This window comes from Pseudomonas sp. NPDC047961 (assembly GCF_050272435.1).
In the GTDB taxonomy this organism is placed as follows: domain Bacteria; phylum Pseudomonadota; class Gammaproteobacteria; order Pseudomonadales; family Pseudomonadaceae; genus Stutzerimonas.
Window position 1 is genome coordinate 114,502 of the sequence record NZ_JBNNMD010000007.1, and the last position, 56,605, is coordinate 171,106.

The 56,605-nt window shown below is 61.5% G+C and carries 52 protein-coding genes and 3 pseudogenes (2 of these 55 running past the window's edge); 24 read left to right on the forward strand and 31 right to left on the reverse strand.

Translation table 11 applies throughout. From position 1 onward, the window contains the following. Positions 1–592, forward strand: the final stretch of a protein-coding gene (gene ppx, locus ACQKIK_RS20580) for an exopolyphosphatase (protein WP_499137295.1). The gene continues 911 nt to the left of window position 1, outside the view; only the last 592 of its 1,503 coding nucleotides appear in the window; the start codon falls outside the window, past its left edge; it ends in the stop codon at positions 590–592. A gap of 48 nt (positions 593–640) precedes the next feature. Here ppx and ppk1 read toward each other — a convergent pair whose 3' ends face one another. Continuing rightward, a complete protein-coding gene (gene ppk1 / locus ACQKIK_RS20585) occupies positions 641–2,845 on the reverse strand; it encodes a polyphosphate kinase 1 (protein WP_499137296.1) in 2,205 nt (734 codons plus the stop codon). A 19-nt stretch (positions 2,846–2,864) separates the two neighbouring features. Next, positions 2,865–3,878, reverse strand: a complete 1,014-nt coding sequence (gene hemB, locus ACQKIK_RS20590; RefSeq protein ID WP_499137297.1) for a porphobilinogen synthase — start codon at positions 3,876–3,878, stop codon at positions 2,865–2,867. Between the two features lie 315 nt (positions 3,879–4,193). On the opposite strand from hemB, the gene elbB reads away from it, so the two are divergent. After that, positions 4,194–4,856: an isoprenoid biosynthesis glyoxalase ElbB gene (elbB, locus tag ACQKIK_RS20595; RefSeq protein WP_499137298.1), complete on the forward strand. Its 663-nt coding sequence runs from the start codon at positions 4,194–4,196 to the stop codon at positions 4,854–4,856. A gap of 156 nt (positions 4,857–5,012) precedes the next feature. Further along, positions 5,013–5,480: a thioesterase family protein gene (locus ACQKIK_RS20600; protein ID WP_045430839.1), complete on the forward strand. Its 468-nt coding sequence runs from the start codon at positions 5,013–5,015 to the stop codon at positions 5,478–5,480. 49 nt (positions 5,481–5,529) lie between these two features. Here ACQKIK_RS20600 and ACQKIK_RS20605 read toward each other — a convergent pair whose 3' ends face one another. From ACQKIK_RS20605 to ACQKIK_RS20625, 5 genes are read right to left on the reverse strand one after another with little or no spacing between them, the layout of a single operon-like run. After that, positions 5,530–6,009, reverse strand: a complete 480-nt coding sequence (locus ACQKIK_RS20605) for a YaiI/YqxD family protein (protein WP_045430843.1) — start codon at positions 6,007–6,009, stop codon at positions 5,530–5,532. Further along, the gene (locus ACQKIK_RS20610) at positions 6,006–6,638 is read right to left on the reverse strand and encodes a LysE family transporter (protein WP_046162919.1); all 633 of its coding nucleotides are present in this window, start codon (positions 6,636–6,638) and stop codon (positions 6,006–6,008) included. The genes ACQKIK_RS20605 and ACQKIK_RS20610 overlap by 4 nt, the downstream gene beginning before the upstream one ends. 52 nt (positions 6,639–6,690) lie before the next feature. Beyond that, entirely contained in the window at positions 6,691–7,452 is a 762-nt protein-coding gene (locus ACQKIK_RS20615; protein WP_241530010.1) for a TerC family protein, read from the reverse strand. 5 nt (positions 7,453–7,457) lie between these two features. Beyond that, on the reverse strand, positions 7,458–8,039 hold the full coding sequence (locus ACQKIK_RS20620; RefSeq protein ID WP_128120265.1) for a mechanosensitive ion channel family protein: 582 nt from the start codon (positions 8,037–8,039) through the stop codon (positions 7,458–7,460). Then, positions 8,036–9,946: an ATP-binding cassette domain-containing protein gene (locus ACQKIK_RS20625; protein WP_499137299.1), complete on the reverse strand. Its 1,911-nt coding sequence runs from the start codon at positions 9,944–9,946 to the stop codon at positions 8,036–8,038. Before ACQKIK_RS20625 ends, ACQKIK_RS20620 begins: the two co-directional genes overlap by 4 nt. A 68-nt stretch (positions 9,947–10,014) precedes the next feature. On the opposite strand from ACQKIK_RS20625, the gene ACQKIK_RS20630 reads away from it, so the two are divergent. Further along, positions 10,015–10,494, forward strand: a complete 480-nt coding sequence (locus ACQKIK_RS20630; protein ID WP_499137300.1) for a TIGR02444 family protein — start codon at positions 10,015–10,017, stop codon at positions 10,492–10,494. Here ACQKIK_RS20630 and ACQKIK_RS20635 read toward each other — a convergent pair. From ACQKIK_RS20635 to ACQKIK_RS20675, 9 genes are all read right to left on the reverse strand, one after another. Beyond that, positions 10,467–11,252 (reverse strand): AlgP family protein, encoded by a 786-nt coding sequence (locus ACQKIK_RS20635; RefSeq protein WP_499137301.1) that lies wholly within the window; start codon positions 11,250–11,252, stop codon positions 10,467–10,469. The two genes, ACQKIK_RS20630 and ACQKIK_RS20635, sit on opposite strands and share 28 nt — an antisense overlap. A gap of 115 nt (positions 11,253–11,367) precedes the next feature. Continuing rightward, positions 11,368–11,832 (reverse strand): Rsd/AlgQ family anti-sigma factor, encoded by a 465-nt coding sequence (locus tag ACQKIK_RS20640; protein ID WP_046162925.1) that lies wholly within the window; start codon positions 11,830–11,832, stop codon positions 11,368–11,370. 251 nt (positions 11,833–12,083) lie between these two features. Then, positions 12,084–12,575 (reverse strand): disulfide bond formation protein B, encoded by a 492-nt coding sequence (locus tag ACQKIK_RS20645; RefSeq protein WP_045430867.1) that lies wholly within the window; start codon positions 12,573–12,575, stop codon positions 12,084–12,086. A gap of 128 nt (positions 12,576–12,703) precedes the next feature. After that, complete coding sequence (locus ACQKIK_RS20650; RefSeq protein ID WP_499137302.1) at positions 12,704–13,942, reverse strand: heme biosynthesis HemY N-terminal domain-containing protein; 1,239 nt, start codon at positions 13,940–13,942, stop codon at positions 12,704–12,706. Next, positions 13,939–15,216, reverse strand: a complete 1,278-nt coding sequence (locus ACQKIK_RS20655; protein WP_499137303.1) for a uroporphyrinogen-III C-methyltransferase — start codon at positions 15,214–15,216, stop codon at positions 13,939–13,941. Before ACQKIK_RS20655 ends, ACQKIK_RS20650 begins: the two co-directional genes overlap by 4 nt. A 16-nt stretch (positions 15,217–15,232) precedes the next feature. Continuing rightward, on the reverse strand, positions 15,233–16,003 hold the full coding sequence (locus ACQKIK_RS20660) for a uroporphyrinogen-III synthase (RefSeq protein WP_499137304.1): 771 nt from the start codon (positions 16,001–16,003) through the stop codon (positions 15,233–15,235). Continuing rightward, positions 16,000–16,938 (reverse strand): hydroxymethylbilane synthase, encoded by a 939-nt coding sequence (gene hemC / locus ACQKIK_RS20665; protein WP_499137305.1) that lies wholly within the window; start codon positions 16,936–16,938, stop codon positions 16,000–16,002. The genes ACQKIK_RS20660 and hemC overlap by 4 nt, the downstream gene beginning before the upstream one ends. A gap of 135 nt (positions 16,939–17,073) precedes the next feature. Further along, positions 17,074–17,820, reverse strand: a complete 747-nt coding sequence (locus tag ACQKIK_RS20670; protein ID WP_045430882.1) for a LytR/AlgR family response regulator transcription factor — start codon at positions 17,818–17,820, stop codon at positions 17,074–17,076. Continuing rightward, positions 17,817–18,899: a sensor histidine kinase gene (locus ACQKIK_RS20675; RefSeq protein WP_499137306.1), complete on the reverse strand. Its 1,083-nt coding sequence runs from the start codon at positions 18,897–18,899 to the stop codon at positions 17,817–17,819. The genes ACQKIK_RS20670 and ACQKIK_RS20675 overlap by 4 nt, the downstream gene beginning before the upstream one ends. 1,040 nt (positions 18,900–19,939) lie before the next feature. On the opposite strand from ACQKIK_RS20675, the pseudogene ACQKIK_RS20680 reads away from it, so the two are divergent. From ACQKIK_RS20680 to ACQKIK_RS20700, 5 genes and pseudogenes are all read left to right on the forward strand, one after another. Then, a pseudogene (locus ACQKIK_RS20680) lies at positions 19,940–20,242 on the forward strand (HAMP domain-containing protein); the annotation flags it as partial. Further along, positions 20,216–21,100: a methyl-accepting chemotaxis protein gene (locus ACQKIK_RS20685; RefSeq protein ID WP_499137401.1), complete on the forward strand. Its 885-nt coding sequence runs from the start codon at positions 20,216–20,218 to the stop codon at positions 21,098–21,100. The pseudogene ACQKIK_RS20680 and the gene ACQKIK_RS20685, both read left to right, overlap by 27 nt. Positions 21,101–21,198: 98 nt before the next feature. Continuing rightward, positions 21,199–22,593: an argininosuccinate lyase gene (gene argH, locus ACQKIK_RS20690; protein ID WP_499137307.1), complete on the forward strand. Its 1,395-nt coding sequence runs from the start codon at positions 21,199–21,201 to the stop codon at positions 22,591–22,593. Positions 22,594–22,650: 57 nt separating this feature from the next. Then, positions 22,651–23,133 (forward strand): GNAT family N-acetyltransferase, encoded by a 483-nt coding sequence (locus ACQKIK_RS20695; RefSeq protein WP_499137308.1) that lies wholly within the window; start codon positions 22,651–22,653, stop codon positions 23,131–23,133. 71 nt (positions 23,134–23,204) lie between these two features. After that, positions 23,205–23,732, forward strand: a complete 528-nt coding sequence (locus tag ACQKIK_RS20700) for a hypothetical protein (RefSeq protein WP_045430898.1) — start codon at positions 23,205–23,207, stop codon at positions 23,730–23,732. On the opposite strand, the gene ACQKIK_RS20705 is transcribed toward ACQKIK_RS20700, so the two are convergent. After that, positions 23,733–24,698 (reverse strand): magnesium transporter CorA family protein, encoded by a 966-nt coding sequence (locus ACQKIK_RS20705; RefSeq protein WP_463307546.1) that lies wholly within the window; start codon positions 24,696–24,698, stop codon positions 23,733–23,735. It abuts the gene before it with no gap. Positions 24,699–24,854: 156 nt separating this feature from the next. Between ACQKIK_RS20705 and ACQKIK_RS20710 the strand changes: the two are divergent. The 3 genes and pseudogenes from ACQKIK_RS20710 to ACQKIK_RS20720 form a co-directional block, all read left to right on the forward strand. After that, positions 24,855–25,112, forward strand: a pseudogene (locus ACQKIK_RS20710) (hypothetical protein); the annotation flags it as partial. A gap of 78 nt (positions 25,113–25,190) precedes the next feature. Next, positions 25,191–25,436 (forward strand): TIGR02647 family protein, encoded by a 246-nt coding sequence (locus tag ACQKIK_RS20715; protein ID WP_045430907.1) that lies wholly within the window; start codon positions 25,191–25,193, stop codon positions 25,434–25,436. A 173-nt stretch (positions 25,437–25,609) separates the two neighbouring features. Further along, positions 25,610–28,441 (forward strand): class I adenylate cyclase, encoded by a 2,832-nt coding sequence (locus ACQKIK_RS20720; RefSeq protein WP_499137309.1) that lies wholly within the window; start codon positions 25,610–25,612, stop codon positions 28,439–28,441. A 38-nt stretch (positions 28,442–28,479) separates the two neighbouring features. Here ACQKIK_RS20720 and rnk read toward each other — a convergent pair whose 3' ends face one another. Together rnk and cyaY are read right to left on the reverse strand one after the other, a co-directional pair. Further along, entirely contained in the window at positions 28,480–28,887 is a 408-nt protein-coding gene (gene rnk, locus ACQKIK_RS20725) for a nucleoside diphosphate kinase regulator (protein WP_045430914.1), read from the reverse strand. Positions 28,888–29,037: 150 nt separating this feature from the next. Continuing rightward, the gene (gene cyaY / locus ACQKIK_RS20730; protein ID WP_045430917.1) at positions 29,038–29,370 is read right to left on the reverse strand and encodes an iron donor protein CyaY; all 333 of its coding nucleotides are present in this window, start codon (positions 29,368–29,370) and stop codon (positions 29,038–29,040) included. A gap of 200 nt (positions 29,371–29,570) precedes the next feature. Here cyaY and lptM point away from each other — a divergent pair, with 200 nt between their 5' ends. The 6 genes from lptM to ACQKIK_RS20760 all read left to right on the forward strand — a co-directional run bounded on the left by lptM (position 29,571) and on the right by ACQKIK_RS20760 (position 34,175). After that, positions 29,571–29,711, forward strand: coding sequence for an LPS translocon maturation chaperone LptM (gene lptM, locus ACQKIK_RS20735; protein ID WP_019341253.1), 141 nt, complete (start codon positions 29,571–29,573; stop codon positions 29,709–29,711). Between the two features lie 10 nt (positions 29,712–29,721). Next, a complete protein-coding gene (gene lysA, locus ACQKIK_RS20740) occupies positions 29,722–30,969 on the forward strand; it encodes a diaminopimelate decarboxylase (RefSeq protein ID WP_064481348.1) in 1,248 nt (415 codons plus the stop codon). A gap of 10 nt (positions 30,970–30,979) precedes the next feature. After that, positions 30,980–31,810 (forward strand): diaminopimelate epimerase, encoded by an 831-nt coding sequence (gene dapF, locus ACQKIK_RS20745; RefSeq protein ID WP_499137310.1) that lies wholly within the window; start codon positions 30,980–30,982, stop codon positions 31,808–31,810. Next, positions 31,807–32,502 carry a DUF484 family protein gene (locus tag ACQKIK_RS20750; RefSeq protein ID WP_046162939.1) on the forward strand — a complete coding sequence of 232 codons (696 nt, stop codon included), beginning with the start codon at positions 31,807–31,809 and terminating at the stop codon, positions 32,500–32,502. The genes dapF and ACQKIK_RS20750 overlap by 4 nt, the downstream gene beginning before the upstream one ends. 81 nt (positions 32,503–32,583) lie before the next feature. Further along, positions 32,584–33,483, forward strand: a complete 900-nt coding sequence (xerC, locus tag ACQKIK_RS20755) for a tyrosine recombinase XerC (protein WP_046162940.1) — start codon at positions 32,584–32,586, stop codon at positions 33,481–33,483. Further along, positions 33,480–34,175: an HAD family hydrolase gene (locus ACQKIK_RS20760; protein WP_046162941.1), complete on the forward strand. Its 696-nt coding sequence runs from the start codon at positions 33,480–33,482 to the stop codon at positions 34,173–34,175. The genes xerC and ACQKIK_RS20760 overlap by 4 nt, the downstream gene beginning before the upstream one ends. A gap of 109 nt (positions 34,176–34,284) precedes the next feature. Here the strand turns inward: ACQKIK_RS20760 and sutA are convergent, their stop codons facing one another. The 5 genes from sutA to glnK form a co-directional block, all read right to left on the reverse strand. Then, on the reverse strand, positions 34,285–34,620 hold the full coding sequence (gene sutA, locus ACQKIK_RS20765; RefSeq protein WP_045430936.1) for a dormancy-specific transcriptional regulator SutA: 336 nt from the start codon (positions 34,618–34,620) through the stop codon (positions 34,285–34,287). Between the two features lie 73 nt (positions 34,621–34,693). Further along, positions 34,694–35,119: a secondary thiamine-phosphate synthase enzyme YjbQ gene (locus ACQKIK_RS20770; protein ID WP_046162942.1), complete on the reverse strand. Its 426-nt coding sequence runs from the start codon at positions 35,117–35,119 to the stop codon at positions 34,694–34,696. A 97-nt stretch (positions 35,120–35,216) separates the two neighbouring features. Continuing rightward, positions 35,217–36,470, reverse strand: coding sequence for an ammonium transporter (locus ACQKIK_RS20775; RefSeq protein ID WP_046162943.1), 1,254 nt, complete (start codon positions 36,468–36,470; stop codon positions 35,217–35,219). 81 nt (positions 36,471–36,551) lie between these two features. Continuing rightward, complete coding sequence (locus ACQKIK_RS20780) at positions 36,552–37,868, reverse strand: ammonium transporter (RefSeq protein WP_045432246.1); 1,317 nt, start codon at positions 37,866–37,868, stop codon at positions 36,552–36,554. A gap of 124 nt (positions 37,869–37,992) precedes the next feature. Then, complete coding sequence (gene glnK / locus ACQKIK_RS20785; RefSeq protein ID WP_003096476.1) at positions 37,993–38,331, reverse strand: P-II family nitrogen regulator; 339 nt, start codon at positions 38,329–38,331, stop codon at positions 37,993–37,995. Between the two features lie 395 nt (positions 38,332–38,726). On the opposite strand from glnK, the gene ACQKIK_RS20790 reads away from it, so the two are divergent. From ACQKIK_RS20790 to ACQKIK_RS20800, 3 genes are all read left to right on the forward strand, one after another. After that, complete coding sequence (locus ACQKIK_RS20790) at positions 38,727–38,990, forward strand: accessory factor UbiK family protein (protein WP_127838288.1); 264 nt, start codon at positions 38,727–38,729, stop codon at positions 38,988–38,990. Between the two features lie 33 nt (positions 38,991–39,023). Then, complete coding sequence (locus ACQKIK_RS20795; RefSeq protein WP_499137311.1) at positions 39,024–40,523, forward strand: YifB family Mg chelatase-like AAA ATPase; 1,500 nt, start codon at positions 39,024–39,026, stop codon at positions 40,521–40,523. A 226-nt stretch (positions 40,524–40,749) separates the two neighbouring features. Continuing rightward, positions 40,750–42,720 (forward strand): BCCT family transporter, encoded by a 1,971-nt coding sequence (locus ACQKIK_RS20800; protein ID WP_127838287.1) that lies wholly within the window; start codon positions 40,750–40,752, stop codon positions 42,718–42,720. A gap of 37 nt (positions 42,721–42,757) precedes the next feature. Here ACQKIK_RS20800 and ACQKIK_RS20805 read toward each other — a convergent pair whose 3' ends face one another. Next, complete coding sequence (locus ACQKIK_RS20805; RefSeq protein ID WP_127840584.1) at positions 42,758–44,398, reverse strand: putative bifunctional diguanylate cyclase/phosphodiesterase; 1,641 nt, start codon at positions 44,396–44,398, stop codon at positions 42,758–42,760. Positions 44,399–44,663: 265 nt separating this feature from the next. On the opposite strand from ACQKIK_RS20805, the gene rep reads away from it, so the two are divergent. Continuing rightward, a complete protein-coding gene (gene rep / locus ACQKIK_RS20810; protein ID WP_499137312.1) occupies positions 44,664–46,673 on the forward strand; it encodes a DNA helicase Rep in 2,010 nt (669 codons plus the stop codon). Positions 46,674–46,717: 44 nt separating this feature from the next. On the opposite strand, the pseudogene ACQKIK_RS20815 reads toward rep, so the two are convergent. The 6 genes and pseudogenes from ACQKIK_RS20815 to gap all read right to left on the reverse strand — a co-directional run bounded on the left by ACQKIK_RS20815 (position 46,718) and on the right by gap (position 53,739). Continuing rightward, positions 46,718–47,685 (reverse strand): annotated as a pseudogene (locus ACQKIK_RS20815) (IS110 family RNA-guided transposase). A gap of 326 nt (positions 47,686–48,011) precedes the next feature. Next, positions 48,012–48,776: an IclR family transcriptional regulator gene (locus tag ACQKIK_RS20820; protein WP_499137313.1), complete on the reverse strand. Its 765-nt coding sequence runs from the start codon at positions 48,774–48,776 to the stop codon at positions 48,012–48,014. 240 nt (positions 48,777–49,016) lie between these two features. Further along, complete coding sequence (locus ACQKIK_RS20825) at positions 49,017–50,519, reverse strand: CoA-acylating methylmalonate-semialdehyde dehydrogenase (protein WP_499137314.1); 1,503 nt, start codon at positions 50,517–50,519, stop codon at positions 49,017–49,019. A gap of 3 nt (positions 50,520–50,522) precedes the next feature. Next, positions 50,523–51,689 (reverse strand): iron-containing alcohol dehydrogenase, encoded by a 1,167-nt coding sequence (locus tag ACQKIK_RS20830; protein ID WP_499137315.1) that lies wholly within the window; start codon positions 51,687–51,689, stop codon positions 50,523–50,525. Positions 51,690–52,107: 418 nt separating this feature from the next. Beyond that, positions 52,108–52,707 (reverse strand): cyclodeaminase/cyclohydrolase family protein, encoded by a 600-nt coding sequence (locus tag ACQKIK_RS20835; RefSeq protein ID WP_499137316.1) that lies wholly within the window; start codon positions 52,705–52,707, stop codon positions 52,108–52,110. Between the two features lie 12 nt (positions 52,708–52,719). Further along, positions 52,720–53,739, reverse strand: a complete 1,020-nt coding sequence (gene gap, locus ACQKIK_RS20840) for a type I glyceraldehyde-3-phosphate dehydrogenase (RefSeq protein ID WP_499137317.1) — start codon at positions 53,737–53,739, stop codon at positions 52,720–52,722. 175 nt (positions 53,740–53,914) lie between these two features. Here gap and ACQKIK_RS20845 point away from each other — a divergent pair, with 175 nt between their 5' ends. Further along, positions 53,915–55,450, forward strand: a complete 1,536-nt coding sequence (locus tag ACQKIK_RS20845; protein ID WP_499137318.1) for an alpha-amylase family glycosyl hydrolase — start codon at positions 53,915–53,917, stop codon at positions 55,448–55,450. A gap of 2 nt (positions 55,451–55,452) precedes the next feature. Continuing rightward, positions 55,453–56,605, forward strand: partial view of an alpha-amylase family protein gene (locus ACQKIK_RS20850; protein ID WP_499137319.1) — the 5' portion only. Its footprint extends 467 nt past the window's final position; only the first 1,153 of its 1,620 coding nucleotides appear in the window; it begins with the start codon at positions 55,453–55,455; its stop codon lies beyond the right edge, outside the window.

The window sequence follows — 56,605 nt, forward strand, 5'->3', positions numbered from 1 at the left end:
TCTGATTGGTCGACACCACCAGGAAGACATCCGCGATCGCACACTGAGCTTTTTGATGGAGCGCTACCACGTCGACACTGACCAGGCCGCTCGGGTCGAAAGCAAGGCGCTGGAAGCCTTCGATCAGGTCGCTTCGGATTGGGCACTAGATGAAGAATGGCTGCGAGAACTGCTCAGCTGGGCGGCGCGGATACATGAGGTCGGACTGGACATCGCGCACTACCACTACCATAAGCACGGCGCCTACTTGATCGAGCACTCCGACCTCCCCGGTTTCTCCCGTCAGGATCAACAGATGCTGGCGCTGCTGGTTCGCGGCCACCGCCGCAATATACCCAAGCAGAAATTCGAGGAAATGAGCGAGTACGGCGTGAAGCTGACCAGACTCTGCGTATTGCTGCGCTTCGCGATTCTTTTCCACCACATCCGTGGCCCACAGCAAGCGCCAGCGTTTCAGCTCAAGGCCGGCGATAACAGTCTGGACGTGGCTTTTCCTGAAGACTGGCTGGCTCAAAACCCGCTGACACAAGCCGATTTTGCCCTGGAGGCGGATTGGCTCAAGCGGATCGACTTCACTCTCAGCGTGCGCTGAGTTTGGCAGCGGTCGACGAACCGCTGCCACCCCAATTACCCCCGGTGTCTATCGCGCAGTCGGGCTTCCCAGACGCTCCAGCAACGTGTTCTGCACGTTGCGTGGATTCTGATTGCCGCTTGGGCTGTTACGCAGATAACTGCCATCAGACTGCAGCACCCAGCTCTGGGTGTTGTCGGTCAGGAAGCCCTCCAGCTCCTTCTTCACCCGTGTCACCAGCTTCTTGCCCTCGACCGGGAAGCAGGTCTCGACCCGCCGATCCAGGTTGCGCTCCATCCAGTCGGCACTGGACAGGTAGAGCTTCTCGTCACCGCCGTTGAGGAAATAGAACACTCGGCTGTGCTCTAGGAAGCGACCAATGATCGAACGCACATGGATATTGTGCGAGACCCCGAGAATGCCAGGGCGCAGGCAGCACATACCGCGAACGATGAGATCGATGCGCACCCCGGTCTGGCTGGCCTTGTACAACGCCCGGATCATTTTCGCGTCGGTCAGCGAATTGACCTTGAGAATGATATGCGCCGGCTTGCCTTCGCTGGCGTGTTGCGTCTCCTGCATGATCATGTCCAGCAACGCCTTCTTCAGGGTGAAGGGCGCGTGCAGCAACTTTTTCATACGCATGGTCTTGCCCATGCCGATCAACTGACTGAACAGCTTCGACACGTCTTCGCAGAGCGCTTCGTCCGAGGTCAGCAGGCTGTAATCGGTATACAGCCGCGCGTTGCCGGCGTGGTAGTTGCCCGTACCGAGATGGGCGTAACGCCGCAACTCGCCATTCTCCCGGCGCAGGATCAACATCATCTTGGCGTGGGTCTTGTAGCCCACCACACCGTAAATCACCACGGCCCCGGCCTGCTGCAACCGGCTGGCCAATTGCAGGTTGGACTCCTCATCGAAGCGCGCCCGCAGCTCGATGACGGCAGTGACCTCCTTGCCGTTCCGCGCGGCTTCAACCAGCGCGTCGACGATCTCCGAGTTGGCACCAGAGCGATAAAGCGTCTGTTTGACGGCCAAAACGCAGGGATCCTTCGCCGCCTCGCGCAGGAGGTCAACGACGGGAGTGAAGGACTCGTAGGGATGTAGCAGCAGGATGTCCTGCTTGCCGACCACACTGAAAATGTTCTCGCTGTTCTGAAGCAATTTCGGGATTGCTGGCGTGAAGGGGGTGTATTGCAGTTCAGGATGACTATCCAGACCGGTGATACTGAACAGCCGGGTCAGGTTGACCGGTCCGTTGACCCGATACAGCTCGCTTTCGCTCAAGTTGAACTGCTTGAGGAGGAAATCAGCGAGATGCTTAGGACAGGTATCCACCACCTCCAGCCGAACTGCGTCGCCATAGCGCCGTGAAATCAACTCGCCACGCAGCGCCCGAGCCAGATCCTCGACGTCTTCGGTGTCGACCGAGAGGTCGGCGTTACGCGTCAGGCGAAACTGGTAGCAGCCCTTGACCTTCATGCCGTGGAACAGATCATCAGCGTGCGCATGAATCATCGAGGAGAGGAACACGTGGTTCGCGCCAGGCCCGCCCACCTCCTCCGGCACCCGAATAACCCGGGGCAACAACCGCGGCGCCGGAATGATCGCCAGCCCGGAGTCGCGACCGAAGGCATCGATACCTTCAAGCTCGACAATGAAGTTCAGGCTCTTGTTAACCAGCAATGGAAACGGATGGGTTGGGTCCAAGCCGATCGGCGTGATGATCGGTGCGATCTCGTCACGAAAGTAACGGCGCACCCAGGCCTTGATCTTGGTTGTCCAGTTGCGCCGACGAATGAAACGCACCTGATGCTTGGCCAGTTCCGGCAGCACGATCTCGTTGAGGATCGAATACTGTCTGCTGACCTGCTCGTGGACCAGTTCGGAAATACGCGCCAGCGCCTGGTGCGGCTGCAGACCGTCTGCACCTGCCTGCTCACGCGCGAACGTGACTTGCTTCTTCAGCCCCGCAACACGAATCTCGAAAAACTCATCGAGGTTGCTGGAAAAGATCAGCAGGAATTTGAGCCGTTCCAGTAGCGGATAGGACTCGTCCAGCGCCTGTTCCAAAACGCGAATGTTGAATTGCAGCTGTGACAGCTCGCGGTGGATGTAGAGGCTGTTGTCGTCCAGATTCGGCGGGGGGGCCGGTGGCGCTGGCGCTTCCTCTGTCTTCTCCACCTCAGGCGCTGGCGGGGCCATTTCCTCTAGGGGATGCACTTCAATGGCTGCAGTCTGCAATTCGCTTTCGCTGAGTCCCTGATTAGTCATCGATCTGCCTCGGGAGGGCTCATTGCCCCTGTTTTAATTGTTGTGCCGCCTGCTTGGCGAAATAGGTGAGGATGCCATCGGCACCTGCGCGCTTGAAGGCGGTCAGCGATTCGAGAATCACGGCATCGCTCAGCCAGCCGTTCTGAATCGCTGCCATGTGCATCGCATACTCGCCGCTGACCTGGTAGACGAAGGTCGGCACTCGAAAGGCATCTTTAACCCGCCAGAGAATATCCAGATAGGGCATGCCCGGTTTGACCATGACCATGTCGGCACCCTCTGAAAGGTCGGCACCGACTTCGTGCAAAGCCTCGTCACCATTGGACGGGTCCATCTGATAAGTGTTCTTGCTGCCCTTACCCAGATTCGCCGCCGACCCTACCGCATCGCGGAACGGCCCGTAGTAGGCACTGGCGTACTTGGCCGAATAGGCCATGATCCGCACATTGTGATGTTCAGCCACCTCCAGCGCCTCGCGTATCGCCTGGATGCGCCCATCCATCATGTCCGATGGTGCAACCACCTGCGCGCCCGCCTCAGCGTGGGACAGGGCCTGACGGACCAGCGCGTCGACCGTGACGTCGTTCTGCACATAGCCATGCTCGTCAAGAATTCCGTCCTGGCCATGAGTGGTGAAGGGGTCCAGCGCAACGTCAGTGATGATGCCGAGCTCCGGGAAGCGCTCGCGCAGGGCCCGGGTGGCGCGCTGGGCGATGCCCTCAGGATTCCAAGCTTCCGCCGCATCGAGGGATTTCTTCTCCAGCGGGGTGACCGGAAACAACGCTAACGCAGGGATGCCCAGCGCGACCAGTTCCGCGGCTTCTTCCAACAACAAATCGATGGAAAGACGCTCCACGCCGGGCATCGACGGCACCTGCTCGCGGCGATTTTCGCCATCGAGAACAAACACGGGCAGGATCAGGTCATCCACGCTCAGTCGATGCTCGCGTACCAGTCGGCGGGAAAAATCATCACGACGATTGCGGCGCAACCGTGTAGCGGGGAACAAGCGATTGGCAGGAACGAAACTCACAACGAACTCCTGGCCCGCAGAACGGGCGAATATGACGGTTATAAGCCGACATCGTGACAGCTTGATGACAAGCAATCCGCGCCGGCCGGAGATTGCCCTTATTGTCGCCACCAAGCGCGGGCACTGCCAGTGCTTTGAGCAGTCTATCGCCGAGCTGAAGTGCCTAGGCCAGACGCGCCCACAGTTGAACACCCGACGCGATAAGGCATCCAACCTTTATCGCGATGGACTTACCTTGAACCCCACCAAGGGCTAGCATCGAAGGCTGTTGCCTGGCGCAGTTGCCAGGCTGCTGAACTGACCAGGAGTATCTCAATGAACAGAAAAGTCGCCGTGATTCTTTCCGGCTGTGGCGTATACGACGGCTCGGAAATCTACGAGAGCGTGATCACGCTGTTGCGCCTGGATCAGCGTGGCGCCAAGGTCCAGTGCTTTGCGCCGAACATCGAGCAGATGCACGTAATCAATCACCTAACCGGTGAAGAGATGCCGGAAAAACGCAACGTGCTGGTCGAGTCCGCGCGCTTGGCACGGGGAGAGATCAAGGATCTTCGCGAAGCCAATGCCGAGGAGTTCGACGCGCTGATCGTGCCAGGCGGCTTTGGCGCAGCGAAAAACTTGTCTGACTTCGCCACCCAGGGCGCCGGCTGCAAAGTGCTTCCCGATGTGTTGGCGCTGGCCCAAGCCTTTGCCGCGGCCGGCAAGCCGGTCGGCATGATGTGCATCGCGCCTACCATGGCGGCCCAGATCTTTGGCCGCGGCGTGGTCTGCACCCTGGGCAATGACGACGATCCGGCTGCAGCGGCGGCACGGGAGATGGGCGTCGAACACCAACCGTGCGAAGTCACTGAGATCGTCGAGGATTCGCGGCACAACCTGGTGACCACCGCTGCCTATATGTTGGCGCAATCCATCAGCGACGCAGCTACGGGCATCTACAAGCTGGTCGATAGGGTGCTGGCGCTGACCGGCAAATAGCGCCTCGGCTGGCCTTGCCCCAGCTTTCGAGCCGAGGCGTGGGAGCTGAGGCATCGGCGTGGCGATACCGCCAATCTTACCGGCGCTCCCGCCGCGCCACTGGTCAATCCCCCCTCCCTCCGGCAGCTTAGTTGGATCTGCCGGAGAGCCGCACGCATGAACCACCCGATCGATACCATCGAAGAACAACAGCACGCGGTGCGCCAGCTGTTCGAGCGCATTCCGTTCAATGAATACCTGGGTATCGAACTGGATGAGGTGTCCCGCCAGCGCGTGGTGATGCACCTGCCAATGAAACAAGAGCTAGTCGGTAATTTCTTTCACGGCATTTTGCATGGCGGCGTGATCGCGTCGCTTCTCGACGTCGTCGGCGGCGCCATGGCAATGATCGGAGCCTTCGAGAAACATCAGCACCTGACCACCGAAGAGCGCGCCCTGCGTCTCTCGCGCCTCGGCACCATCGACCTACGCATCGACTACCTGCGCCCAGGACGCGGCAAACGCTTCAGTGCTGGCGCTACCCTATTGCGCTCCGGCAACAAGGTCGCGGTGGTTCGCTCCGAACTGCACAACGAAGAAGGGGTGTTGATCGCAGTAGGGACCGGCACCTATCTTTGCGGCTGACCCGGAAGCTCGACCTTAAACTGAACAGCCCCGCGCCAGCCGTGTTTGCTTAGCGGACGCCGGCTCGAGCCAGCTGAGTCAGCAGACGGTCCAGCGCGTTGGCAAACGCTTGCCGATCACGGTCGCCGTAAGCACCCTGCCCCCCGCCCACCTGGCCCTGCTCACGCAGGTCGGTGAACAGGTTGCGCACCGCCAGACGATCGCCCATGTTGCGCTCGTCGAATTCACGACCGCGCGGATCGAGAGCCGCCACGCCTTTTTTCACCAGTCGATCAGCCAGCGGCACATCGCTGCAAATTACCAGTTCGCCAGGCTGCGCATGCTCGACCAGATAGTCATCTGCCGCGTCCGGGCCGCTCGGCACGACGATCAGACGAACACAGGCGAAGGCCGGTTTGATCTGGCTCTGCCCCGCCACCAGCAGCACCTCGAACTTGCGCTTGAGGGCAAACTTGATCAGCTGTTCTTTGGCAGCCTTGGGACAGGCATCAGCGTCAACCCATACCCGAAGCGGTGCAGCTCCCGTCATGCAACAGCCCGCCGCACCGTAGCCAGCAAAGCGGCAGCGCCGGCGAACATAGCGGCGAAACTACGGTTGACCAGGCGCTGCTGACGCGGCGTGCGCAGCAAGCGCAAAACCCGGGACGCCAATCCGGTATAGCCCGCCATGACGATCAGATCGACCACCACCATCGTGGCCCCCATATGCAGGTACTGCAGTACCAGGTCGCGCTGTGGATCGAGAAACTGCGGCAGCACAGCGAGAATGAACACGATGGCTTTAGGATTGCTGGCATTGACCAGAAAACCGCGGAACACCAAGGCTAACGGGCGCCCGATCGGTCGCGGTGCAGCGCTGTCGTCAAGCATTGATGGCACCGCCTGCCACTGCTTAAGCGCCAGCCACAATAGATAGGCGACCCCGAACCATTTGATCAGGCTGAAGGCGAGCGACGAGGTCGCCAGCACCGCTCCGACACCCGCGGCCACTACAGCTATCTGCATCGCCAGCGCAATCTGCAAACCGATCGCGTTCCAATAACCGCGCCAGAAGCCGTACTGCAATCCGCACGACATCGAGGCGATCGCACCCGCCCCCGGCGACAGGCTGATGACCCAACAGGCTACAAGAAAGGCAAGCCAGGTTTCGAGCGTCATGATTGATCCCCCCAGAAGCTGCGCCTGACAGGCGCAGCTTTCAGCACAGCCCTTAGTCCGGTATGTCTTTGCCGAGCTTGACCGGCTCCTTCAGCTTGCGATTCATCGCTTTGCGCATACGAATGTTGATCGCCTCGACCCCTAGCGAGAACACCATGGCGAAGTACACGTAGCCCTTGGGCACATGCGCGCCGAAGGCTTCGGCCACCAGCAGGGTGCCGACTACGATCAGGAACGACAGCGCGAGGATTTTCAGCGTCGGATGCTTCTCGATGAAGTCGCTGATGGTGCCAGCGGCGAGCATCATTACCCCGACGGCAATCACGATTGCGGCAACCATCACCTGCACGTTGTCTACCAGGCCCACTGCGGTGATCACCGAGTCCAGCGAGAAGACGATATCGATCACTGCGATCTGCAGGATGATGCCAACGAAGCCTGCTTTGACCGCACCTCCGGTGGTGCCTTCCGACTCTTCTTCGCCTTCAACGCTATGCCAGATTTCCATGGTGCTCTTGAACAGCAGGAACAGGCCGCCGAAGAACAGGATCAGGTCACGCCCGGACACACCGTGCTCGAATACGGTGAACAAGTCATTGGTCAGGCGCATGACCCAGGCGATCGATAGCAACAAGAGAATCCGCGTGCCCATTGCCAAGGCCAGGCCAAAGAAACGCGCCTTGGGTTGCTGCTCCTTCGGCAAGCGCCCGACGAGGATGGAAATGAAGATGATGTTGTCGATACCCAGGACAATTTCCAGGGCGGTCAGGGTCAAAAAGGCGACCCAGATTTCGGGGCTGCTAAGCCATTCCATGCGTGCTACTCGTGTGCGTTGTGATGAGGAGGCTGGATCTCGGTGCCACGCCAGCGGCGCAACACCTTCTGGAAGAACAGACTGTTAGGAACCTGAACGATCGCACCGGTTCCGCTATCGGCTGACTCTTCCAGCGTGGTGTAAAGCAGGTTTATATCGATGACTCGGCCCTTGACGATGGGCTTGTCGAAACTCTCCACCAGTTCCACCATGTCGCCCAACCGAAACGGGCCAACGGTCATGATGAGCACAGCGCAGAGCAGGTTGGAGAGCACGCTCCAGATAGCAAAGAAGGCCACGGCTGCAACTGCCACGAACCCGGAGAAGGCGGTCCAAATGACGGTGGCCGAAACTCCGACGCGTTCCAGCACCATGATCAGCGCACCGCCAATAATGAACCAGCGAATCCCGCCACGCAGCGGCAAAAGCAGTTCAGGCGGAAGCGGATAGCGACTGCCGAGCCGTGAAAGCCCACGTACGACTAGCCGCTGAAGAATATAGGCGACCAGCAGAATCAACAGTATCTGCAATCCGAGCAGTAACTGATCGCTCCATCTTTGCGAAAAAATCAACCACCGCTCGCTCACAGGCTCGCCTCAAGTTGGCTTTGTAGAACTTCGAGCGCTTCGAGCGCCTCCAGCCAAGCCTCTTCCAGTTCGCCTTCGCGCACCTTCAATTCAGCCTGCTTGGCCAGCAGCTCGCGCAGCTCATCCTTGCGGGCCGACTCATATACATCCGAATCAGCGAGACGCGCCTCCAGCGGCGCGAGCTTTTCGTGAATATCAGCCAAAGACTTTTCTAGCTTTTCGGCTTGCCGTTTCAACGGAGCCAATTGCTGACGCAGGGTAGCCGCAGCCTGGCGGGCGGCGCGCTTATCAGTCTTTTCACCCGCGGGCTCCACTGGGCTCAGCGGCTGCTGGCGGGAACGGTAGTCGACCAGCCAGCGAGCGTAATCCTCAAGGTCACCTTCGAACTCCACGACCCGGCCTTCTGCAACCAGCAGGAATTCATCGGTCGTGCTTTTCAGCAAGTGCCGGTCGTGGGACACGACGAGCACGGCCCCCTCGAAGTCCTGCAAGGCCAGCGTCAACGCCAGCCGCATCTCGAGATCGAGGTGGTTGGTCGGCTCGTCGAGCAGCAACAGATTGGGTTTGCCCCAGGCGATCAGCGCTAGCGCGAGCCTGGCCTTTTCACCGCCGGAGAAATTAAGGACCGGCTCATCGCAGCGATTGCCGCGGAAATCGAAACCACCGAGAAAATCACGCAGTACCTGCTCCCGTTCGCCAGGGGCGATACGCTGCAGATGCAACAGCGGGCTGGCCTTGGCGTCCAGAGCGTCTAGCTGATGCTGGGCGAAATAGCCGATGACAAGGTTCTCGCCGCGCTGCAGGCGTCCACCTAAGGGCTGCAGCTCGTTGGCCAGCGTCTTGATCAGCGTGGATTTCCCAGCTCCGTTGGGGCCAAGCAAACCGATGCGGGCTCCCGGGACCAACTGCAGCTTGACCTTCTCTAGCACCACCTTGTCGCCGTAGCCAAGACTCCCCTGCTCCAGATCCAGCAGCGGGCTGGAGACCTTATCCGCCTCGCGAAAAACGAAGTCGAACGGTGAATCGATATGCGCCGGGGCCAACTCCTCAAGCTTTTCCAGGGCCTTGATCCGGCTCTGCGCCTGTCGCGCCTTGCTCGCCTTGGCCTTGAAGCGCCGAATAAAGTCCTCCATGTGCTCGCGCTGTGCCTGTTGCTTTTCGAACGCCTGCTGCTGCTGCGCCAGGCGCTCGGCCCGCGCCCGCTCAAAGGCCGAGTAGCCCCCGCGATAGAGCGTCAGCTTGCGCTGCTCGACGTGCACTACATGACCGACCACCTCGTCGAGGAAGTCGCGATCATGGGAAATCAGCATCAGTGTGCCCGGATAGCTCTTAAGCCAGGCTTCCAGCCAGAGAATGGCATCCAGATCGAGGTGGTTGGTGGGCTCGTCGAGCAGCAACAGATCAGACGGACACATCAGCGCCTGCGCCAGATTCAGACGCATCCGCCATCCTCCTGAGAAGCTGCTTACCGGCAGATCCATTTGCTCATTGGCAAAACCCAGGCCGGCCAACAACTTGCGTGCCCGTGCGTCAGCGGTATAGCCGTCGGCGTTATCGAGCTCGGTATGCAAGCGAGCCAGTGCCCCACCGTCAGAGGCTGCTTCAGCTTCGATCAGCGCACCCTGAATGCGGCGCAACTCGGTATCGCCGTCCAGCACGTAATCGACCGCCAACCGATCGAGCGTATCGACCTCCTGGCGCATGTGTGCAATGCGCCAGTCGGGCGGCAGCTGGCAGTCGCCCTCGTCGGGGGTGAATTCGCCGCGCAGCAAGGCGAACAGGCTGGACTTACCGGCGCCATTGGCGCCAACCAACCCGACCTTATGGCCAGGATGAAGGGTCAGCTCGGCGCCTTCCAGCAAACGCTGCGGGCCGCGCTGTAGAGTCAGGTTCTGAAGTCGGATCATAATGGCGGCGGAGTTTATCAGGTCGCCCGGAAATCCATCCGGCTGCTCATGAAAAAAACCAATTACAGATGAACAATGACGAACTCTGGAATTTTGCCCGCGCCTGTTATGCAGAGCCTGGCGTGGAAAAGGCGTGTCTTGAGTTGCAGGCGCTAGGGATGGACGTATGCTTGCTGCTCGCCTGCGTCTGGTTGGAAATTCGGGGCATCCAACAAAACGCGCAGCGATTGGAAGACCTGAAACAGCTCAGCAAGGACTGGCAGAGCGCAGTGGTATTGCCCCTGCGAAATCTGCGTCAGGCGTGGCGTGAGCAGGCAGCCATCGACACCGAGCTCGCCAGCTTGCGCCAGCGAGTCAAAACGCTGGAGCTAGACGCCGAACGAACTCAGCTCGATCGCCTTCAGCAGGCAACGCAGCATTGGTTGCGGGAAAACGGTTCTAACAACTGGCTGAACCAGCTATGCACGGGGATCAACGGCGACCCCGATGCATTGCTGACCGTGCTGCGCCGTGCAGCTTCTCAGCTGGATGCCGGCGGGGCGGACTGATCCGCACTGCCGGCCTTGGTTGGTGCGGGCTTGCGTGTGGCAGCAGGCTTGCGCGTTGCAGCGGGCTTGGCAGCGCTGGATGACTTGGTGGAAGCAGGTTTTGGCTTCGCGCGGCTAGTGGCAGGCCTAGCGGGACGTTTCGGAGCGCCACTATCGGCTGCGCCCAAGCCGCTGGGCGCATTAGCCGTGGAGGACTTGCTATCCGCAACTTTTGAGGCTGCTGTTCGGGCGCGGGTTGTGGCTGGCTTGCTCGCCGCCGGGGTCGAGTTGCTGGAAGATTGCTTGGCAGGAGCTGACTTGGTTGATGCTGGCGCAGCCTTGCGTTGCGCTGAAGCCGAACGTGACGGCGTGGCCTTGCTGCGCGATGCCAGTGCTTGCGCCGCAGCCTTTTCAACCTGAGCGACACCTTGCGCCAGGTTCAAGCTCTGCTCGGCGTCGCGCTTAAGGTCAGCCAGGTAACTCAAGGTCTCGTTCTGCCGTGACTGTAGCAAGGCAAGCATGTCATCCAGTTCGGCCAGTTTGGACCGAGCCTTGCTTTGCGCCTTCGACTTGCCAGCATTGCCGGCCTCGTCGAGCTTGGCGCGCGCTTTGATCAGTTTTTCCTGCGTCTTGCCACGCTGCTTTTCAAGCTTGGCCAAGAGGATCTCTGCTTCCTTCTGTGCATCAGTGCAGGCTTTTTCCAGATGCACGACCAGACTTTTCGATAGCTGCTGAAGCAAGTGCAGCGGGGTAGTGACCGCGTTTTTCTTTGCTGGCATGAAAGCGCCTCCTGGCGGGATTGGTGCAGCCATACTAGACGGGCCGCAGCGATCCGCCAACCGATCAGCGAAGCGTGCTACAAGCGATCCTTCGCTCGCAGCTGACCGGCATCGGTCAGGCGGTAGCAGCAGGCTCTTTATGCGCGGTATGCAGTACTTCGATCAGGCAGTCTTCAAGCTCGAAGCGCTCGTGCAGCAATTGGCCCAGACGCTTCAGCTCTTCTGGAAGGCCAGGGCTTTCGAGACAGTCGCCGTTGTCGCACCGGTCATTGAAAGCAACCGCCACCTGGGTAATCGCCTCGATACGAGGATAAATCTGACGCGCCAGATCCAGCCCTCGCTTGTCACCAAAGGCTTCTGCTTCGTTGAGCAGTTGCTCGTAGATCTCGAAATGACCAGCCGACACATAGTCGAGCAAGATTTCGCAGAATTTTTGCAAGGCCGGGCGAGTAGCCGCTTCGGCACCCCCATGCAGCCCTTCGAATGCGTTGATCAATGCGTGGCGTTCCTGCAGCCAGCGGTCGATCAGCAGGTGCACACCTCCCCAGCGTTCCTGGGCGTTCCGACAGCTCTCGAGCATGATGACCTCACTTTCCCTAATCGATGATGCCTGTTGCGCCTTCCGAGACGGTTTTTTGTCTTGGGATATCGGCCTTGGGTGAGTGACAGCGAAATTGGCAGAAAACCGACGCCGCCAGGGCAGACTAAGCTGCGCGGAACGAAGCATCAAGCAGCAAGGATGAATTTCAACTGGCATCACTAGCGTGACCGCTTCGCCCTGCTCATTGACCATCAGGCGGGGCGATCATTCGCCCCGCCTCGACAAAAAGCCTAGTCGCGGCGCAGCAACTGCCAGAAACAGAACAGGGCCATTGCAATGAATGCGAGCAACGTCCACTCCGGGATACTCATTCCGAGCAGTGTCCAAGTAACTTCGGCGCACTCGGCGGTACCGTGAAGCACCAAGCGGGCAATTTCCTGGAACGGCAACGCATCCATCATGTATTCGAGACTGGGCAGGCAGCTCGGCAGCTGATCGGCAGGCATGTTCTGCAGCCATATCTGGCGTATCGCAGTGCCCCCTCCAGCAACCGCGAACAGCAGTGCCATGACCGAGTAAACACGGCGACCGGTCTTGCGTGGGCCATGCAGCGCAGCGACCAGACAAACCAGACCGAAGCCGATAACGCAAATACGCTGAACGATGCACAGCGGGCAGGGAACCAGCCCGACGACGTGCTCGAGATACAGGGCAGCGACCATCATCAACGCGCAGCCGATGAAGGCCAGAAGAAACAGCGAACGTGGGCTGGCCAGGTTCATGGCAACTCCGCAGACAGGAAAAGTTCGCTACGGTAGTGCGGCAGGAGGCGAGCTGCAAGCCATACGCAAATCGCCGCGGCGGCGCGGGACGGGCGTCACTACCCGGGCGCCGCGCCGACTGCCAACCGCTAACTGCTGCTGGTGGTTTGTATCCGGTTGGCGCTGGACTGATCGAGGAGCCCCAACCCTTCTTGGAACAGCCGGTTGCTGCGCTCGTTGTCCCCTAGCTGGGCCAGCAATCGGGCCAGCTCGGCGCAGGTTTCCGGACGGTGTTCGAAGCGCAGGCTGGCCTCGAGATAGTCGCGTGCCTTGCCCCAAAGCGCGTTGCGCATGCTCAGCCGGCCAAGCGCGAGCAGCAGCTCGGCATTCTCGGGATTAGCCTTGAGCCAGCCTTCAGCATTCGCCAGCTGACGTGCAGGGTCCTGACCGCGGACGCGGCCGTAGCGCTCGACCAGGCGATCATCGTACTGTCGCTTGAGCGCTGCGTAGAGCACCTCTTCGGCTTTAGCATCCGCCCCCAAGCGGGACAGACCGTCAGCGTAGGCTCGCACCAGCAGCGACTCACTGCGCAACCCCGACGGTACGGTTTGCCACTTCTGATTGAGGGCCTGCAACGCGTCCTCATTACTGGCTGTCGGGGTTTGACCGCTTTGCTCAATCGCCGCTGTCCAGGCCAGCAATTCAAGCTCACTCAGGCGAGCCGGTGGCAATACGCGGTGCTTGCGCAGCTCGGGTAGCAAACTGCACAAAGCCGACCAGTCTTCGAGCTGAACGTACAGCTGCTGCAACAAGGTCAACACGTAGGGATGACGGGGATGGTCGCTGTGCAGCGCGTTGAGTGTTTCCCGCGCCTCGCCATATTGGCCCCTCGCAATTTGCAGCTGAGCATGGGTCAGGCCAACCGCAAGGCCTGACTCGGGCTCGCGCTCCCTTGCCTTGCGGAGCAGCTCGTCGCTTTGCTCGTGCTCGCCCAGTTCATTGGCGGCACGTGCGGCGCCAAGGTAATGCACCAACGGCTGGTGGTCGTGCTCGGCAGCGGAGCGCAAATGACCCAAGGCTTGAGTCCATTGTCCTTCGGCCAACTCGCGTAAACCGCTGCGTGATGCCTTGCTGACACGACGCTCACGGTGACGACGCGACCACGGATTGACCAGTGCGCCGGACGTGTGCAACAAGCCGAGCACCCAGTGCACCACCATTGTCAACAACCAGAGGCACGCGATCAGACCAAGAAAGATCCAGAAGCTCGACTCGTAGCGGAAGCGGTCATAGCTGATCAGGACATAGCCCGGGTCCTGTGCAATGGCCCAGCCGAGGAACCCGACAATCGCGATAAGCAAGATCAGGACAAAGGCGAATCGCTTCATGCGCGCTGTCCCTCTTCCGCTGACGGCTCATTGGACGCTGGCTCATCGGCTGTCGGCTGGTCAGATTCCGGGGTCGTCTTGTCCGCGGGCTGTGCTGGGCCGCTGTCAGCAGGTGACCCAGCGCTTTCGGACGATTCACGTTTCTGCACATAGGTCTGCAATGCGCGGAGCGCCGGTGAGAGGTCGGGCAGGCTGACCGACACTTGGCGCTTTTTCAGTTCTTCGATACGGTCGCGCAGCCCTCGGCTCTGGCCGTTTTCCTCGCTGAAGTGATCCTTGATCAGCTGCCCCGCCTGATCCAACGATTGCTGGTAGACCTTTTCGTTGCCATTGAGCACGGCCCACTGCGCCTGCTCGATGGCCAGCGACAACGCCAACCGCACCTGCGCCAGACCCTGACCGGCAAGCAGCGGCTTGACGCTATTACCAGCGTCGAAATCGATACGGACATAACGTGTCAGCTCATTTAGCCAACGCTGCCAGCCGCTATCAGCCTGGCCACCTGCGGCCCCTTGACCCTCTTCGAATTCAGGAGCCAGGCCGTTCAGCTGATTGGCCTGACCGCGCAACGCACCAAGCTGGAGAAACAACCCGGTCCGGTCCAGCTCCGGCAGACTGCGCAACGCTTCAAGCCCTTCGAGCAACTGCTGTCGCGCGGCGTACGCCCCCGGATCATCCTGTTTACGCAAGATCAGATCCGCCTCGGCGAGCAGCGATTCGGCGCTGTTCACGTCTTGCATGGCCGACAGACGCAACATCGCCATGCGCAACAGATGCTCGGCTTCGGCGAGCCGCCACTGCTCACGACTGGCCCCAAGAACCTGCTCGACACGCCCCGCCAGGCGCTGCTGATCGCTTTGCAGCTCTGTCAGCAAACGGCGCCGGTCCTCAAGCTGGTCGGCCGAGGGCAGTTGCTCGAGCTTGCCGAGGCGGCTGGCCAGTTGCTCGCTGCGCTCGCCCAACTGGCGGGTTTGTTCGCTCGTAGCCTGTGCCGACTGTTGCTGTTGCTGCTCCTGATCGGCCAGTTGCTGAGTCTGCCAGACGCTGTAGCCCCCTGCTGCCAGACCCGCCAAGCCGACCAGCAGGGCCAGACCGGCCAATCCTTTGCCGCTGCCACGCGCATCGGCGGTGGAACCGGCCGGCGTTTTCGGTGGTGGCGCCTTGGGCGCCTCTTTCGAATCCTTCTGCGGCTCTTTCTTCACAGGGTTTTGAGCGGCGACAGAGTCGTTGCCCTTCGGTTGCTGCGGTGCCTTGTCGGAGTCTACTTCGCTCACGTTTCCATCCTTTGCATCAGGAAGCGGGCCCGGGATTGTCCCGTAGCGCCGCCAGCAAAGCCGCGGTTCCAGCACCACGGCAGTCCACGATTCTTTTGGCGCCCAACGCCTCGGCCATCTCGGCCACACGAGGGCTGGGTACGAACAAGGGTAGTTCACGCAGCATTGACCAATCGAATCCTGCCAACTCGCGTAACGACTGCAAACCCTGCCCACTGCTGACCACCATGGCATTCAGCCGTTCCGAACGAACCAGTTCAATCAACCTGTCGCACGGGTACTCAGGCAGGTATCTCCGGTACAGCTCGAGGCTGTCGACCTGAACGCCACGGCCGCGAAGCGTATCGGCAAGATGTTCACGCCCCCCCTCCCCGCGCAGGATGAGCGCTTTCGGAGCTGCCACGTCTAGCGCCTCGGCCAGTCGCGGCAGCGCCAGCAGCGCTTCGCTATCGTCGCCACTGGCGGGCCAGGACACATCCAGGCCGTATTCTTCAAGAATGGCGCCAGTCGCTGCGCCCACGCTGAACCAAACTGGCCCAACTGGGGGAACTTTCCAATAACGACTGAGCCGCTCCAGGCCCAACCGGGCCGCCGGTTTGCTCACTACCACCACGGCAGCATAACGATCCAGCTCCAGCATGACCTCGCGCTGTTCGGGCGTTTCGTCGAGTGCCTCGATAGCGAACAGGGGCAGGCTGGCACTGTGGATGCCCTGACCCGCCAAGATGGCCGCCAGGGCGGCGCATTCTTCTGCGGGCCGCGTCAGCAAGAGACGCCAGCCGTTCACGCCTTGCCGGCCTCACCATAAATATCCTGAAGGATCTTGCCAGCGCCTTGTTGCAACAATTCTTCTGCGATGCGCACACCGAGCGCTTCGGCTTCGGCATTGGGCGCACGGCCTTCAGCGCGTAGGAGCAAGGCACCATCGGGCTGGCCGACGAGCCCACGCAACCACAGCTGATCGCCTTCGAGTACGGCATAACAGGCGATCGGCACCTGACAGCCTCCATTGAGGTGGCGGTTCAGGGCCCGCTCGGCGCTCACACGGATGGCGGTATGGGGATCGTTCATGCATTGAAGCAGCTGATGCAGCTCGGTATCGCCGGTCCGGCACTCGATCCCGACGGCGCCCTGCCCGCCGGCAGGCAGGCTGTCCTCGACACTGATGCTGGTGCGGATGCGGTCGCCAAAACCCAGGCGGATCAGGCCGGCCGCCGCCAGGATGATTGCGTCGTACTCGCCTGCGTCAAGCTTGGCCAGGCGAGTGTTCACGTTACCGCGCAGGAACTGGATCTTCAGATCGGGGCGACGCGCCAGCAGCTGCGCCTGGCGCCGGAGACTGGAGGTGCCTACGACCGCTGCGGCAGGCAGCGCATCAAAATTTTCATAGTGATTGGAGACGAACGCATCGCGCGGGTCTTCCCGTTCACAGATGCAATACAGGCCGAGCCCCTCGGGGAATTCCATGGGCACGTCCTTCATGGAGTGCACGGCGATGTCCGCTTCGTTCTCCATCAGGGCTGTTTCCAGCTCTTTGACGAAAAGCCCCTTGCCGCCGATCTTTGCCAGCGGCGAATCGAGCAGCTTGTCGCCCCGACTGACCATCGGCACCAGGCTCACCGTGACATGCGGATGAGCGGCTTCCAGGCGCGCCTTGACGTATTCGGCCTGCCACAGGGCCAGGGCACTCTTGCGGGTGGCGATGCGAATTTCGCGGGACATGAACAATTCCAGACAGATGAACTGCCGGCGATGATAACAGGCCAGGAACAGCGATCGGGTTGGCGGGGATCAAGGAAAGCCGTCCGGGGACGGTTGAGCTGGAACGGGGCGCCGGTCCTTAGCGCCAGGCCCGAATCAGAGGTTTTGCATCAGCTTGCGAACACCGGCGACATGGCGGCGGCTTACGGTAAGCGGCTCGCCCTCAAGCCCCTTGAGAAACAGCTGGAAATGTCCAAGGGGGGTGCGCTGCAATCGCTCGATACGGTCGCGATAGACCAGCGCATTGCGGTGAATGCGGACGAAACGCTCGCCGAACTCATCTTCGAGCGCCTTCAACGGCTCATCTAGCAGAACCTCGCCGCCCTCATGGCGCAGGGTGACGTATTTGTGGTCAGCGATGAAATAGATCACCTGAGGCAATGGGATCAGTTCAATGCCCTTGCGGGTCCGTGCGCTGATATGGCTGCGCGGGCCGGTGCCGCTCACCGCCGCAGGACGCGTCAGCGCCGCGAGTTGCACACGATTGGGCCGCTCGGCTTTCTTCAATGCTTCGGCGAGGTGTTCGGGCCGTACCGGCTTGACCAGGTAACCGACCGCGCTCACCTGGAAGGCGTCCAGCGCAAACTCGTCGTGGGCGGTGCAAAAGATCACCGCAGGGGGAGCGTCGCGCTCGCACAGCTTGGCTGCAACCTGGAGGCCATCAAGCCCCGGCATACGGATATCCAGCAACACAACATCGGGACGCAGTTCCTCGATCAGGGACAGCGCCTCTTCGCCATTGGAGGCGGAAGGTTCCAGGACACGATAGCCGTCAAGGTCACCTACCAGTCGGCTGAGGCGCTCGCGGGCTAGAGGTTCGTCATCGACAATCAGCACATTCATACAGTTCTGGCTTCCTGCTTTTGTGTCGCACACGGATAGCGTAGACAGGTGTAGTAACGGGCATTACGCCGCTCCACGCTGAGACTCGCCGCGGGACCGAAAAGTGCCGTTAGTCGTGCGTCTATATTGAGCAGCGCTTGCTGAGTCCCTCTAGATGGCAGTTTTGGCGCCGTCTCATCAAAGGGGTTACTAACCTGCAAATGGAACACGCCATCAGCATAGTACGCCGCCACGCTGACCACCCCGCCCTCGATTCTTGGCTGGATTCCGTGGATAAGCGCGTTTTCCAGAAGCGGCTGCAGGGTCAGCTGGGGAATCGGCAAATCATCCGGTACGGTATCGACCTGCCATTCAACTTTCAGCCGTTCGCCGAGCCGGTACTGCTCGATTGAAAGGTATCGGCGTGACAACTCCAGCTCTTCGCCCCAAGGCACCAGGGTGCCGGGGCGCGCCAGGCTGGCACGGAACAGATCGGACAGGTCGAGCACCGCTTGCTCGGCCTTGGCTGGATCGGTGACCACCAGGCTCGCGATGCTGTTCAGGCTGTTGAACAGAAAATGCGGTCGGATGCGCGCCTGCAATGACTCGATGCGAGCGCGAAGCTCGGCCTGCTCCTGCCGCCGCCATTGGCTCTGCAGATAGAAATAGCGCAGCAGCAGGCCGGACATGATCAGGCTGATCAATGCATGGCGCAGATATAGATTCACCTCGCCGACGCGCGTCAGCGGACCGCCAAGCTGATAGATATCGGCAACCGCCGTGCACGCCAGCGTCAGCCCGACCACCATCGCACAGCAAGCAAGCCCTGCCAGCCAAGCCGGCAATCGCGCCAGCAGCGGTCGCAGCTGACAAGTCAAACCGGCCGACAGCAACATCACCCACTGCACGAACAACGACGCCAGTGCCAGGCGCATCCAGTTGAAACCTGGTTGCATCGGCTCGGCGAGCACCAGCACGAGCACCAGCAATTCGGCGAGCAGCACCAGGCCGAGCAACGCGTCGGGCTGGCAGAGTTCAGGCACGAAGAAGTCATCGACAGGGGCCGCCGGCCGCGTTCGATCGAGTTTATTTGTTCGCATGAATTGAGTTTCCGCGCCGCAGGAGCGCAAAGCAAGGCGAGCCCGGCCGGGCGGCCACTGCCGTTGCGAAGTGGGAGCCGAGTCTATCGACTCGGAACGTTGCAATGATGACGAACGGTCGCCAGTTCCACGCTTCGGCAGTCATGAATGCGGCTGTATCGGCCGATACAAGGTGTTCTACGAGCGATTCGTTTTGGCGCATGATGGCGCAATGCTTGCATCCCATTATCGACCCGCCAATTGTTACCGCTGCCCCAGGAGTTTGAACCGTGCTGCTGTTTTCCTCTCTGCGTAGCCGCTTGCTACGCCCGGTATTCCTGACGCTGTGCGGCGCCGTTCTGGTGCAAGTACTGGTTGCTCTCGCATTGACCCGGGGCACCATCGACGGGCTCGAACAAGACATCGAGCAAAGCCTGGGCGAAGATTCGGCGCGCCTGTTGCAAGCGCTGCGCTCGGCAGATGCCGAAGTCAGGGGCGGGCTTACCAACCTGGCCGAACGCATGACCAGCGATCTGTCCCAGGGACTGACACAGCGATTGACCGAAGAGCAGAATCAGCTGAAAGACGTGCTTGAGCGTCACCTCAAGCAGTCTGGAGACGACCTCGCCACACTACTTGCCGGCGTTGCGCCAGCTGCGATCTGGGACAACGACGTACCGGCGCTGACCGAGTTCGTCAGAATGGCTCACCGCAACCCGGCGGTCGTCTTCGTCGTCTATTTCGATGCCAATGGCAACCAGCTCACTCGGCACTTGAACCGCCAGGATCCCCGAGTCAAAGCACTGCTGGACAAGGGCACCGGACGCACCGCGTTCGACAAGGTACTGTCCGCGGCCGAGAGCGACCCAACGCTCTATCTCGCCAAGACATCGATCAACCCCAAGGGGGCGGACATCGGCCAGGTGATCCTCGGCTTCTCCACCTCAGCGGTGAGCACGGAACTGGCGGCGTTCGACAGCCGATTCCAGACACTGGTCGCCAGCGGAGCGAAGCTGGTGGAAGCCGGTCTCGCAACCACCGCCAGCGACAGCGCAAAAATCATGGCGTCAGGCCTGGCCGCAGCGACGGAGGTGGCACAAAGCATCGAGTCCAATAGCCAGAAGGCAGTGGAGCGCTCCGCGTCGGCGCTGCTTTGGAAAATCAGCGTTGGCCTTGCTGTCATCGGAACACTGCTCCTGCTCGCCGTCACGCTGGTGCTCGGACGCCAGGTACTGCGCCGGCTGGGCCTGCTCAGCACCGCGCTGCGCGACCTTTCGGCCGGCCACGGCGATCTCACCCAGCGCGTGAAGATTCACAGCGCAGACGAGGTGGGCGAGATGGCTGACGCGGTCAATCTGTTCCTGGCCAAGCTCCAGCCGATCGTCCAGGAAGCACGCGCTATCGCCGTACAGACCGGGGCGGAAATCGACACACTGGGCAACCGGAGCCGCTCCGCTGCAGCCGCGGCCGAGCGCCAACGTGACGAGGTCGCCCGAAGCCTACAGGCGTTGGCCGACATGACCCAGCACGCACAGAATGAAAGCCGCGCCATGCAGACTGCACTTGATCAGGTTGCCTCGATTCGCAAGGCCGCGGTAGATAACGAGGCGATTTCCGAGCAGGTGGGCCGTACGATCGAAGCGCTTGGCAGTGGCGTACAGACAAGCGCCTCGGTGATCGAAAAACTGGCCAAGCAGAGCGAACAGATCGAAGTGGTACTGACCGTGATTAAGGGCATCGCCGAGCAGACGAATCTGCTTGCGCTGAACGCTGCCATCGAGGCCGCTCGCGCCGGCGAAAGTGGTCGTGGATTCGCGGTGGTGGCCGATGAAGTGCGAGCGCTCGCCAGCAAGACTCAGCAGTCCACCGGCGATATCCAGGCGCATATCGAAAGCCTGCAACGGGGTGCACGTGACGCCGTCATGGCGATCAACACGGCGGGCAAGCAAGCCGAAAGCGGCGCGGCTTCCCTGGGGAGTAGCCGCGAGCTACAGCGCGCTTTGCAGGCTGCCGTCGAGCAAGTGCACCAGGTCGTAAGGGAGGCAACCAAAGGCGCAGAACACCAAGCCAGCACCGCAACGGCCGTGCGCGAGCGGGTCGAAGTCATCTTGACCGAAGCCGAGCGATCCGCCGACGCGGTGACTGCAACCGCGGCCAGCGGTAAGGAACTGGGCGTGCTTGCGCAGAGGCTCGAAGCCAGTCTCGGCCAGTTCAAGGCCTGATAAAGCCGCTCGCTGCGGAGCGCCAGCACGGAAGCCGCGCGTAACCCTGTTATTATTCGGGCCCTCCAATTTGCCCATCCGATTCAGCGAGCGCATACATGAGCACCGACAAGACCAACCAGTCCTGGGGCGGCCGTTTCAGCGAGCCCGTCGACGCCTTCGTCGCCCGATTCACCGCCTCCGTCGAGTTCGACAAGCGCCTCTACCGCCACGACATCATGGGTTCGATCGCCCACGCGACGATGCTGGAAAAGGCGGGCGTGCTGAACGCCGATGAGCGCGACCAGATCATCGCCAATCTGAAAGACATTCAGGGCGAGATCGAGGCCGGAAAATTCGACTGGCGCGTCGACCTGGAAGACGTGCACATGAACATCGAAGCACGCCTGACCGATCGCATCGGCGTGACCGGCAAAAAACTGCACACAGGGCGTTCGCGCAACGATCAGGTCGCGACCGACATCCGTCTGTGGCTGCGCGATGAAATCGACCTGATCCTCGGCGAAATCACACGACTGCAAGAGGGCCTGCTAGGCCTGGCCGAAGCAGAAGCGGACACCATCATGCCCGGCTTCACGCACCTGCAGACCGCGCAGCCGGTGACCTTCGGCCATCACCTGTTGGCCTGGTTCGAGATGTTATCGCGCGACTACGAGCGCCTGGTCGACTGCCGCAAGCGCACCAATCGCATGCCGCTAGGCTCGGCCGCGCTGGCCGGCACGACTTACCCGATTCAGCGCGAGATCACCTGCGAACTGCTGGGTTTCGAGGCCATCTCCGGTAACTCGCTGGACGGCGTCTCGGATCGCGACTTCGCCATCGAATTCTGCGCCGCCGCCTCAGTGGCGATGATGCACCTGTCGCGCTTCTCCGAAGAGCTGGTGCTCTGGACCAGCGCGCAGTTCCAGTTCATCGACCTGCCTGACCGCTTCTGCACCGGCAGCTCGATCATGCCGCAGAAGAAGAACCCGGACGTACCGGAACTGGTACGCGGCAAGACCGGACGGGTGTTCGGCGCGCTCGCTGGCCTGCTGGTGCTAATGAAAGGCCAGCCACTCGCGTATAACAAGGACAATCAGGAAGACAAGGAGCCGCTGTTCGACGCCGCCGACACCCTGCGCGACTCGTTGCGCGCTTTTGCCGATATGGTCCCTGCGATCAAACCCAAGCGCGAAATCATGCGTGAAGCCGCGCTGCGTGGTTTCTCCACAGCAACCGATCTGGCCGACTACTTGGTGCGCAAGGGCCTGCCCTTCCGTGATTGTCACGAGATCGTTGGCCATGCGGTGAAGTACGGACTGGAGAGCGGCAAGGACCTGGCTGAAATGAGCCTCGCCGAGCTGCGCCAATTCAGCGACCAGATCGGTGAAGACGTCTTCGCCGTGCTGACCCTGGAAGGGTCGGTGAATGCCCGCGATCACGTCGGCGGTACGGCACCCAGGCAGGTTCGCGCAGCCGTTCAGCGCGGCCGTGAATTGCTGGTCACTCGCTGAGCCAAGTCACCTGGGCAGGCGCGAGGCGGCTCGTGCCTGTCAGACCGGAGAGTTTTCATGTCGTTGAACATTCGCCCCGCCAGCCGCGATGATGCCGCGCTGATCCTGCGCTTTATCACCGAGCTGGCAATCTATGAGCGCGCCGAGCATGAAGTGAAAACCGATGTCGCGGGCATCGAGTCCAGCCTGTTCGCCGAAGATGCCAGCGCCAGTGCGCTGATCTGCGAGCGCGACGGTCAGCCGATCGGCTATGCGGTGTATTTCTTCAATTACTCGACGTGGCTCGGCCGCAATGGCCTTTATCTCGAAGATCTTTACGTCACACCCGAGGCCCGGGGCACCGGTGCAGGCAGGGCGTTGCTCCAATATCTGGCGCGCTTGGCAGTGTCGCGTGGCTGTGGGCGCTTCGAGTGGTCGGTGTTGGACTGGAACGAACCGGCCATCCAGTTTTACGAATCACTGGGTGCGCGTCCTCAGGATGAATGGACCACCTATCGCCTGACCGGTGAAGCGCTACAGGCGTTGGCGGAGCAGGCCTGAGATTGACACGAGCGGGAACTCGACCGGTCGGATGGCGCCAAACGCCTTGACGCCCGAGATTGCTCCCGCTTATGCCCGACCTCAAAACGTTGCTGCTCAATCAGGACACCCAAGGTGCCGAAGTATTCGACTCACCTAAGGAGCGCCTGAACTTCTATCGCTCGGAAATCCACTTCGAGTCGACGCTGCTGGCCAGCCGCACCAGCGGCTACCTGTCTTCGCAGTCGTTTCTGATGATCGCCTTCGCCTCGTCCATGGCCAACACTAATCCCGACTGGGGAAGCCTGTTCCGTCTGGTGGTGCCGAGCGTCCTGGCGCTGCTTGGACTGCTCACTTCGCTGCATGCGATACCCGGCATTCGCGCGAGCTTCGACGTGATCGAGCGCTGGCATCGCAAGCAAGCCGAGCTGCTGCAGACCGAAGGCAATGCCGGCCTGCTGCCCAACCAGGATTCTGCTCTGTTCGGTGAAGGCAATAGCCCGCCGGGCGGGAAGCGCTACAAACGTACACTGCTGTTCTCGCTGCGCACGCCCATCATTTTTGGCGCCGTATGGGCGCTACTGGGCGCGTTCTGCATCGTTCTGTATTTCTTCGGCTGATCAAAGCCAGTCGCGGAACTTGAACCAGGCATAGGGGATGATGGCTGAAATCACCATCATCCCAAGGGCCATCGGATAGCCAAACGACCAACTGAGCTCGGGCATGCTCTCGAAGTTCATGCCATATACCGTGCCCACCAGCGTTGGCGGCAGGAACAGTACCGCCGCAATGGAAAACACCTTGATGATGGCGTTCTGTTCAATATTGATCAGGCCCAGCGTGGCGTCGAGCAGAAAAGCGATATCGCCCAACAGCCGTGCCTGATGCTCCCCAAGCGAACGCACGTCACGCTCCAGCGCCTTCAGCAGGCCCTTGGCGGCACCCTGCCTGGGCTCGTTAGCATGCAGGCGATAAAACGCCAACAGACGGGTTGAGCTGAACAAGCTTTCGCCCAGCTGCGACAGGAGCGAACGGTGCTGCCCCAGCTGCTGGATGATCTGCTGCAGGTCCGTGCGCTGCTCCTTTCGCACGTCGAAGATGCACCTCGACAAGGTCTGAAGCTGGACCTGAACGCTTTCCAGCACGTCGGCAATGCGATCAACCACAGCGTCCGCCAGGGCGAGAAAGATCTGATGACTGGATGAATAGGTCGACGGCTGCCGAGAACTCTTCGTCTCGAACTGCCGGAACGCACTGAGCTCGGTATAGCGAACGGTCACCAGGCAACGCTTGGTCAGGACAAAGGTGACTTCGGCATTTTCCGGCCGCCGATCGGCGATCCCCATCACCACCGTTGTGGTCATGAAGATGGCGCCATCCTCATCGTAGAAGCGCGACGAGTCTTCAATTTCGGCGAGTTCTTCGCGGGTCGGAATGTCCAGCCCCAACGACGATTCGATAAAACGCTCTTCCTGCGAATCAGGCGACAGCAGATCGGCCCACAGCATATTGTCAGGGAGCGTCTGCAGATTTTCGGCAACGCGCCGCACCAGCGCGCCGTTTTCAAGACAGTGAAAGATGATCATTGCTGTAGTCGTGTTCTCGATAAGTCATAGTAAGAGTAGAAACCGACCCAAGCGAAGCGTTCAGCCGGCCTTTTCCGCCTGAAGCCAGCTTGCCGGTAGTCACCTCAACACGCTATCGAGAACTTCCCTGACGAGAGTTGCGACATGACCGATGCCACGTCCGATGATGATGAAACCTTTGCCGAGGAAACGCTGATCCAGGCAATCGAAAACCAGCTTGAAGCCGGGGAACCCGCCGCTGCCCAGGCTACGCTGAACAAACTGACACTGGTTGGCTACGAGCGCGACGAGATCCTCAAGCTGATGGCGCTCGTGCTCGCCGGGGAGATCCGGCAGATGCTCGAGCAAGACCGCCCGTTCGACATCGAAGGGTACGAAACGCAGCTGCGCAACCTACCCGACCTAGCCGAATAGTCTTAGACGGCGGCAGGCGCGCACGTAACATCTACACTTCCGCAAACAGGGCCAACGCCCATCATCCGAGGAGCAGACATGTCCTACACCCCAGAAGTGGTAGCCGAGCTGGAAATTCTTCGCCTGTTCAACCTCGACAACTCACTCGAAGGCCTGAAAGTCCACCACGACGCCGGCGACGCGGCGATCGCTGCCGCCCAGCGCCTGCATAGCAAAGGTCTGACAACCCTACCCGACGGCGGCTACCTGACGAGCCTTGGACGCGATGCCGCTGAGCATGCCCAAGTGCTGCTAACAATTCTCACTGAGCCCGTTCCGGCTTAAGCTTGAGGCGACCAAAGCCTAGCCGAGCACGCCATTTACCGGTTTGACCACCGCACAGGCGCTCGGCTATCACCCGTTTCTTGCAGCTGCGGCTTTCGCTGACCCGTGCTAGTTTTCGCCCTTCGCCTCGATCAACATGTCGGACAACATCGTTTGCCTGAACCAATCTCCACATGACGCGCCACCAGGAAATCCGCCCAATCCTTGAAGAGGGAATCGATCGCAAGGTGCTCGCTGCGCTTCGCGCTCGCTTTCTTTCATTGAATGCCGCACGCCTGGAACGCACCCGGCTCGTCATGTCGTCCCGCCAACAGGCGGTGCTCACACTGTTGCCGCTGCTTTTCCACGTAAACCATCCGATCCTGCCGGGTTACGTTTCCAGCACTACACCAGCCGGACTGGCAGGGTTCGAGCCCGACGCCGGAACATTGGCTGAAGCTCAGCGCCTGAGCCGCTCGTTCACCTACAAGCCACTGCGCGGTAAGCCGCCGCAGCCGATTCTCGGCCTGTTTCTCATGGGCAGTCTTGGCACCGTTGCGCAGGACGACCAAAGCGACCTGGATGTCTGGGTTTGCCATGATCCGGATCTGTCTGCACAGCAACTCAGCGAACTGCAACGCAAATGCGAGCTGCTACAGGGATGGGCCGCGACTCAAGGTAGCGAGGCGCATTTTTTCCTGGTCGATCCGGTCCGCTTCACTCAGGGCGCCCGCGAAGCCAAGCTGACCTCCGATGACTGCGGGACCACTCAACACTATCTGCTGCTTGATGAGTTTTACCGCACCGCGATCTGGTTGGGCGGACGCACCCCACTCTGGTGGCTAGTGCCTGATTACGAAGAGCACCGCTACCGCGACTACGTGCGCACTCTGCTGGACAAACGCTTCGTGCGCAGCGACGAGGTGTTGGATTTGGGCAGTCTCGCCAGCATCCCGCCCGGCGAATACCTCGGTGCCGGCTTGTGGCAGCTGTACAAGGCCATTGAGTCGCCCTACAAGTCGCTGTTCAAGCTGCTGCTGATTGAGGTCTACGCCAGCGAGCATCCTCAGGTGCGCTGCCTTAGCCTCGACTTCAAGCAGGCTGTGTATGCCAATCGACTCGATCTGGACGAGCTCGATCCTTACATCGTCGCCTACCGCAGAATCGAGCACTACCTCGACAGCCGCGGCGATCAGGAACGCCTCGCACTGCTGCGGCGCTGTCTATACCTGAAGGTCAACAAGCCCCTCAGCCAGCCCTTCAACGGCCGAAACAAAAGCTGGAAAAGGCGGTTGCTTGAGCGCCTGGTGGCGGAATGGAAATGGGATGATCGACAGTTTGCCCAACTCGACGCACGTAGCCAGTGGAAGGTGCGGCGGGTCGTCGAGGAACGCCGAGCACTGGTCAACGAACTGACCTACGGCTACCGATTCCTCAGTGAATTTGCGCGACGCCTGCAGATCACCAGCAGCATCAACGGACGGGATTTCGGTGTGCTTGGCAGGCGCCTGCATGCCGCGATCGAACGCAAGGCGGGCAAGGTTGAAGCCATCAACCTGGGCATCGCGCCCGACCTGGCAGAGCACAGCCTGACCCTCATGCAGGGCTATGACGCCGCGGACGACGTCTACTGGGCGCTTTACGAAGGCAACCTGAATGCCCAACAGCTCAGCAATTTTTCGCCGCTCAAGCGCTCCCGCGAGCTGGTTCCACTTTTAGCCTGGTGCCATCGCAACGGCATTATCGATACGGCCACGCATGTCGCTCTGCACCCCGGCGACAGCGGCCTGACGGAAGCCGAGCTGTTCGCGCTGTTGACCGATATCCGCCAGGCATTCCCAATGCCGCCTCAGGCACTGGCTGACGAAGCGCTGTTGGTCGCGGCGAGCCCCGTCAAGGTCCTGCTGCTGGTCAACGTCGGTCTTGACCCGCTGAACCCACAGCAACCCCTATCGTTCGACGAGCTAACCGAATCGCTGCGGCATGCCGTTACCCGAGACAATCTGGTGCTGAGCGTCGACCAACTGACACTGAACAGCTGGAGCGAACTGATCGCGACGCGCTATGAAGGCACCTCCCCTTTGCCGGATTGCCTGCGTGACTTCTTGCAGGAACTGCCGATTCGTGGCGAGCGGCCCGACCTGCAAATACGCTGCTTCAGCCGAAATGCCGGCATGGCACTCGCGCGACGTATCAACACCGTTTTTACCGACGCCCAAACGTTGCTCGACGAGCCGGGAGAGAGCCGTTACCTGCTGCAGGTCCGCCAGCACTACCACCTGCTGGATCTGGTGAGCGGAAATGTCCGGCACACCACATTGAGCGACATGCCCGCATTGCTGGAACATCTCGGTGAGGCTCATCACAGCGTGCGGCCCATCCGCGTGGAGCGACACGCGCTCGAAGGGACCGACCTGCCGTTGATTCTTGGACAAGCCAGGGCACACTGCCTGCAAGTTTTCTATCGCGTTCAGGGAAGCCTGGCGGAAATCACCGTTCTGGATGAATTCAACGCGCTCTGGCGCCAGCAACAGCCCTATCGAGACGAGCAGAGTCTGCTGACACCCTTGCTGCGGTTTTTGCAGTCGGTGAGTTACCGGCGCAACACCCAGCTTCCATTCGAAGAGAGCCGGCTGGCAGCGATGGATATTCTGTTCTACCGGCTCATGACACCGGCAGCGGGCGAGACAGTGAACATCGAGCGGAGACCGCCGCCACGGGAAAACATCGGCGATCCTTACTATGACGTGCAGGCAATCGTCGAACACAGCGAACGAGGCCGCTCACGGGTGACCCTGTACTGCAACCATCAGGAGTTTTCGAGCCTGGAATATGGCGCCGAGCTGTTCGCCGCAGTCGCGCATTTCATTCTTGCGCAGCGACGCGGCGCCGAGCGCTACCCCTGTTATATAACCGACCTCGACATGTCCGGCCTGCATGGCACTGGCCGCGCCCAAACTGTTCAGCACCTGCGCTACAAAGCGCACCTGGAGGCAGCGCTCAACCAGGCGCTGAAGTCGCTCTGATCCGTCCCGGTGCAAGAGCGGACGTGGTCACGACGCCCTCAGAGAGTGACGTCGCCCGCCGCTTCCGGCTGATATTCGACAGCCAGCAGGGTCAGCTTGAGTACCTTGCCGCTGGGCGTCGGCCAATCGATGTGCTGCCCCACCGTCATGCCTAACAGCGCTGTGCCTACCGGTGCCAGGACCGAGACAGTACCTTCCTTGCCGGCATCCTGAGGAAACACCAATGTCAGATGGTAGTCCTTGCCGACACCCTCCTCGCGACAATGGACGCGGGAATTCATAGACACCACGCCAGCGGGCAGCTCGCTGCGCTCGACCACCTGGGCGCGGGACAACTCTTCCTCGAGTGCCTCGGCGGCCGGACCGTAGTCAGCCAGGCCGTCGAGCAAACGCTCGAGCCGCTGGAGATCGGGTTGAGTGATGATGATGGGCGGTGCGCTGGTCATGGGTGCGGGTAAGCTCCTAGAAAATTAAACAGACAAAAAAACAAAACCCCGCCCGAAGGCGGGGTTATTTAACCTGCAACCGACCCTATCACAGCTCATTAAATAAGCAAGGGTGCCGGAATCATGGCTTGGGCCTGCCGCCCGCCACCCTTACAGGTCTTCGAATTCCAGCGCCTCGCCGCCCTGCTCCTGAGTCACCCGGGACAAAAGCTCACCGAGACGTTCATCGTTGGCATCGCAGATCCACAGCGAGGTCGACTCGTCATAGTCGAAATGAAAACCACCGGAACGCGCCGCCACCCACAACTGGCGCAGCGGGGGCTGACGGCTGAAAATCAACTGGGTGCCGTTCTCGAAACGCACGGTCAGCACGCCACCGGAATTCTCCAGGTCGACGTCCATTCCGCTGTGATCGAACACGTCCTCGATTTCCTCCTGCGCAGCGTCAACAAGATCGTGAAAGCGGGCTTCGCTCAGGCTCATGAATCGATTTCCTCGGTACGGGTTGCATGGCGGCAACGGGGCCGCCGACGATGCTGGCGAGCTTAGCAGGCCACCGCCGCGTCTAGCGAGCGGCTGTCCGGGCAGAGGTCCAAGGTGGGACCGGCGAGCGCGGCCACATAGGCAATCCGACGGGTGCTGGGTATACTCCGGCCCATCGATTTTTCTAGGATTGCACCCCAATGAAGCGTCTGCTGCTTCCACTCATCGCACTGGCGGTTCTCGCTTCCGCGCTAACCGGCTGCGGCCAGAAAGGCCCGCTCTACCTTCCGGACGACGAGGCAACTGCCAAAGAACGTTCCAAAGACCGATTCGAACTGTAAGGAGGCATTCATGGAGGCCTTCTCGTACCGCGACGGTCAGCTCTTCGCGGAGGGCGTGGCGTTGCCCGCTCTCGCGCAACGCTTCGGCACCCCCACCTACGTCTATTCTCGGGCTCACATCGAGGCGCAGTACCGCGCCTATGCCGACGCGCTGCAAGGCATGCCGCATCTGGTCTGTTTTGCGGTCAAAGCAAACTCCAACCTTGGCGTGCTCAACGTACTGGCCCGCTTGGGTGCCGGCTTCGACATCGTTTCGCGTGGCGAACTGGAGCGCGTACTGGCGGCCGGTGGTCAGCCTGACCGCATCGTGTTCTCGGGCGTAGGCAAGACCCGCGACGACATGCGCCGCGCGCTGGAAGTCGGTGTGCACTGCTTCAACGTCGAGTCCACCGACGAGCTTGAGCGCCTGCAGCAGGTTGCCGCCGAGCTGGGCGCAGTGGCACCGGTCTCGCTACGGGTCAATCCGGACGTCGATGCTGGGACCCACCCGTACATCTCCACGGGCCTCAAGGAAAACAAGTTCGGCATCGCCATTGCCGACGCCGAGGAGGTCTATGCCCGCGCTCACGAGCTGAGCAACCTAGAAGTTGTTGGCGTCGATTGCCACATCGGCTCGCAGCTCACCACGCTGCCGCCATTCCTTGATGCACTCGACCGTTTGCTCGCCTTGATCGACCGCCTCGCCGTGCGTGGCATCCGTATTCGCCATCTGGATCTGGGCGGCGGGCTGGGCGTTCGCTATCGCGAGGAGCAGCCCCCGCTGGCCGGCGACTACATCCAGGCCGTGCGCAAGCGCATCGACGGGCGCGATTTGGCGCTGGTGTTCGAACCCGGCCGCTCTATAGTCGCCAACGCCGGTCTGCTGCTGACCCGTGTTGAATACCTCAAGCACACCGAGCACAAGGATTTCGCCATCGTCGATGCGGCGATGAACGACCTGATCCGCCCGGCGTTGTACCAAGCCTGGATGGATGTCGTACCGGTGCAGCCGCGCGAGGGCGAGGCGCGTCACTACGACATCGTCGGCCCGATCTGCGAAACCGGAGACTTTCTCGCCAAGGAGCGCCCGCTGGTGCTGGCTGAAGGTGACCTGTTGGCGGTCCGTTCGGCCGGTGCCTATGGTTTCGTCATGAGCTCGAACTACAACACCCGTGGCCGCGCAGCCGAGGTGCTGGTTGACGGCGACGAAGCCTACGAAGTGCGCCGCCGCGAAAGCGTGCAGGAGCTTTATGCCGGCGAAAGCCTGCTGCCTGCCTGAGGCCACGACGATGCTTTTGCGTTTTACCAAGATGCACGGCCTGGGCAATGATTTCATGGTCATAGACCTGATCAGCCAGCACGCGCACATCCAACCCAAGCACGCCAAGCAATGGGGCGACCGGCATACCGGCGTGGGCTTCGATCAGCTGCTGCTGGTCGAGCCGCCGCACAACCCCGATGTGGATTTCCGCTATCGCATCTTCAACTCCGACGGATCGGAAGTGGAGCAATGCGGTAACGGTGCACGCTGCTTTGCCCGCTTCGTGCTGGACAAGCGCCTGACCATGAAGCGGCAAATCCGCGTCGAGACCAAGGGCGGCATTATCGAGCTGATCGTGCGGCCCGACGGGCAGATCAGCGTCGACATGGGCCCGCCTCGCCTGATCCCGACTGAGATCCCCTTCCAGGCCGACCAACAAGCCTTGAGTTATCCGCTTCAGGTCGATGATCAGCAGCTGGACATCGCTGCCGTATCCATGGGCAACCCCCATGCCGTGATGCGTGTGGAGGATGTCGATAATGCTCCGGTGCACGAGCTCGGGCCGAAGATCGAGCACCATTCGCGCTTTCCTCAGCGGGTCAATGCCGGTTTCATTCAGGTGGTCGATCGTCAGCACGCCAAGCTGCGTGTTTGGGAACGTGGCGCAGGCGAAACCCAGGCCTGCGGGACCGGCGCGTGCGCCGCGGCGGTCGCTGCCATCCAACAAGGCTGGATGGATTCTCCGGTGCAGCTCGATCTGCCAGGTGGCCGTCTGTCCATTGAATGGGCAGGCGCTGGACACCCCGTTATGATGACCGGCCCCGCTGTTCGCGTATTCGAAGGACAGGTTCGCCTATGACCGAGCAAAACCAGGACAAGCCACAGCTGCCCGACGCAGAAGCCGTCGCGGCCTATCTGCGAGCCCATCCGGAATTCTTTGTCGATCACGACGAGTTGATTCCCGAACTGCGCATCCCTCACCTACCTGGCGGCGCGGTGTCGCTGGTCGAGCGGCAAGTTAAGCTGCTGCGCGAGCGCAACATCGAAATGCGCCATCGCTTGTCGCATCTGATGGACGTGGCCCGTGACAACGATCGGCTGTTCGACAAAACGCGTCGGCTGGTGCTCGATCTGCTGGATGCCAACAGCCTGGAAGAAGTCATCGGCGCGGTGGATGAAAGCCTGCGGCACGAGTTCCAGGTGCCCTTTGTGAGCCTGATCCTGTTCAGTGAAACGCCGCTGCCAGTCGGCCGCAGCGTTACCAGCGCCGAAGCCCAGCAAGCCATCAGTGGATTGCTTGGCAGCGGCAAGACAGTCTGTGGTGTGCTTCGTCCGCATGAACTCGCCTTTCTCTTTGGAGAAGAAGAAAGTCGCAGCATCGGCTCGGCTGCGGTGGTCGCCCTGAACCAGCAGCAGGGCATCCTGGCGATTGGGAGCGTGGACCCGCAGCACTATAAGAGTTCACTGGGCACCCTGTTCCTCGGTTACATCGCCGAAGTGCTGACACGCGTACTGCCCTCCTATTCCACGCCGCTGCGCTCGGTGCGTTGAGAACACAGACCACCCGCTACGGGCCAAAACCTGAGTGCCAGGCCCAGCCTTAGGCGAGCCGGCACTCCCAGGAAGCCGCTCATGCAAACCGACCTAGACGCCTACTTCGAACACCTGCGCACCGAGCGACAGGTATCGCCGCATACCCTCGACGGCTATCGTCGCGACCTGGTCAAAGTGCTCTCCTTCTGCGAAAAGCAGCGGCTGCCTGAATGGGGGCAACTCAAAAGCCCGCACGTGCGTCAGCTTATTGCCGAGCAGCATCGCCACGGCCAGTCCGGACGCAGCCTCGCTCGGCTGTTGTCGTCGCTACGCGGGCTGTATCGGTATCTCAACCAGGAGGGCCGCTGCGCCCATGATCCGGCTGCCGGCATTTCCGCACCCAAGGGCGAGCGGCGCCTGCCGCGCTTGCTAGATACCGACCGAGCCATGCAGCTACTCGATGGCGGCGTTGAAGACGATTTCATCGGTCATCGTGATCAGGCGATGCTGGAGCTGTTCTATTCATCAGGGTTGCGCCTGGCCGAGCTGGTCGGGCTGAACCTCGACCAGCTGGACCTGCCCGCGGGACTGGTTCAGGTCCAAGGCAAGGGCAACAAGGCACGGGTGCTGCCCGTAGGCCGCAAAGCGCGCGAAGCCCTCGAAGCGTGGCTGCCAGTGCGCGCGCTGAGCAATCCGCCGGATGGCGCCGTGTTCGTCAGCCAGCAGGGTCGCCGGCTGGGTCCGCGAGCGGTGCAGCTACGGGTGCGCCAGGCAGGCGTGCGTGAACTGGGTCAGCACTTGCACCCGCACATGCTCAGGCACAGCTTTGCCAGTCACATGCTGGAGTCCTCCCAGGATCTGCGCTCGGTGCAGGAGCTGCTCGGCCATGCCGACATCGGTACCACCCAGATCTACACCCACCTGGATTTCCAGCACCTGGCCAAGGTCTATGACCAGGCGCACCCACGCGCCAAACGCAAGCAAGGCAGCGACCAATGAGCATTCGCCTGATCACCTTCGACCTCGACGACACGCTGTGGGATGTCGGCCCAGTCATTCACAGTGCAGAAAACAGCCTGCGCGACTGGCTCGGGCAGCATGCGCCTCGACTGGGCGGGTTTCCGGTGGAGTCGCTCGCTGCAATCCGCCACATGTTGGTTGAATCCGAACCCGGCCTGAAACACCGCATTAGCGAGCTGCGTCGACGCATCCTTTTTCACGCCTTGCATGACGCCGGCTACCCGGAGGGCGAGGCCCGAGATCTTGCCAGTCGAGCATTCGAGGTTTTCCTCGAAGCGCGGCACGCCATCGACCTGTTTCCTGACGTTCACCCCACGCTGGAGCATCTGGCCAATCACTACATGCTCGGCGTGCTGACCAACGGCAACGCGGACGTCCGACGCCTGGGGTTGGCCGACTATTTCCAGTTCACCTTGTGTGCAGAAGACCTGGGGATCGGCAAGCCGGACCCACGGCCGTTTCAGGAAGCGCTCGGGCGAGCGGGCGTAGCTGCCGAACACGCCGTCCATATCGGCGATCACCCCGACGATGACGTCGGCGGGGCGCAGCGCGCCGGTGTCCGTGCCATCTGGTTCAATCCGGGCGGCAAAGCGTGGCAGCATGAAGGCCAGCCTGACGCCGAAGTTCGCAGCCTGGCAGAGCTCCCGAGACTGCTCGCACGGTGGCGGTAACCGAATAACAACCGCGCAGATACGACAAAGCCCAACACGACCGTGTTGGGCTCTGTTGCGATCACACGTTTACCGGCGTGACGCTTCGTCCGATCCCGCCCCTCAGAACCTAGATAGGACGACTGCCGTATTTGCTGTCGGGCTTCTTGGGCGGATCTGCGACCACGTTGGGTTCGACTTCCTGTACGCGTCCCCCGCGTGCCAGAAACTCTTCCATTGCTCGAGCCAACTCGTCACGTTCCTTCTGCTTGGCTTCCAGGCTCGGCAGCTCTTCTACCACAACCGCCTTGGCCTTCTTTTTACTGGTCGGCGCTGCCCGGTCGCTGTCGGTGCTTTCGTCGTCGGCGCTGTTATCTGCTTCGCCGTCATCGGCAGCAGGCAGCTCCTCGCCTTCGTCCTCGTCGTTCGTGTCCAGATCGTCTTGTTCTAATTCTTCGTCGCTCATGTTCAACCTCGTACCTTGCCAAAGCGGAAGTTATAGCCCAGCGATGTGCTTTGTTCGCCATCGCCAAAAAAATTCAACTTGCCATCCCGTGCAACGTGGCCAGAACCTGCCTGGCGCCACCTTGATCCCGGTGCTCACCCAGGTAGATACCCTGCCAGGTCCCCAATGCCAGCCGCCCCTCGCTGACGGGCAAACTTACCTGGCAACCCAGCAGGCTAGCCTTGAAATGCGCCGGTAGATCGTCCGGTCCTTCGTAATCGTGTTCGTATCCAGCTTGGCCCTGCGGTACCAGACGGTTGAAAAACCGTTCGAAATCGCGCCGGACTGCGCCGTCGGCATTCTCGTTGACCGTTAATGAAGCCGAGGTATGACGCAGCCACAGGTGTAACAGACCGATCTCGCATTGTTGCAGTTCCGGCAGTTGTGCAAGCAGCTCGTCGGTTATCAGATGGAAGCCTCGCGGCCTCGGGCGCAGCGTGATGAGTGTCTGTCGCCACATTCTAAAAGACCCCTTCGGCTCCTGAACGCGCGCATTCTAGCGCGGCGCCAGAAAAAACAAAGGGCGCCCTGAGGCGCCCTTGTCGACAGCGGAGAAATCAACGCTTGTTGGTGAACTCGGGATAGGCCTCGAGGCCGCACTCGACGACGTCGACGCCCTCGTATTCTTCCTCTTCGCTCACACGCAGTCCCATGACCGCTTTGAGGATGCCCCACACGATCAGGCTGGCAATGAACACCCAGGCAAAGATCGATACCAGGCCTAGCAATTGCGCGCCGAATGTCGCGTCCGCATTGGTCAGCGGCACCGCCAGCAGGCCCCACATACCCACAACGCCATGCACCGAAATGGCGCCGACCGGATCATCAAGCTTGAGTTTGTCCAGGCCGAGGATGCTGAAAACGACCAGTACGCCGCCCACACCGCCGATCAATACGGACTGCAGCGCGCTCGGGGTTAAGGGTTCAGCGGTAATGGCAACCAGACCGGCCAGCGCACCGTTGAGGACCATGGTCAGGTCGGACTTGCCGAACAGCAGACGGGCGGTAACCAATGCCGCGACCAGGCCACCGGCGGCCGCCATATTGGTATTGGTGAACACCTGAGCGACGGCGTTGGCGTCTTCGATAGTGCTCATCTTCAGCTGCGAACCGCCGTTGAAGCCGAACCAGCCCATCCACAGGATGAACGCACCCAAAGTCGCCAGCGGCAGGTTGGCGCCAGGGATCGCATTGATCTGACCGTTCGGACCGTACTTGCCCTTACGCGGGCCCAGCAGCAGGACGCCTGCCAGGGCCGCCGAAGCACCAGCCATGTGCACCAGACCAGAGCCAGCGAAGTCCAGGAAACCGGCAGCATCGAGGAAGCCGCCACCCCATTTCCAAAAACCCTGCACTGGGTAGATCACACCCGTCATTACCACCGCGAAGGCGATGAACGCCCATAGCTTCATCCGCTCGGCCACCGCGCCGGAGACCACCGACATGCAGGTGGCGGCGAATACCACTTGGAAGAAGAAGTCGGCACGGGTCGAGTAGTACGGTGCGTCTTCACCACCTGCGGCGACCACGTCCACCGCGTTCTCGTCACCGATCAGAAAGCCCAGGCTCGGCAGGATGCCCCCGTCCGGACTGGAGTACATGATGTAGTAACCGATCAGCAGGTACATGATCGACGCCACGGCGTAGAGCACGATATTTTTAGTCAGGATCTCGGCGGTGTTCTTCGCCCGAACCAGACCGGCTTCGAGCATGGAGAAACCGGCCGCCATCCACATCACCAGCGCACCGCAGATGAGGAAGTAGAAGGTATCGAGTCCGTACTGGACGGGTATCAAAGCTGTGCTATCCATTTTTTTATCACCTTTTGCCGAGCGCCTCGCAGCGCTGTTCGGTTAAGGCGCCCGGGTTGGCTCCGGGCGCACTCCGTGTGCTTACAGGTTGTAGCCGCGCTCGTTGTGCAGGCTGAGATCCAGGCCGATGGTTTCTTCTTCTTCGGTGACCCGCAGCCCCATCACCACATCGATCACCTTGAGGATCACGAAGGTGACGATGGCGGTGTAGACGACGGTGAAGAGCACGCCCTTGAACTGGATCCACAGCTGCAGTGCGATGTTTTCCACCTCACCAAAGCCGCCCAGTGCCGGGGCAGCGAACACGCCAGTCAGCAACGCACCCACGATGCCGCCGACTCCGTGCACGCCAAAAGCGTCCAGAGAGTCGTCGTAACCAAGCTTGCGTTTCAGGCTGGTTGCACAGAAGAAGCAGATGACGCCGGAGGCCAGACCGATAATCAGCGCGCCCATCGGGCCGACCGTACCGGCGGCTGGTGTGATGGCGACCAGACCGGCCACGACACCCGAAGCGATGCCGAGGGCGCTGGGTTTGCCGTGAGTGAGCCACTCGGCGAACATCCAGCTCAGCGCAGCCGCAGCGGTTGCGATCTGGGTCACTAACATGGCCATTCCGGCTGTGCCGTTAGCAGCCAGCGAGGAGCCGGCGTTGAAACCGAACCAACCGATCCAGAGCATCGCGGCGCCGACCAGGGTGAGGCCGAGGTTGTGCGGCGCCATCGGCGTGGTCGGGAAGCCTTTGCGCTTACCGAGCACGATGCACGCCACCAGGCCAGCAATACCGGCATTGATGTGCACCACGGTGCCGCCCGCAAAATCAAGCACACCCCAGTCCCACATCAGGCCGCCATCGCCGCCCCAGACCATGTGCGCTATCGGTGCGTAGACCAGCGTGAACCAGACGCCCATGAACACCAGCATCGCGGAGAACTTCATGCGCTCGGCGAACGCACCGACGATCAGCGCTGGGGTGATGATGGCAAAGGTCATCTGAAAGGTTATGAACACACTCTCCGGTACGGTACCGGTGAGGCTGTCAGGCGTCAGGCCGCTGAGGAAGGCGCGACCCAGGCCTCCAACGAAGGAATTGAGGTTGGTGACGCCTGCTTCCATACCGGTGGTATCGAACGCGAGGCTGTAGCCGTAGACCATCCAGAGGATGCTCATCAGGCCGGTGATGGCGAAGCACTGCATCATCACCGACAAGATGTTCTTGGAGCGGACCATGCCGCCGTAGAACAGCGCCAGGCCCGGAATCGTCATGAACAGCACCAGCGCGGTGGCCGTAAGCATCCATGCCGTATCGCCGGAATCAAGCGTTGCCTCCTGCGCCATGGCGATGCCTGGACTTATCAGAGACAAAAGGGCTCCTAGCCCTGCGAATTTTCGCAGAGTCATGGTTTTACTCCTGGGGCGTGGGGGTTCGTAGGCCTGCTAGGCAGGCAATCGCAAATTCTCGGACGGTGCGTGGCGACGTGTCGGGCGTTGCCGCCCGCTCAAACGCGCGCTACGCGTCGGGCCGTCAGATTGCGTCGGTATCGGTTTCGCCTGTGCGGATGCGAATGGCCTGTTCCAGATTCACGACGAAGATCTTGCCGTCGCCGATTTTTCCGGTGTTGGCCGCCTTGGTGATCGCCTCGATCACGCGATCGAGTTGGTCATCGGCGATTGCTACGTCGATCTTCACCTTCGGCAGAAAATCGACTACGTATTCAGCCCCGCGGTACAGCTCGGTATGGCCTTTCTGGCGACCGAAGCCCTTGACCTCGGTGACCGTGATGCCCTGGACGCCAATCTCGGACAGCGACTCGCGTACGTCGTCCAGCTTGAACGGCTTGATGATGGCAGTGACTAGTTTCATGAAACTTCTCCCGTTTAGGTGGACTTGCCCCAGAAGTACGAACCCGGCTCAAGTCTAAGCGCAGTGTCTGGCTCTTGTAACGCGCCGGCGTTGCCGAGCGACCATCCGACACCATCAACCGATCCGACGAAACGTCCCGAATCGCCTTTGCACCGCTACCTGCTGGTGCATGCGTCGTGAGGAGCTAAGCAGAATCGATGCCAGCTTTTTGCAATGCCCGGCGTGTGGCGCTTCGCAAAGGGCGTGCGCGGCCACATCACGGCTCGCCCGCCCGGATAGCGCACCATGCCGGTGCACGACACCGCAACGGCATGCCCGCAAACGTGCACGCGCGTCGGCAGGACGGTCGAATAGCCCGTGTTACACTGCGCGTCGCTCAGAAACAGGTAATGCTCATGTTCCCACCCAAAGCTTTTCTCGACGCCGTCGGCGCGCAGGCCTCGCGGCTATTCAGCGGTGAAAATCCCCTGCCCCGTGCGGAAGTCGAAGCCCAGCTCAAAGGCATCGTGCAAGGTGCGCTGAGCAAGCTCGATGTGGTCAGCCGTGAAGAATTCGACAGCCAGATGATCGTGCTTGCACGCACTCGGGCGCGGCTTGAAGCCCTCGAAGCCAAGGTCGCCGAGCTGGAAGAGAAACTCGCGCCACCCGCGTCCGAATAGGCCGGCTGGCGTCACGATCAAAGGAGTGATCGGATGTCCCTCGCAATTGTCCACAGCCGCGCCCAGGTCGGCGTGGAAGCGCCCACCGTGACGGTGGAGGCGCACCTTGCCAATGGCCTGCCTTCGCTGGCCTTGGTCGGCCTGCCGGAAACGGCGGTCAAGGAAAGCAAAGACCGCGTGCGCAGCGCGATCCTGACGTCCGGCTTCGACTTCCCGGCCCGACGAATCACGCTCAATCTTGCGCCAGCCGATTTGCCTAAAGATGGTGGCCGTTTTGATCTGGCCATCGCGCTGGGCATATTGGCGGCGAGTGGCCAGATCCCTGCGGACCGGCTGGACACGCTCGAATGCCTGGGCGAGCTGGCGCTTTCCGGCGCACTGCGGCCGGTACAAGGCGTGTTGCCCGCCGCGCTCGCGGCCCGCCAGGCCGGGCGCGCCCTGCTGGTGCCGCGAGCCAATGCCGAGGAGGCCAGCCTGGCGTCGGGATTGGTGGTCTACGCCGCCGACCACCTGCTGGAAGTCGCTGCGCACTTCAACGGCGTGACTCCCATCGAACCGTTTCAAGCCCAAGGCCTGTTGCGCCAGGTGCTGCCCTACCCTGATCTCGCAGATGTACAGGGCCAGGCTGCCGCCAAGCGTGGGCTGCTGGTGGCCGCAGCGGGTGGCCACAACCTGTTGTTATCCGGTCCGCCTGGTACCGGCAAGACATTGCTTGCCAGCCGGCTACCCGGCCTGCTTCCACCTCTGGAAGAACAGGAAGCGCTGGAAGTCGCAGCAATTCAGTCTGTCGCCAGCCAGTCTCCCTTGGCGCACTGGCCACAGCGCCCTTTTCGACAGCCCCATCACAGTGCATCAGGGCCAGCCCTGGTTGGCGGCGGCAGTCGGCCAAGGCCGGGGGAAATCACTTTGGCGCATCAAGGTGTACTGTTTCTCGATGAGCTGCCGGAATTCGACCGCAAGGTCCTGGAAGTGCTTCGCGAGCCCCTGGAATCAGGCTGTATCGTCATCGCCCGCGCGCGCGACAAGGTGCGCTTTCCAGCACGCTTCCAGTTGGTCGCGGCGATGAACCCCTGCCCCTGTGGTTACCTGGGCGATTCCAGCGGTCGCTGCCGCTGTTCGCCAGACCAGATTCAACGCTACCGCAGCAAGCTCTCAGGGCCGCTGCTCGACCGCATCGACCTGCATCTGACGGTCGCTCGCGAAGCCACAGCGCTGAACGCACCACTGGCTGGCAACGAAACCACGCAGCGGGTCGCAGCGCAGGTGGCCGAAGCGCGGCGTATTCAACTCAAGCGACAGGGCTGCGCCAATGCTTTCCTCGATCTTGCCGGTTTGCGCAACCATTGCTCATTGCAGCCGGAGGACCAGCAATGGCTCGAGCGCGCCTGCGAACGCCTGGGACTGTCGCTACGCGCTGCGCATCGGATCCTGAAGGTCGCACGCACACTGGCGGATCTTCAGCCGGCCGACGCCATTGGTCGCGCACACCTGGCCGAGGCATTGCAATACCGACCCGGCAACCAGACGGGCTGAAACCCGAAACAGCTTCCTGCCCGGCTCGACGGTCATCGGCAGGGCCCGAAAAGCCTCCCGACAAAGTGAGAAAAATACGCTGCAACTTGCTGCTTGGTGCGGTCAGAACCAAGGGTCCAACCCCATCGCCGCGGAGCGGGGCCCGGTCGAAAGCTGACCAATATGTTAGATTGCGTCCTCTTCGCCACAGGCGGCCACTCCCCAATCGGTTATCAAGGAGCGCAGCATGGAGGCCAACAAGTCTTCCTCTCCCACCCTCAATCCCCCGGTGTTCTACGGCTCTGCCGTGCTCATCCTGTTGCTAGTGATCTACAGCGTCGCCACTCCGGAACATGCTCAAGGCATGTTCAGCGATGTCCAGGCCTGGATCATCGCCAATGTCAGCTGGCTCTACATTCTTGCAGTCGCCATCATCCTGCTGATGGTTGTATTGCTGGCGCTCAGCCGTTATGGCGAGATCAAGCTGGGCCCTGACCACAGCGAGCCGGACTACAGCTATCTGACCTGGTTCTCGATGCTGTTCTCGGCAGGCATGGGCATCGGCCTGATGTTCTTTGGCGTCGCCGAGCCGGTCATGCACTTCCTCTCGCCGCCAGTTGGCGAAGGCGGCACCGTTGCTGCTGCGCGCGAGGCCATGAAGATCACCTTCTTCCACTGGGGCCTGCATGCCTGGGCCATCTACGCGATCGTCGCGATGATTCTCGCCTACTTCAGCTATCGCCAGGGCTTGCCACTGACGCTGCGCTCCGCCCTGTACCCACTGATTGGCGAACGCATCTACGGCCCGATCGGCCATGCGGTAGACATCTTCGCCATTATCGGCACCGTTCTCGGCGTCGCCACTTCGCTGGGGCTGGGTGTCACGCAGATCAACACAGGACTGAATCACCTGTATGGCGTGCCCATTTCCGTCCCGGTGCAGATCGCACTGATTGCGGGCACCACCGTGCTGGCGACTATCTCGGTGGTGACTGGCCTGGACAAGGGCGTACGAAGACTCTCGGAACTGAACCTGACGCTGGCCGTTCTGTTGCTGTTGCTGGTGCTGATCGCCGGGCCGACCGTATTCATCCTGCAGACATTCGTGCAGAACACCGGTAACTACTTCTCACAGATCGTCACCGCGACCTTCAACCTCTACGCCTACGAGCCGAACGACTGGATAGGCGGCTGGACGCTGTTCTACTGGGGCTGGTGGCTGGCCTGGTCACCCTTCGTTGGGCTGTTCATCGCGCGCATTTCGCGAGGCCGCACCATCCGCGAATTCGTCACCGGCGTGCTGCTGGTCCCGACAGCCTTCACCCTGCTGTGGATGACAGTGTTCGGCGATACAGCGATCCACATGATCCTCTGGGAACACGTCACCAGCCTGGGCGAAGCCATCGAGCGAGACAGCTCACTGGCACTGTTCGCCTTCCTCGAGTATTTCCCCTTCGCCTCGCTGCTGTCGCTGATTGCAATCATCATGGTGGTGGTGTTCTTCGTCACCTCGGCGGACTCCGGTGCGCTGGTCGTCGACATGCTCGCCTCCGGCGGTCAAGGCCAGACACCTGTGTGGCAGCGCGTGTTCTGGGCCGGCTCCATGGGAGCGGTCGCCATCGCCCTGCTGCTCGCGGACGGCCTGACCGCGCTGCAGACCGCAACCATTGCCAGTGCCTTGCCCTTCACCATCGTGCTGCTCTGCGCCATGTGGGGCTTGCTCAAGGCGTTGCGCGTGGATGCCACCAAACAAGGCTTGCGCTATCAGACGGTCAGCACCACGCCCACAGCGCCGCAGTCTGAAGGTGGCTGGCGCCGTCGGGTGCAGAACCTGACCAAGTACCCACGCCGTCGCGACGTGGAGCGCTTCATCGTTGCAATCGCGGCGCCCGCGTGCGCTGAAGTGGCGGAAGAACTGCGCAAGCAGGGGTACGCCGTGGAGCTTACAGGCGGTGAAGACAACCGCACCGGGCTGCAGATCACCCATGAGGGCGCGCCTGATTTCATCTATCAGATCCGCCCGCGCGGCTATCCGATGCCGAGTTTTGTCGCCACCGAAGAGGGCGATTCTGACGAGGCGACCTACTTCCGCGCCGAGGTTCACCTCAGGGAAGGCGGGCAGAATTATGACGTGATGGGCTGGAGCCGTGATGGCGTGATCGGCGACATCCTGGACCAGTACGAGAAGCACATGCACTTCCTGCACATGGTTCGCTAAGCAACAACGCGCCGGGCTCTAAGCCCGGCGCTTCGCTTCAGCAACTGGCTTCGGCCGTCCGGCCACGATTGAGAAAGGGCCTGAGCTCCGCAAGCGGCAGCGGCTTGCTGATCAGATAGCCTTGAACCTGATCGGCTCCGAAGCGACGCAGCTGACCGAGCTGAGCGGCGCCCTCCACCCCTTCGGCTACCACCTCCAGACCCAGGTCATGCGCGAGGCTGATCATCGCGCGCACCAGTCGCCCATTCTGCGGGCGCGCTGCCATCTGACCGACAAAACTCTTGTCGATCTTGAGCAGACTGATCGGCAGTCGACTCAGGTGTACGAACGAGGAGAAACCGGTACCGAAATCATCCAGCGAGAAGCGCACACCTAGCGCTGCCAGAGCGTTCATGGTGCCGCGAACCTGATCGCTGCGGCGCATCACTGCGGTTTCAGTGAGTTCGAACTCCAGCCAATGCGGATCCACGCCGCGCTCCTCGATCAGCCGCTTCAGGGTTGCCAGCAACTGGCTGTCCTGAAACTGGCGGAACGACAGGTTGACGGCCATATGCAGCTCGCCAGCACCGCTTTCGCGAAGGCTTTGCATGTCGCGCAGCGCCCGCGCGATCACCCAGTAGCCGAGCGGCACAATCAAGCCGCTTTCTTCGGCCATGGGGATAAATTCGTCTGGCCCGAGAAGACCACGCTCGGCGTGCGGCCAGCGCACCAGCGCCTCCATACCGACGATGCGGCCGGTGTCGATGCAGAGTCGCGGCTGATAGTGCAGCTCAAGGTCATCGCGCCGCAGCGCCCGGCGCAACTCGCCTTCCAGATCAGCAAGGTGACTGGCGCTTCGGTTGACCCGCTCGTTGTAGAGATACCAGGAACAACCTTGACTCGCCTTGGCTTGGCGCATGGCCACCTGCGCCAGCCAGAGCAGTTGGTCGGGGTCCGTATCGGCCTTCGCATTCGCCAGCCCAAGACTGCAGCCGAGCATCAGGGTGTCGCCGTCAATCCAGTAGGGCTCGGCCAGTGCCTCGACAATACGGTCAGCGATCCGATCAGCGCGATCAGGCTGCCGCTCGGTGTCGAGCAACAATGCAAACTCGTCGCCACCCAGGCGGGCCAGGGTGTCACCCACCTCCAGCTGTGCCTTCAGGCGCGCCACGACTTGCAGAATCAGACGGTCGCCAGCCTGATGCCCCAGGGCATCGTTGACCCGGCGAAAGTTATCCAGATCCAGGCACCCAAGCGTCAGTCCTTCTCCTTCGTGCTCGGCCAGGCGCGATGCAAGCAATGCCTGAAACCCTTGACGATTGGCAATGCCAGTCAGCGGGTCCTGCACAGCCAGCCTTTGCAGGGCGCCCTCCAAGTTGCACCGTTCGCGGGCATAGCGCACACAACGCCGCAGCATGTCGGTACTCAAACGGGGACCGGGAAGCCAGTCGATGACACCTTCCGGCAGCTCCGCGGGTTCGTCTTCGAGCAACAGAACGGTAGGCCAGGGGAAGTGCGCCGAGGCGGGGCGACAGCCCGGCGTGGCAATCAACAAAGCGTGACCGGACTCGGCAAGCAGATCAATGGCGGCCGACCAGTCTTCAGCCACGCTCAGCCGATGGCGGCCGCGCACGGACGACAGGGCAACCTGAAGCTCTTCGGTCCACGTGGGCACATCGGCCAGCAGAACCAGACGCATGGGTTGTATAGAAGATGTCACGGTGTTTCCCCGGTTCGTACGGAGCAGAAGGTGGCAATACCACCTCGACGGATACACCTCCCTGTGTGAAGCGGGGCGGCAAGCTGAGCAGCCTAAAGCGGGCGCCGCGGCGCATAGACTAGAGCATTGCAATGGATAACCCAGCCTCGCTGGCGACGACCGGTAGCCGCAGCCGGTCGACAGCACCAATTAACAGCCATAGCCCTGCTAAACTCTCGCCCCCGTTTCGATAGACCAAACGACGATGTCCCGACTCAATCCCCGGCAGCAGGAAGCCGTGAACTACGTCGGCGGCCCCATGCTGGTGCTCGCCGGCGCCGGCTCCGGCAAGACCAGCGTGATCACTCGCAAGATCGCCTACCTGATCCAGCAATGTGGCATTCGCGCTCAGTACATCGTCGCCGTGACCTTCACCAACAAGGCCGCCCGCGAGATGAAGGAGCGCGTCAGCAGCCTGCTACGCGGCGGAGAAGGCCGCGGCCTGACGGTTTCGACCTTCCATAACCTCGGTCTGAACATCATTCGCAAGGAATACGCCAAGTTGGGCTACAAGCCCGGCTTTTCAATCTTCGACGAGGGTGACATCAAGGCGCTGCTGACCGACATCATGCAGAAGGAATACGCCGGCGACGACGGCGTGGACGAGATCAAGGGCTACATCGGCAGCTGGAAGAATGACCTGATCATTCCCGAAGAAGCGCTGGCCAACGCGCGCAATCCGAAGGAACAAACCGCCGCCATCGTCTATACGCACTATCAGCGCACGCTCAAGGCGTACAACGCGGTGGATTTCGACGACCTCATCATGCAGCCGGTCAAGCTGTTCCAGAACCACCCCGAGGTGCTGGAGAAGTGGCGCAACAAGGTCCGCTACATGCTGGTCGACGAATACCAGGACACCAACGCCAGTCAGTACCTGCTGGTGAAGTTGCTGGTGCAGGAGCGCGCGCATTTCACCGTGGTGGGCGACGACGACCAGTCGATCTATGCCTGGCGCGGCGCACGGCCGGAAAACCTGATGCAGCTGAAGGACGACTTTCCCTCGCTGAAGGTGGTGATGCTCGAGCAGAACTACCGCTCCACCAGCCGCATCCTCAAGTGCGCCAACGTGCTGATCGCCAACAACCCGCACGCCTTCGAGAAACAGCTGTGGTCGGAGATGGGTCATGGCGACGCGATCCGAGTGATTCGCTGCCGCAACGAGGAAGCCGAGGCCGAGCGCGTGGCCATGGAAATCCTCACCCTGCACCTGAAGACCCAGCGGCCCTACAGCGATTTCGCCATCCTCTATCGCGGCAACTACCAGGCCAAGCTGATCGAACTGAAGCTGCAGCACCACCAGATCCCCTATCGTCTGTCCGGCGGCACCAGCTTCTTTGCCCGCCAGGAAGTAAAGGACCTGATGAGCTACTTCCGCTTGCTGGTCAATCCGGACGACGACAATGCCTTCCTTCGCGTGATCAACGTGCCGCGCCGGGAAATCGGCTCGACCACCCTGGAGAAGCTCGGCAACTACGCCACCGCGCGCAAGATTTCCATGTATACCGCCTGCGACGAGATGGGGCTGGGCGAGCATCTGGACAGCCGCTTCACTGATCGCCTGTCACGCTTCAAGCGCTACATGGACAACCTGCGCATGCAGTGCGCGCAGAACGACCCGATCGCCGCGCTACGCAGCATGGTCATGGATATCGACTACGAGACCTGGGTGCGCCAGCAGACCTCCAGCGACAAGGCAGCCGACTTCCGCATGGGCAACGTCTGGTTCCTCATCGATGCGCTAAAAAACACGCTGGAGAAAGACGAAGAAGGCGAGATGACCATCGAGGAAGCCATCGCCAAACTGGTACTGCGCGACATGCTCGAACGTCAGCAGGAAGAGGAAGAAGGCGCTGACGGCGTGCAGATGATGACCCTGCACGCGTCCAAAGGACTTGAGTTCCCCTATGTCTTCATCCTTGGCATGGAGGAAGAAATCCTCCCGCACCGCTCCAGCATCGAAGCCGACACCATCGAGGAAGAGCGCCGTCTGGCCTACGTTGGCATCACCCGCGCGCGGCAGAACCTGGCCATGACCTTTGCCGCCAAGCGCAAGCAGTACGGGGAGATTATCGAGTGCATGCCCAGCCGCTTCCTCGACGAGCTGCCCCAGGAAGATCTGGAGTGGGAAGGCCAGGAAGACGCGCCGGTGGAGGTGAAAGCCGCCCGCGGCAACGACGCGCTGGCGGCGATGCGGGCGATGTTGAAGAAGTAGCAGCGCCTGCACGACTCAAGCAAACGTAGATACCGTCTTCCCCATTACCGAGCAAGGGCCACGAAACGCTGGCCCGATTTAAGTACCCCATAGGCGATGTGCGGCAGCTTGCGCATCGCTGCACAGACGATTTGTTTTCCGGATTTTCCTTTTGCACTCAGACGCTCGCGTAGAGCACTAATGGCCGGGTTGTGTGTGAGCGAGCAGACCGCCGGCATGTAGAGCCCAGCCCTCAAGCGAGACGATCCTGTGCGGGATATGCGCGTCTGGCCTTTGTAGGAGCCAGACTCCTGAAGGCGGGGGTTCAACCCGGCATAAGCGGTGATCGCGCGTGAGCTGGCGAAGCGTAACGGATCGCCCAGCTCAGCCAGCAACAGGGCTGCGGAACGATCGCCGATGCCATCACATCAATGCTGGTCAGCAGGTCGCGTTTGTTGCGCAGGTCCGGGTCATCATCGATGTGGTCTCGGATCGCACGGAGCGTCTCTCCGATCTGCCGCTCGACATGGTGCAGCACTGAGTAGATTGAAGCCTGCACACTAGCGTCGGCCAGATCCAGGCGGTTGCGTTCCATTTGTTGGATCTCCTGCAGATCCTCCAAGCGCCGCACTAATGCTTTCAAGCGCCGGACGGCGGGAGGCTCAGGCTGCCAGGCCCGCAGATCGCTCTGGTGCCGCTCGCCATACTCAGCGATGAGTTTGGCGTCGACTTTGTCGGTCTTTACGCGCTGGAGCTGGCTTCGAGCGTAATAGGCGACCTGTGCAGGATTGAGCACGCAGACCTGATAGTCTTTATCGTGAAGCCAGGTCGCGAGCGCTTCATGGTAAGCGCCGGTCGCTTCCATCACGATCCAGGCTTGGGCATTGGCGTGCTTGAGCAGCCACTGCTGGAGCACTTCGAAACCGGCCACCTCGTTTGGCAATTTGGCCTTGGTGCGGTACTTGCCATTGGGCTGCTGGGTGGCGATGTCGAACGTGCGTTTGGCGATATCGATGCCGATGACGCTGGGCATAAGAACTCCTCCTGCTGGTTCAGAAAGATCAACACTTCACTCAGCTCTACCTTGCTGATGCGAGCTCTCGCCGGAGGCGGGCTCTGGATACCGTTCGAGCTGTAAGAGTGAGTATGGAAGGCCGCAGCGCTATCTACGTCGCAGGCTCAAAGCCAAAGGGTGGATACGGCTTTCTGACCTTCCCCCGATGATCAGTCGGGAACTATCACCCCAACATAGCGTGGTAGTCGAGATACAAGGGTGGATCTCGCTACACCGATCCGCCGGGTGGCGCTCCCCCGGTACGTCACGGTGGATCTAAGAAGCGACGTCCACCATACGGCAGCTCAGCCGCTGACAATCGCCTCCAGTTCCCCGGCCGCCACACGCAGGCGCGGCACGAACGCCAGCAGCGACTCCATCGAGCAGCGAATCACCGGCGCATGGGTGAACAGGCAGGCGCTTAGCTCGCCGCGGCCATCGCGCACCGGCACGGCGCAGGCGACCATGCCGTCGATGAACTCCTCCGAATCGGTGGCCAGATCCTCTTCACGTATCCGCACCAGGTCGTCACGCAAGGCACTCAGATCGGTGACCGTGTTGCGCGCCATCTGCCGGATCGGCAGCCTGGGCAGGATGCGCTCCAGCTGGTCGTCCGGCAGCGAGGCGAGGTAAAGCTTGCCGCTGGCCGTGCACCAGAGCGGCGTATGACTGCCGATGGGCAGGTTGATCTGCAGCGGCCAGTTGGTCTGCACGCGATCGAAATACAGCATGTCCAGGCCATCCGGCACCGACAAGCCGCAGGTTTCCCCGACCTCATCGGACAACTGCCGCAGGAGCGCCTGGCGCAACGCCTTGTGGCGGCCGCTGCCAAGGATATTCACCGCCGTCGCATGCAGCCGATCGCCCGGCAGCAAGCCTCCCTTGAGGCCGAACTGCAGAAAGCCCTCCTTCTCCAGTGTCTGCACCAGGCGGTGGGCGCTCGGCTTGGGGATGTCCAGCTTGTCCGCCAATGCACTGGGGGTCAGCGGCTCCGCGGCGCTGGCTACGGCTTCGATGATCTCGAGCACGCGGGTAATGGATGAACCTTTTTCACGGGGGGTACTGCGCATGGTCAATCCCGTTGCAGTAGAAGAAAACGGCCGCCCGAAGCGCGGCAAAGTCTAAAGGATAGATCGCGGACCAGCGCGGAGCGCGGGGCCCGCAGCGTAATCGGTAGGGTGGGCTTCAGCCCACCAGCCGCAAAAACCATGCGCGTCGGCACGCGAATCAGAACGAGCACGCTTCGTCAGCAGTTACGCCTTGCCGCTGCCGATCGGTGGGCTGAAGCCCACCCTACGACGCCGCGATGTCTACTTCATAGTCGGCATCGAGAAATCCGCGCCCGCACGGATACCGGTCGGCCAGCGCCGGGTCACGGTCTTCATTCGGGTGAAGAAGCGCACGCCGTCCGGACCGTGCATGTTCAGCGGGCCGAAGATCGAGCGCTTCCAGCCACCGAAGCAATGGAAGGCCATCGGCACTGGGATTGGCACGTTGACGCCGACCATACCCACCTTGACCTCTTCCTCGTACTGTCGCGCGGTGTCGCCGTCACGAGTGAAGATCGAGGTGCCGTTGCCGAACTCGTGGTCATTGACCAGCTTCAACGCTTCATCGAAGGTTTTTACCCGCACGACCGCCAGCACCGGACCGAAGATCTCTTCCTGGTAGATACGCATCTGCGGTGTCACCCGGTCGAACAGTGTCGGGCCGACATAAAAGCCGTTCTCGTAACCCTCGACCTTCAACCCACGCCCGTCGCAGACCAGCGTGGCGCCCTCCTCCACACCCAGATCGATATAGCCGGACACCTTCTGCTGATGCTCGCGGGTGACCAGCGGCCCCATGTGCGGCTCGGGTTCGACGCCCGTGCCCGGGCCGGTGCGCATCTGGCTGATTTCGCCTTTGAGCATCTCGACCAGATTGTCAGCCACCTCGTCACCCACACAGACTGCCACTGAAATCGCCATGCAGCGCTCGCCGGCCGAGCCATACGCGGCGCCCATCAGCGAGCCAACCACTTGCTGCGGATCGGCGTCGGGCATGATCACCATGTGGTTCTTAGCGCCACCCAGGGCCTGGCAGCGCTTACCGTGCGCTGACGCAGTGCTGTAGATGTACTCGGCGATAGGCGTCGAGCCGACGAAGCTCACCGATTGCACACGCTCATCGGTCAGCAGCACGTCCACGGCCTCCTTGTCGCCATTGACGATATTCAGCACGCCTGCGGGCAGCCCGGCTTCGGCCAGCAATTCACCGAGCAGCATGGTTGCGCTCGGATCCTTCTCCGACGGCTTGAGGACGAAGGTGTTACCGCAGGCGATGGCCACCGGCAGCATCCACAGCGGCACCATGGCCGGGAAGTTGAACGGCGTGATGCCGACACAGACGCCCAGCGGCTGCATCAGCGAGTTCGAATCGATATCGCGGCCGACGTTGGGCGAGAACTCGCCCTTGAGCAGGTGCGGAATGCCACAGGCGAACTCCACCACTTCGAGGCCGCGGGTGACTTCGCCCTGGGCATCGGAGAACACCTTGCCGTGCTCCAGCGAGATCAGCCGGGCGACGTCGTCACGACGTTCTTCGAGCAGCGCCTTGAAGCGAAACATGACGCGAGCACGGACCAGCGGCGGCGTCTTCGACCAGCCTTCGAACGCGGCTTGGGCGGCAGCGATGGCTTCACGGGTTTCGTCGGCCGAGGACAGCGAGACGTAAAGACGTGGCTCACCGGTAGCGGGGTTGTAAACGGTCGAATGGCGTTCGGAACGGCCAGCGACCGCCTCGTTGTTGATCAGGTTACCGAGGGTCTGCATGGGTCACTCCTGGTTCCAGACGGTTTCGTAGAGGTCGATGATTTCAGCTTCGGTGGGCACCCGCGGGTTGTTGCCGGGCGAACCCGAGGCCAGCGCCTGCTTTGCCATGGTTTGGCGCAGTTCGAAGAAGCGCTCGCGGGTGATGCCGAACTGCTCGGGGCTGGGCACCTGCAGTTCCTTGTTGATTGCGCGCAGTTCGGTCAGCAGTTTGTCGTTGGCTGCCTCGACGCTGTCGCCCTCGTCCGCCACGCCCATGGCACGCGCGCAGTCGGCATAACGCTCCGGTGCGGCGGGAATCGAAAACGCCGTGATCGCCGGCAGCAGCATGGCGTTGGACAGCCCGTGCGGCACATGGAAAAACGCCCCGATGGGCCGGCTCATGCCGTGGACCAGCGCCACCGATGCATTTGAGAAGGCAATGCCAGCCAGGGTCGCACCCAACATCATTGCCTCGCGGGTCTGGCGGTTGCTCGGCTCGTGATAGGCCGCACGCAGATTCGGCGCCAGCAAGCGCATGGCCTGCAGGGCCTGGGCATCGCTGTAGAGGCTGGCCTTGCGGCTGACGTAAGCCTCGATGGCATGAGTCAGCGCGTCGATGCCGGTATCGGCAGTAACCCGAGGCGGCAGCGACAGGGTCAGCTCGTAATCGATCAGCGCGGCGACCGGCATGAAGCCGAGGCCGGCGCAGAGCAGTTTCTCGTCGCTGGTTTCGTCAGTGATGATGGTGAAACGGGTCGCTTCTGAGCCGGTGCCCGCCGTGGTTGGGACGGCAATCAGTGGCAGGCCCGCCTCGCTGACATCACGCGGGAAGCGGTAATCGCGTATTTCGCCGCCGAATTTGCCAAGGATGCCGATGGCCTTGGCCGAATCGATGGGGCTGCCGCCACCGAGGGCGATGATCGAATCGTAATCACCCTGACGCACCATCTCGACGCCGGCACGAATCGATGCCGCAGTCGGCTCCGGCAGCGTGTCGGCAAAGCAGTCGCTGGGAATATCCGCGTTGGCCAGGATCTCGCTGATCCGGGCGACATAGCCCAGCTCGACCATCATCCGGTCGGTCACGATCAGTGGTCGTTTGCAACCAAGGTTATGCAGCACGGAGACGATCTGCTGACTGGCGCCGGCGCCGACTTCCATCAGGCGCGGCAGGACGATGCGATGGCTCATTGGCTTCTCCGATAGGGTTCGCGCTGCGCTCGGACAGGTCGAAAGGCCAGCCAGATGAGGCGCTATGTGAACGGATTGCATGAGAAAACTTCAGGTCTCGATTGAGAAAGTTCGTCTCAGGTGGCCTGGAGACTAGAAACAATGACCGCAAGCGTCAAGCTAAAACGAGACGTTTATTCTCGTTATCGGAGGAGCTGGTGGCCAGATCCGTATGGATACTTGATGAACGTGACGAGGGGCAGGCCCGGATCGCCAGCAAGCTGGCTCCTACAGGAATGTGGGGTTTGTTATGCCGCAGCCGCACTGAACCCTAGCTTTTCATTGTTGGTGAGATCGTCAGCTCGGAGACACCTACAGACCACGAGCGGCTGACGACGCGGGCTTTTCGTAGGAGCCAGCTTGCTGGCGATCAGCTGCACTAAGAACGGGACAGCGCCTGACCAAGCAGACGCTGCAACAGGCCGTCGCCCTCAGCCTGTAAGCGCGTTCGAGCTTGCGCAACCTGATCGCGGCTGGCAGCGTCTTCGAGACTTGCCATATCCGCATCCACGTTGATCAAGGCTGCGCTGAGCCCGGCATGAATGAGCACGGTGCCGGCCTGGGCATCGCTTTGCACGTTCGATTTGGTACATGGCCAGGCATCAACCGCCAGCTCGAGCGCCTCCAAGCAGCAATGTGCCAAAGCCAGCGGCACGGCACAGGCCTGACGAGACGCGGCCTGCTTCTGTTCGGGCTCACCGTCCCGATCAGCGTTCAGGTAGTCCCCAAAAGCCCGGACATCATCATCCGCGAACGCGCCGGGCCTGCCCAACAGTGCTTCCGCCGCTTGCAACAGCGCGCGGCGAGTCGGATCGGACCCGTGGGCCTCGCTGATACGCAGCCCCTTGAGTACCAACGCAAGCCCGATATCGGCCGTGACAGCGGCGGCCGCACCGCAACCGGGCGTTGGCTGGTTGGCCGCCGTAGCCGCCCTGAAATCGACCAGCCGCTGCGTCCAGATGCTCGCCTCATCGCTCATCCGGTCGATCCGTCAGCTAGCCTGCGCATTACCGTCGCCCCAATGGAGCAGCACGTCGAGCATGCGGTTGGAGAAGGCCCATTCGTTGTCATACCAAGCCAGTACTTTGACCAGGTCGCCCTGTACGCGCGTGTGGCTGAGGTCGGCAACGCATGAGGTCGGATGGCCGAAGAAGTCGCGCGAGACCAGCGGCAGATCGTTGCACTCCATGACGCCGAGCGGCATCTTCTGGGCGCCTTCCCGGAGGATCTGGTTGATTGCCTCAACGCTTCCCGGTGCACGCTCGGCGGTGAAGGTGAGGTCGACCAGCGACACGTTCGGTGTCGGCACCCGAACCGCCAGCCCGTCGAGACGCCCGGCCAGCTCGGGCAACACCAGACCGATAGCCTTGGCCGCACCGGTGGTCGACGGAATAATCGATTCGGCTGCGGCACGGGCGCGGTAGAGGTCCTTGTGCGCCTTGTCCAGCAGGCTCTGGTCATTCGTGTAGGAGTGCACCGTGTTCAGCAGGCCCTGGCGGATCCCCACTGACTCATGTAGCACCTTGGCCAGCGGCGCCAGGCAATTGGTGGTGCAGGAGGCATTGGAGATCACACGATGGCTGCTGTCGAGCAGCTCATGGTTGACGCCGTAGACGACCGTCAGATCAGCGCCGTCCAATGGGTGCGAGGCGAACACCCGCTGGGAACCGGCCTGCAGGTGCTGATCGATCAGGTCGCGCTTCTTGAATTTCCCCGAGCACTCCAGCACCACGTCGACACCTAACTGTTTCCACGGCAGCTGCGTCGGATCGCGTTCCTGGAGCAGGCGGATCGACTGGCCACGGATCTGCATCACGTCATCGCGCAAATCGACCTGGCCGTGGAAACGGCCGAAGGTGGTATCGAAGCGCGTCAGATGCGCCATCGCCGAGCGCTCACTGAGGTCGTTGATCGCTTCGATATGGATCTGGTTTTCCAGGTTTCGCTCGAACAGGGCTCGCAGTACAGCTCGGCCGATACGGCCATAACCATTGATAGCAACTCGCAACATGGTGCTCTCCTGGGTCGTTGAGGCTGGTGAAGGTTAGTCGGAGTATCCGCGGTGGCGTTCAGTACCGTCCGACGGAGATCAATGAACCGGGGAAACCCAGGCACCGCTCGTCAGTCGTAACTCTCACAGGCCCGTTACGCCGGGCTTGCCGCACTCAGGAGAAGGGCCACGAGCAATGAGCGAGTCATTCCCAGCACCCTGGTGGAAAGGCGCCACCATTTATCAGATCTATCCAAGGTCCTTCGCTGACAGCAACGGCGACGGCATTGGCGACCTCAACGGCGTACTGCGGCATCTCGACCATCTGCAGCAGCTCGGCGTCGACGCACTGTGGCTGTCGCCGATCTTCCGCTCGCCGATGGCCGACGCCGGCTACGACATCAGCGATTACTGCGACATCGACCCCCTGTTCGGTTCGCTGAGCGATATCGACCGGCTGATCACCGAAGCCCACGCCCGCGGCATTCGCGTACTGCTTGATTTCGTGCCCAATCACACCTCCGATGAACACCCCTGGTTCGTCGAGTCGCGCAGCTCGCGGGACAACCCGAAGCGCGACTGGTACATCTGGCGTGACGAGCCCAACAACTGGCGTGCCGCGCTGGGCGCCGGCAGCGCCTGGACCTGGGACGAGCAGACCCAGCAGTACTACCTGCACCTGTTCCTCGCCAAGCAGCCGGATCTGAACTGGCGCAACCCCGAAGTGGTGGAAGCGATGCACGACGTGCTGCGCTTCTGGCTCGATCGCGGCATCGACGGTTTTCGCATCGACGTCATCCACTGCACCGGCAAGGATCCGATCTTCGTCGACGACCCGCGCTGCCAGGCCGGCCAACCGCTGTCGGACTTCAACGACCAGCCCTACAGCCACGAAGTGCTGCGCGGATTGCGCAAGCTGGTCGACAGCTACCCCGGCGATCGCATGCTGGTGGGCGAGGTGAATATCCGCTCCACCGAGCGCGTGCTGCAGTACTACGGCGCCGGCGACGAGCTGCACCTGGCCTTCAACTTCAACCCGCTCGACGCGCCCTGGGACCCGGTGCTGTTTCGCACCTGCATCCGCGACGTGCAGCATTGGCTGCAACCGGCCGGCGCCTGGCCCACCTGGGTACTGTCCAACCACGACAACGTGCGCCAGCGCAGCCGCTATCAAGGCTCCGAACAGGCCTCCCGTGCCGCCGCAGTGCTGCTGCTGACCTTGCGTGGTACGCCCTTCATCTATCAGGGCGAGGAGCTGGGGCTGGAAGACGCGGTGATCACTGCCGAGACCCGTGTCGATCCGGGCGGCCGTGACGGTTGCCGGGCGCCGATTCCCTGGCAAGCTGAGCCGCCGCATGGCTGGGACGGCGCTGCACCCTGGCTGCCCTTCCCACCCGAGGCCGACGAACTGGCGGCCGAGCGCCAGACCGGCGCGGTGAATTCGATATTTGCGCTCTACCAGCGCTTGCTCGCCGCGCGCAAGGCCAGCCCGGCGCTGCACCACGGCGATTTCGCAGAGCTGCCATCGCACCCTGATGTTCTGGCCTACCACCGACAGCAGGGCGACGACTGCCGCCTGGTCTGCATCAATTTTGCCGATCACCCACACGCGTTCCCCCAAAGCGCCCATTGGCTGGTGGAGATCGCCAGCGATGGCGTCGGGGAAGGCGAACCCTTTAATGGCAATTTGTCAGCCGGGCAGGCGCTGGTCCTGCGCCCGGCGGAGAGCTGAGCATGCGTCCACTCTGGTATCGCAACGCGGTGATCTATCAGGTCGATCCCGCACTCTTCCGTGACAGCAACGGCGACGGCTGCGGCGACTTGCGCGGCATCACCGAACGACTGGATTACATCCGCGGCCTGGGTGCCACCGCCGTCTGGATCATGCCCTGCTACGCTTCGCCGTTCCTCGACGCCGGCTACGACGTCACCGACCACCTGCAGATCGCCCCGCAATTCGGTGATCTGGCTGACATGGTAGCGCTGCTGGAAAAGGCCGAGGAGCTCGGCCTGCACGTGATCATCGAACTGCTGGTGCAACACACCTCCAGCGAGCACAAATGGTTCCAGGAGGCGCGCCGCGACCGAAATTCGCCGTACCGCGACTACTACATCTGGGCAGATGAGCCGGACACTTCGATGGCGCCGATCTTTCCGACGGTCGAAGACAGTATCTGGACCTGGGACGAGGAAGCCGGCCAGTACTACCGCCACCTGTTCTACAAGCACGAGCCGGACTTGGACCTCGCCAACCCGCGGGTCATTCACGAAATCGAGCGGATCATGTCGTTCTGGCTGCGCCTGGGTGTGTCCGGCTTTCGCATCGACGCTGCGGTACACATGGTGCGCCAGGCCGGCGGCGGGGATCTCAAAAACGGCTACTGGCTGCTGGAACACATGCGCGACTTCGTCACCATGCGCCGCCCGGAAACCGTACTGCTCGGCGAGATCGACACCGACCCGGAAAAGTATGTCGAGTACTTCGGGGACGAGGCGGACCGCGTCACCCTGCTGCTGGATTTCTGGACCAACAACCACCTCTTCCTGGCGCTGGCCCGGCAACAGGCCGAGCCGCTGGTCCGCGCCTTGAACAGCCAACCGCTTCCACCCAGCCATTCGCAGTACGCACTGTGGATTCGCAACCATGACGAGCTGAGCCTGGATCGGCTGAAAGAAGATGAGCGCAACGAGGTGATGGACACCTTCGCGCCGGATCCGAAGATGCGCGCGTATAACCGCGGCATTCGGCGGCGGCTCGCGCCGATGCTCGATGGCGATGAACGCCGAATCGCCGCCACGCATGCGTTGCTGTTTTCGCTGCCGGGCACACCGATCATCCGCTATGGCGAGGAAATCGGCATGGGCGACGACATGGAGCGCCCCGAGC

Excerpts from the sequence above, each read along its gene's own strand:
- ppk1 (WP_499137296.1), bottom strand. The coding sequence starts at position 2,845 with ATGACTAATCAGGGACTCAGCGAAAGCGAATTGCAGACTGCAGCCATT.
- elbB (WP_499137298.1), top strand. The coding sequence starts at position 4,194 with ATGAACAGAAAAGTCGCCGTGATTCTTTCCGGCTGTGGCGTATACGAC.
- ACQKIK_RS20600 (WP_045430839.1), top strand. The coding sequence starts at position 5,013 with ATGAACCACCCGATCGATACCATCGAAGAACAACAGCACGCGGTGCGC.
- ACQKIK_RS20605 (WP_045430843.1), bottom strand. The coding sequence starts at position 6,009 with ATGACGGGAGCTGCACCGCTTCGGGTATGGGTTGACGCTGATGCCTGT.
- ACQKIK_RS20610 (WP_046162919.1), bottom strand. The coding sequence starts at position 6,638 with ATGACGCTCGAAACCTGGCTTGCCTTTCTTGTAGCCTGTTGGGTCATC.
- ACQKIK_RS20615 (WP_241530010.1), bottom strand. The coding sequence starts at position 7,452 with ATGGAATGGCTTAGCAGCCCCGAAATCTGGGTCGCCTTTTTGACCCTG.
- ACQKIK_RS20625 (WP_499137299.1), bottom strand. The coding sequence starts at position 9,946 with ATGATCCGACTTCAGAACCTGACTCTACAGCGCGGCCCGCAGCGTTTG.
- ACQKIK_RS20630 (WP_499137300.1), top strand. The coding sequence starts at position 10,015 with ATGAACAATGACGAACTCTGGAATTTTGCCCGCGCCTGTTATGCAGAG.
- ACQKIK_RS20635 (WP_499137301.1), bottom strand. The coding sequence starts at position 11,252 with ATGCCAGCAAAGAAAAACGCGGTCACTACCCCGCTGCACTTGCTTCAG.
- ACQKIK_RS20640 (WP_046162925.1), bottom strand. The coding sequence starts at position 11,832 with ATGCTCGAGAGCTGTCGGAACGCCCAGGAACGCTGGGGAGGTGTGCAC.
- ACQKIK_RS20645 (WP_045430867.1), bottom strand. The coding sequence starts at position 12,575 with ATGAACCTGGCCAGCCCACGTTCGCTGTTTCTTCTGGCCTTCATCGGC.
- ACQKIK_RS20650 (WP_499137302.1), bottom strand. The coding sequence starts at position 13,942 with ATGAAGCGATTCGCCTTTGTCCTGATCTTGCTTATCGCGATTGTCGGG.
- hemC (WP_499137305.1), bottom strand. The coding sequence starts at position 16,938 with ATGTCCCGCGAAATTCGCATCGCCACCCGCAAGAGTGCCCTGGCCCTG.
- ACQKIK_RS20670 (WP_045430882.1), bottom strand. The coding sequence starts at position 17,820 with ATGAATGTGCTGATTGTCGATGACGAACCTCTAGCCCGCGAGCGCCTC.
- ACQKIK_RS20675 (WP_499137306.1), bottom strand. The coding sequence starts at position 18,899 with ATGCGAACAAATAAACTCGATCGAACGCGGCCGGCGGCCCCTGTCGAT.
- ACQKIK_RS20685 (WP_499137401.1), top strand. The coding sequence starts at position 20,216 with ATGGCTGACGCGGTCAATCTGTTCCTGGCCAAGCTCCAGCCGATCGTC.
- argH (WP_499137307.1), top strand. The coding sequence starts at position 21,199 with ATGAGCACCGACAAGACCAACCAGTCCTGGGGCGGCCGTTTCAGCGAG.
- ACQKIK_RS20695 (WP_499137308.1), top strand. The coding sequence starts at position 22,651 with ATGTCGTTGAACATTCGCCCCGCCAGCCGCGATGATGCCGCGCTGATC.
- ACQKIK_RS20700 (WP_045430898.1), top strand. The coding sequence starts at position 23,205 with ATGCCCGACCTCAAAACGTTGCTGCTCAATCAGGACACCCAAGGTGCC.
- ACQKIK_RS20705 (WP_463307546.1), bottom strand. The coding sequence starts at position 24,698 with ATGATCATCTTTCACTGTCTTGAAAACGGCGCGCTGGTGCGGCGCGTT.
- ACQKIK_RS20715 (WP_045430907.1), top strand. The coding sequence starts at position 25,191 with ATGTCCTACACCCCAGAAGTGGTAGCCGAGCTGGAAATTCTTCGCCTG.
- ACQKIK_RS20720 (WP_499137309.1), top strand. The coding sequence starts at position 25,610 with ATGACGCGCCACCAGGAAATCCGCCCAATCCTTGAAGAGGGAATCGAT.
- rnk (WP_045430914.1), bottom strand. The coding sequence starts at position 28,887 with ATGACCAGCGCACCGCCCATCATCATCACTCAACCCGATCTCCAGCGG.
- cyaY (WP_045430917.1), bottom strand. The coding sequence starts at position 29,370 with ATGAGCCTGAGCGAAGCCCGCTTTCACGATCTTGTTGACGCTGCGCAG.
- lptM (WP_019341253.1), top strand. The coding sequence starts at position 29,571 with ATGAAGCGTCTGCTGCTTCCACTCATCGCACTGGCGGTTCTCGCTTCC.
- lysA (WP_064481348.1), top strand. The coding sequence starts at position 29,722 with ATGGAGGCCTTCTCGTACCGCGACGGTCAGCTCTTCGCGGAGGGCGTG.
- dapF (WP_499137310.1), top strand. The coding sequence starts at position 30,980 with ATGCTTTTGCGTTTTACCAAGATGCACGGCCTGGGCAATGATTTCATG.
- ACQKIK_RS20750 (WP_046162939.1), top strand. The coding sequence starts at position 31,807 with ATGACCGAGCAAAACCAGGACAAGCCACAGCTGCCCGACGCAGAAGCC.
- xerC (WP_046162940.1), top strand. The coding sequence starts at position 32,584 with ATGCAAACCGACCTAGACGCCTACTTCGAACACCTGCGCACCGAGCGA.
- ACQKIK_RS20760 (WP_046162941.1), top strand. The coding sequence starts at position 33,480 with ATGAGCATTCGCCTGATCACCTTCGACCTCGACGACACGCTGTGGGAT.
- sutA (WP_045430936.1), bottom strand. The coding sequence starts at position 34,620 with ATGAGCGACGAAGAATTAGAACAAGACGATCTGGACACGAACGACGAG.
- ACQKIK_RS20770 (WP_046162942.1), bottom strand. The coding sequence starts at position 35,119 with ATGTGGCGACAGACACTCATCACGCTGCGCCCGAGGCCGCGAGGCTTC.
- ACQKIK_RS20775 (WP_046162943.1), bottom strand. The coding sequence starts at position 36,470 with ATGGATAGCACAGCTTTGATACCCGTCCAGTACGGACTCGATACCTTC.
- ACQKIK_RS20780 (WP_045432246.1), bottom strand. The coding sequence starts at position 37,868 with ATGACTCTGCGAAAATTCGCAGGGCTAGGAGCCCTTTTGTCTCTGATA.
- glnK (WP_003096476.1), bottom strand. The coding sequence starts at position 38,331 with ATGAAACTAGTCACTGCCATCATCAAGCCGTTCAAGCTGGACGACGTA.
- ACQKIK_RS20790 (WP_127838288.1), top strand. The coding sequence starts at position 38,727 with ATGTTCCCACCCAAAGCTTTTCTCGACGCCGTCGGCGCGCAGGCCTCG.
- ACQKIK_RS20795 (WP_499137311.1), top strand. The coding sequence starts at position 39,024 with ATGTCCCTCGCAATTGTCCACAGCCGCGCCCAGGTCGGCGTGGAAGCG.
- ACQKIK_RS20800 (WP_127838287.1), top strand. The coding sequence starts at position 40,750 with ATGGAGGCCAACAAGTCTTCCTCTCCCACCCTCAATCCCCCGGTGTTC.
- ACQKIK_RS20805 (WP_127840584.1), bottom strand. The coding sequence starts at position 44,398 with ATGCGTCTGGTTCTGCTGGCCGATGTGCCCACGTGGACCGAAGAGCTT.
- rep (WP_499137312.1), top strand. The coding sequence starts at position 44,664 with ATGTCCCGACTCAATCCCCGGCAGCAGGAAGCCGTGAACTACGTCGGC.
- ACQKIK_RS20820 (WP_499137313.1), bottom strand. The coding sequence starts at position 48,776 with ATGCGCAGTACCCCCCGTGAAAAAGGTTCATCCATTACCCGCGTGCTC.
- ACQKIK_RS20825 (WP_499137314.1), bottom strand. The coding sequence starts at position 50,519 with ATGCAGACCCTCGGTAACCTGATCAACAACGAGGCGGTCGCTGGCCGT.
- ACQKIK_RS20830 (WP_499137315.1), bottom strand. The coding sequence starts at position 51,689 with ATGAGCCATCGCATCGTCCTGCCGCGCCTGATGGAAGTCGGCGCCGGC.
- ACQKIK_RS20835 (WP_499137316.1), bottom strand. The coding sequence starts at position 52,707 with ATGAGCGATGAGGCGAGCATCTGGACGCAGCGGCTGGTCGATTTCAGG.
- gap (WP_499137317.1), bottom strand. The coding sequence starts at position 53,739 with ATGTTGCGAGTTGCTATCAATGGTTATGGCCGTATCGGCCGAGCTGTA.
- ACQKIK_RS20845 (WP_499137318.1), top strand. The coding sequence starts at position 53,915 with ATGAGCGAGTCATTCCCAGCACCCTGGTGGAAAGGCGCCACCATTTAT.